Raw genomic sequence first — 43,219 nt, 5'->3', positions numbered from 1 at the left:
TCGACCTCAATGTCCTGGCGCGATAGCATGCAAAACTGTTCGCGATGTCCTCGCACATCTGTTCGCGATGTCCCCAGTCCAAACAAAGGGGAGAAGGAGGTGCTCAGGCGGCGCCTGAACGGCTTAATATCATGCTCCGGCGCGCCGACCGGCGCTGCTCGACGGCGTCGGCAAGGCCGTGCAGCACCGTTTCGGTGGTTTCCCAGTCGATACAGCCGTCGGTGATGCTCTGGCCATAGACGAGCGGCTTGCCGGGCACGACGTCCTGCCGGCCGGCGACAAGGTTGCTCTCGATCATGATGCCGATGATGCGCTCGTCGCCTGCCGCGATCTGGCCCGCCACGTCAGCCGCCACCAGCGGCTGGTTTTCCGGCTTCTTGTTGCTGTTGGCATGACTGACATCGATCATCAGCCGAGGTGCCACGCCGATCCGGCCGAGCTCAGCGGAGGCAGCAGCTATGCTTGCCGCGTCGTAGTTGGGCACAATGCCGCCGCGCAGGATGACGTGGCAGTCCTCGTTGCCGGTGGTCGTCGCGATGGCGCTGCGCCCACCTTTCGTCACCGCCATGAAATGGTGCGGCTGGGCGGCGGATTTCACGGCCTCGGCCGCGATCCGCAAATTGCCGTCGGTGCCGTTCTTGAAGCCGACCGGGCAGGACAGGCCTGATGCGAGTTCGCGGTGGATCTGGCTCTCGGTCGTGCGCGCGCCGATCGCGCCCCAGGCGACGAGGTCGGCAATATATTGCGGGGTGGCCATGTCGAGGAATTCGGTGGCCGCCGGAAGGCCGAGATTGTTGACGGCGGAGAGCACGTTGCGGGCCATCCGCAACCCCTTGTCGATGTTGAAGCTGCCGTCGAGGTCGGGATCGTTGATCAGCCCCTTCCAGCCGACCGTCGTGCGCGGTTTCTCGAAATAAACCCGCATCACGATCTCCAGCCGGTCCGACAGGCTTTCACGCAGCGATGCCAAACGGCTGGCATAGTCTACGGCGGCGGCCGGGTCGTGGATCGAACAGGGGCCGACGACGACCACCAGCCGATCGTCGGCGCCGGTCAGCACGGCGTGGATGGCATTGCGTGATGCGGCAACGGTGCGCGTCGCCGTCAGCGTGCGCGGTATTTCCCGCATCACCTCGTCGGGTGTGCTCAGTTCTCTGATTTCCTTGACCCGAAGATCGTCTGTGGTCGTCAACACGGCTTCTGCTCCTGATTGGGAGACCTGCCGGCTGAAACAAAAAAGCCGCCAGGTCTGGCGGCTGTTCGGATGTTATTGCTGCAATCTTCAGATCGAGCGCAATCCTCCCGCCGCCAGCGAGTAGCTAAAGTACCAAAACGAGGCGGTCAGGTGGATCATCCGGTTCATATAGTCGAAGCGTAGGCGCTTGTCACGTGTCTGGTGAGGAGGAGGTTTACTCCAGCCCATTCGCGATTGGCTGAACCCCCCGAACTTCGTCATCCTCGGGTCTGCGCCGCGTCGCTGCGCTCCTTGCTCCGCCCGTGGATGACGAAGTGATGGGCGGCGTTCCGCTCGACTTGCCGGCGTTATTCCGGCGACGACCCGGCGACGCTCTGGTCGTAATCGACCAGCGACCCGGTCATGACGCCGGACTGCGGGCTGATCATATAGCTGATCAACCGGGCAAGCTGTGCCGGCTTCACCAATTGACCCATCGGCTGCGCGGCCTCGGCCCTTTCCAGCCAGTCGTCCGGCGCGTCGTGCCATTTCTTCTGCACGATCGCTTCGCCCTCGGTGTCCATCCAGCCGGGCAGCACCGCATTGCAGCGGATGCGATTGCCGCGATAGGCATTGGCGACATTCTTGGTGAGTGTCGCCAGCGCTCCCTTGCTCGACGAATAGGGCGCCAGGAACGACTGGCCGCAATGCGCCGACATCGACAGCACGTTGACGATCGAGCCCGGTGCCTGGCGCGCCAGCAAATGCGCCACCACGCCCTGCATCAGGAAAAACGGGCCCCGCACATTGGTCTGGAATATCTGGTCGAACAGATCCTCGGAGGTCTCGACCAGCGAGCCGCGAGCCGAGGTGGCAGCGGCGTTGACCAGCGCGTTGACGGAACCAAAATGGCCAATCGCCGTTTCGACCGCACGCTTGCAGTCGGCCACTTTTGAGACGTCGGCGCTGATGAAGATGGCATCGACGCCTGCCCCGTTGAGGATGGCGACAGCCTTGTCGCCCTTCTCCTGCGAGCGGCCGATCAGTGCCAGCGCCCGGCAGCCCTCATCGGCCAGCGCTTCGGCGACGGCAAAGCCGATGCCTTGTGCGCCGCCGGTGACGATGGCGCGTGTTTCGGAATTGCGACCGGCTGAACCGTTCATCGCCTTGCTCCTGTGCTTGATAGTCAGATTGTTTTGTCGAGGCGGACGGTCTTGCCTTCCTTGGCCGATTTCAGCGCCGCATCCGCCAGCCTGAGCGCCACCAGCCCGTCCTTGCCGCTCGGCGCCGCCTTCTTGCCTGACGTCGCTGCCGCGATGAAGGCAGCGATCTCGTTGGCATAGGCGTCGAGATAACGGGTCATGAAGAAATCGTGCAGCGGCGGCCGCGTATAGCCCTTCTCATTGGCCAGTTCGATCGACACCGGCCGCTGGTTCTCGGCCGCAATCATGCCTTTCGAGCCATGCACCTCGATGCGCTGGTCGTAGCCGTAGGTGGCGCGGCGTGAGTTGGAAATGACGCATTGCTTGCCGGAGGCAGTTTCGAGGATGACGCTGACGCTGTCGAAGTCGCCGGCCTCGCCGATCTTCTTGTCGATCAGCACCGAAGCGTGAGCGCTGACCGCCACCGGCTCCTCGCCGAGCAGGAAGCGCGCCATGTCGAAATCATGAATGGTCATGTCGCGGAAGATGCCGCCCGAGCGGCCGATATAGTCGAGCGGCGGCGGGCCGGGATCGCGCGAGGTGATTGTCACCATTTCGACAGTGCCGATGGCGCCGTCGTCGATCGCCTTGCGCACGGCGGCAAAATGCGGATCGAAGCGGCGGTTGAAGCCGACCATCAGGGTGGCGCCGGCCTTGTCGACGACGGCCAGGCATTCTTCCACTCTGCCGGCGTCGAGATCGATCGGCTTTTCGCAGAAAATCGCCTTGCCCGCCTTGGCGAAGCGTTCGATCAGGTCGGCATGAGTGTCGGTCGGCGTGCAGATGACGACCGCGTCGATATCGCCGGCCTTCTCGATGGCATCGATGCTGCGCACTTCGGCGTCATAGGCAGAGGCCAGATCGGTCGCCGCCTTCTCGAAGGCATCGGCAACCGCAACCAGCCTGGCCTGCGGATTGGAACCAACGGCGCGGGCATGGACCTTGCCGATACGGCCGGCACCGAGAAGAGCAAAGCGAAGAGGCATGAAGAATTTTCCTTTGAGGATGGTTCGGAAGGGAGGGCGTGTCAGCGCCTGTGGCTCGGCGTTGGCCGTTACGCCGCAAGTTCCGCCTGCCCGGTCTTGGCGCCGGTGATGTAGGAGACGATATCGTTGCCGTCGGTGTCCTGCTTGCGCAAATTGGCGACGATGCGGCCGCGCCGGAAAACGACGATGCGGTCGACCAGGTCGAACACCTGGCGCATGTTGTGAGAGATCAGGATCAGCGGTTCGCCATTCTCCTTCAGCGTGCGGATGATGTTTTCGACCTGCATCGTCTCCTGCACGCCGAGTGCCGCCGTCGGCTCATCCATGATGATGAGCTTGGAAGCAAAGGTCGCGGTTCTGGCAATCGCCACGCACTGGCGCTGGCCGCCCGACATGTGGCGGATAGTATTGGAAAGATTGGGGATCTTGACCGCTGTCCGGACCAAGGCTGCCTCGGTCGCCTTGCGCATGAACTTGCGATCGAGGATCGAGAAGGGCCCGAGATTGAAAAGCACCCGCTCGCGGCCGAGGAACAGGTTCGACGGGACGTCGAGGTCGTCGGCGAGCGCCAGGTTCTGGAACACCGTCTCGATGCCCGCCTCGCGGGCTTCGATCGGGCCGGCAAAATTCACTTCCTTGCCGTCGAACCACATCCTGCCGCTGGTGCGCTGCTCGACGCCGGTGATCTGGCGTACGAAGGTCGATTTGCCAGCGCCGTTGTCGCCCATGATGGCGACGTGCTCGCCCTTGCGCAGCTCGAAGTTGGCACCCTCCAGCGCATGGACGCCGCCATAATACTTGGTCAGGTTTTCGGTCTTCAGGACGATGTCCGACATGATCAAGCCCTCATCGCCCGCAGGCGTTGGCGCCACTGGTCGAGTACGACTGCGCCGACGATGATCACGCCTTTGACCATCTCCTGATAATAGGCGTCGAGGCGCAGAAAGGTGAAGCCGGAGATGATGACGCCGAAGATCAGCGAGCCGATCACCGTCCCGATAATCGAACCGCGGCCGCCCGACAGCGAGACGCCGCCGATAACCGCCATGGCGATCGCGTCGAGCTCGTACATTACACCCATGCCGGCCTGGGCGGTGAGATTCTTGGAGCTCAGCACCACGGCGGCGAGCGCGGCGAGGACGCCGGCAATGACGTAGACGAGGATCTTGTGGTTGGCGATGTTGATGCCGGACATGCGCGCGGCGTCCTCATTGGAGCCGATTGCATAGCAGTGCTTGCCATATTTGGTGTAACTCAGGATCAGCTGGAACAGCACTGCGAGCGATATGAAAATGATGACCGGCATCAGCCCCTTGCCGATGGCGGCGAAACTCTCGGTCGGAAACGAGATCGGCTGCCCCTTTGACCACCATTTGGCGATGCCGCGTGCGGTGACCATCATGCCGAGCGTGGCGATGAACGGCGGGATGCGCGTGTAGGCGATCAAAGCGCCGTTGACCAGGCCGGCCAGCAGTCCGCAGCCGATCGCGACCAGCACCGGCACGATCACCGGCAGGTCGGTCCAGCCCTGGGCGATGAACATCGCCTTGGGGTTCGGGTTGCCGTTGACCGTCGCCACCTGGGCGAAGCTCATGGCGATCATTGCCGTGGCGCCGACGATCGAACCTGAGGACAGGTCGATGCCGCCGGTAATGATCACCTGCGTCACGCCGATGGCAATAATGCCGACGATCGACACCTGCAGGATGATGATCTGCAGGCGCGCTTCGTTGAAGATCGCATCGATATTGTCGCGGGTGTTGAACAGGAAGCTGTCGCCCAGGAAAACCCGGCCGATCAGCTCGAAAGCGCCGACCAGGATGACGAGCGCCAGGAAGACGTTGAATTCGGCCGGCCATGCGCGCCGCTTCGCATCATAGCTGAGCCCGCCGACGCCGTGAGATGTCTGTGCCAATCGTGCTTCCTCCGTCAGCCACGGTCTCCACTCGGCGCTGTTCAGGCCGAGAGGGAAAAAGCGGAGCGGCGCTGTCTTACTTCGGCGCGCCGCTCCGTATCGGACAGGTCCGCCTCAGTTCTTCTTCAGGAACTTGTCGATATTTGCCGGCGTGACCAGCTGGAACGGGATGTAGACCTTGTGCTCGACCTTCTCGCCCTTCGCCAGCTTGAGCGCCGCGTCAAGCGCGCCGGCACCCTGGCCGGCCGCGTCCTGGAACACCGTCGCATCGAGGTCGCCCGCCTGCATCGCGGCAAGCGCATCCTGGGTAGCGTCGACCCCGCCGACGACAACCGACTTCATGTCGATGTTGGCGGCCTTCATCGCCTGGATGGCGCCGATGGCGCTTTCGTCATTATTGGCGATGACGCCGTCGAACGGTTTGCCGGTCGACAGCCAGTTGGTCATCAGGTTCTGCGCTTCTTCGCGCTTCCAGTTCGACGTCTGCTTGTCGATGATCTTGATGAAGCTGCACTCCGGCGTGGCGATCACGTCGTCAATGTCCTTGGTGCGCTGCACCGCTGCCTGGTTCGACAGCTCGCCCATGATCACATAGACGTTGGCTTCAGTCTTGCCGGCCTCCTTGAACAGGCGGCAGACCTCCTTGGTCTCGAGCGTGCCGGAATCGGCTTCGTTCGAGGCGACGAAGGCCTGGTTTTCGGGCAGCGTGTCGACGTTGACCGGCTCGCGATTGACATAGACCAGTGGAATCTTGGCAGCGGCGGCTGCGTCCGACATCGCCTGAGTCGCCGAGGTGTCGACCGGGTTGACGATGATGGCGTCGACGCCTGAGGCGGCGAAGTTCTTGATCTGGTCGAGTTGCTTGGCGACGTCGTTCTGCGCATCCTCCACCTGCAGCTCGACGCCGTCCATGCCCTTGGCCTGTTCAATCATGCCGTTGCGCAGCACGGTGAGAAAATTGTCGTCGAACAACGCCATCGACACGCCGATCTTGGCAGCAAAGGCGGACGAACTCATCAGCGCCGCGAACGCGACGCCCAAAAGCAGTTTTTTCATTTTATTTCTCCTCCACATTGGTGTCCGGCTGCACCGATCTACCCGGAATCCCCGATCTCGCAGGGAATTCTCTCCCGATTGCCATTTTTGGTTCCGGAGGCATTTTGCCTGAAACAGATCTTCCGGAACGAAAGAACCAAAATTCTCAGTTGGTGAAATATTTATTCCATTTCGCTTGGGCGTCAAGCGAGATTTCGCCATGAGGAATGGATTTTCGGCATTTCGAGCGCTTTTAGACGGACGCTAACGCAAGCCAGGCCTGAAAGCGTTCTGATAGATTACATCATGTCTGCCGCCGATGACCGCGACGTCAGATGTTTTCCGGCAGATAAATGTCGAAGGGCAGAAAGGTCTGGCCCGGCGCATTCGCAGCGCCGGTCTCGATGGCATGCGCCATCAGCCCGACAAGCTCGCGGCAAAGCGCCGCCAGTGGCGTCGAGATCACCATGGTCAGGAAATTATCTGCCAGCGCCGCGCGGGAGTCGGGCGTGATCTCGTTGCAGACGACCGCCGGCATCTCAGCCGGCTTTGCCTCCCTCAGCGCCGAGATCGCGCCTTCCATGCCGCCACCGGCGACATAGCAACCGGCGAGATCAGGGTGGCGGGCCAGAAGCTCGATCATTGCATCATGTGTGATCTGGTTCGCTTCCAGATTGACCAACGTCTCGAGGAGAGTGAATTCCGGCGCCTGCTCGCGAAAGAAGGAGCGAAAACCGATCTCGCGAAGCTCATGGCCATGGAAGCGATGGCTGCCGACGAAGAGGGCAACCTTGCCAGGTCTCTTCGCGGCCTTCGAGATCATCCAGGCAGCGGTGCGGCCGACCTTGCGATTGTCCAGGCCAACATAGCCCTCGCGAATACCGGACGCAAAGTCGGAAAGCAGGGAGAACACCGGTACGCCATTGGCTTTGAGAGCCTCGACGGCGACCGTCAGCGTCGGGTGATCAGGCCCGACCAGGGCGACGGCCCTGGATTTGGCGGCCAGCTTGCGCATCCGCTCGACGATCTCGTCCGGCGCCAGCGAAGCGGCGAAGTCGATGGTGGCCACGCCGCGAAAGCGCGGCGACTGCGATACCGCCAGTTCAAGCTCGCGGGCAAATTCACTGTAGAAGACGTCCTCCCGTCTCAACAGCAGGAACCCGAGCCGGTATTCGGGCAATTCATGGCGCATCCGCTGCTTGATCAATCCGGCTGCGTGATAGCCGATGCTGGTCGCGGCCTCATAGACGCGGCGCGCGGTTTCCTCGCGCACCGGCAAGCGGTTGTTCAGCACCCGGTCGACGGTGGCAACGCTGACCCCCGAAATGCGCGCCAGGTCGGTGATCGTCGGCCGTTTCGCCATCGCTGCCTCATTCCACTGTTTGGCCCTTTTACACCATTCTGATGGAAAATGATAGAAACTATCTTTGTGATATTGAGCCTATCAGGGCTCGGCGTTATTTTGAACGCTGACCGAATATGATCGAGGCCTCCGCTATGGTGGATATTGGACTCCGAACCGGGAATACGAGCTCCGCAGCGGCGTCCCGACGCGACTACAGCCTGATCGGCCGCGACGCGAAGCTTGCCGTCGAGAGCGGGCTGGCGGCGGCCGAGTGGTATCACACCGACGTGCCGCGCAAGCAGATGAAGGAGCTGATGCAGCGCTCCGACGGCCCGGCGATCCGCGATACCATCGTCTGGCTCGGCGCCATGATCCTCAGCGGCGCCGGCGCCGCCTGGTTCTGGGGCAGCTGGTGGTGCGTGCCGTTCTTCTTCGTCTACGGCATCCTCTACGGTTCCTCCACCGATTCACGCTGGCACGAATGCGGCCACGGCACCGCTTTCAGGACGCAGTGGATGAACGACGTGGTCTATCAGGTCGCCTGCTTCATGATCATGCGCAACCCGGTGACCTGGCGCTGGAGCCACACGCGCCATCATACCGATACCATCATCGTCGGCCGCGATCCGGAGATCTCGGTGATGCGTCCGCCCGATCTGCTGCGCGTGGTGCTCAACTTCGTCGGCATTCTCGACGCCTGGCACGCGATGAGCGACATGCTGCGCAATGCAGCCGGTATCGTCAGTCCGGCCGAAAGAACCTTCATTCCCGACCAGGAGCAGCCGAAGGCAATTCGCATTGCCCGCATCTGGACGACAATCTATGCCGCGACCATTGCGCTGGCGCTCTATACCGCCTCGTTCCTGCCGCTGATGCTGGTCGGTCTGCCCAGGCTTTACGGTGCCTGGCACCATGTCATGGTCGGCCTGCTGCAGCATGGCGGCCTGGCTGAAAACGTCACCGATCACCGGCTCAACAGCCGCACCGTCTACATGAACCCGATAAGCCGCTTCATCTACTGGAACATGAACTACCATGTCGAGCATCACATGTTTCCCATGGTGCCCTATCACGCGCTGCCCAGGCTGCACGAACTGATCAAGCACGATCTGCCGGCGCCGACATCGTCCATCCTGGCCGGCTACCGCGAGATGATACCGGCTTTCCTGCGCCAGCTGCGCAATGAGGATTATTTCATCAAGCGCGAACTGCCGCCGACGGCGAGGCCCTATCGCGAGGATTTCCACAGCGATAACGCTGCTGTTGCGGTGGCTGCCGAATGACAAGCCCATGCCAAGGCACCAAACATCGAGGGACCCGTAAATGAGCGACTGGGTCGAGGCCTGTGACGCCGAGGACATCGACGAAGAGGACGTGATGCGCTTCGACCATGGCGGCCGCACCTTTGCCATCTATCGCAGCCCCGACGACGAGTATTTCGCCACCGACGGGCTTTGCACGCATGAGAAGGTGCATCTGGCCGACGGGCTGGTGATGGACGATATCATCGAATGCCCGAAGCATAATGGCCGCTTCAACTACAAGACAGGGGCTGCCAGGGGCGCGCCGGTCTGCGTCGATCTCAGGACCTATCCGGTCAAGGTCGACGCCGGCAAAGTCCTTGTCCGGATCGGTTGATGATGACGAAGGATATGGTCATCATTGGCGCCGGCGAATGCGGCGGGCGCGCCGCCCTTGCGCTGCGCGAGCTCGGCTTTAATGGACCGGTGACGCTGGTCGGCGACGAGCCGCATCTGCCCTATGAGCGCCCGCCGCTGTCGAAAGACGCGATGGTTGCCGACGCGCCCCTGCTCAAAGCAATCGCCACCGACGCGATCCTGGCCGAAAGATCGATCAGGCATATCCATTCGGTTCAGGCGGTGGCGATCGACCGCGCGGCGCATGTCGTGCGCCTCTCGGACGGTTCCGTCCTGGCCTACGACAAGCTCCTGCTGGCGACCGGTTCGGTGCCGCGCAAGCTGCCGATGCCGGGCCTTGGCGGGCGCTGCGTCTACCTCCGGACCTTCAACGACGCGCTGGCCATTCGCGCCCATCTCAGCGCCGGAAATCGCATCGCCATCATTGGCGGCGGCTTCATCGGGCTTGAGCTTGCCGCGGCGGCACGCAGACTGGGTGCGGCGGTCACAGTTATCGAGGCGCAGCCGCGCATCTTGATGCGCGGCGTGCCGGCCGAGATCGCTGAGGTCATCCATCAGGCGCATGTAGCCGAAGGCGTGAAAATCCTGTGCGGCGAGGGCATCGCCGCCATTGCCGATGATGGCGCCGAAGTGCGCATCGCGCTCGCCGGTGGACACGACATTGTCGCCGATCTTGCCGTGATCGGCATCGGCGCCGTGCCGGTGACCGGACTTGCCGCGGAGGCGGGGCTGACCGTCGACAATGGTGTCGCCGTCGACGCCGAGCTTCGCACTAGCGACCGGGATATCTTTGCCGCCGGCGATTGCTGTTCGTTTCCGCTCGCCATCTATGGCGGCCGGCGCGTGCGGCTCGAAGCTTGGCGCAATGCACAGGAGCAGGGCGCGCTCGCCGCAAGGAATATGCTTGGCGCCGGCGAGTCCCATGCGGCGGTGCCGTGGTTCTGGTCGGATCAGTACGGCCTGACCTTGCAGATCGCCGGCCTGTCGGACGAAGGCCGCAGCATCGTGCGCCGCGACCTCGGCGACGGCGCCTTCATCCTGTTCCACCTCGCCGAGGACGGCAGGCTGGTTGCGGCAAGCGGCATCGGCCCCGGCAACGCGGTCGCCCGCGACATAAGGCTGGCCGAGATGCTGATTGCAAAGCAGGCAAGGCCGGCGCCGGAATCGCTAGTCTCGCAGGCGGTCAAATTAAAATCGCTGCTGGCGGCTTGATCCGCCGCGTGGATAGTTGACCGAACGCGTTCGGCTAAAACAGCGCTTTCAGCTCCGGCAGCTTGTCGTTGACCAGCCAGCCATAGTAATTTTCCTCGGGCAGCTTTTCCGGCTCGCCCGCAGCGCGGCGCTTGTCGTTCTCGGCTTTCAGCGCATAGGCGCGCTGTTCGGGATTGCCGACATTGTAGAGCGTCGACGTGATGCCGGGATTGCCTGAGATGTCGAAGCCGGCAATGCTTTTATAGGCGTTGATCGACTTCCTTATCGTCGCCGCGACATAAGGCAGTGTCAGGTCAGGGTCCATGATCGTCTTGTAGACCGCATTGGGGTCGCCGACGTCGAGTTCCGGCAGGCCGGAAACCTTGTGCACGAGGTCGCTCATCTGCAGTGCCGTCAGCGGATTGAGCTGGCCAATGCCAAAAGTCTGGCCGGCATAATAAGGCTGGAAGAAAGTGGCGCCGAAGCGATCGTTGGGAAAGCTCTCGCCGTTGACGGTTTTGCCGCGGAACGACCGGTTCCACACCTGTTCGCGGCACTCCCACAGATCGTAGCTGTCGGACTTCCCTGCGCATTTCGCAAATTGCGGCCGTTGCACGAAATCGGTGATGTCCTCGCCATCATAGCCAAAGGAGAGCTTGCTCGACAGATACGAGATCGCCTTGACGTAATAGGTCTGCAGCCGGTCATAGGCATCGACATTATAGGTATGCTCGCCGACGATGGCTCCAACGATATGCATTGGGTCGATGTCATAGGCCGCGGCTGCCTGCTTGATCTTGCCGCGCAGCTCGGCATCGTTCTGGAGCAGCGCAAAGACTTTGCGGTATTTCGCCTGGAAGGTGGTGTTGGTCGCCTGGGTGCGCCGGCTCGAAGCGCCCGGTATGTCGGGCTGCTCGGTGTTGCGGTTGCCCGGCGGCACCATCGTTGCCGCTTGCGCGGCGAACATGGCTGCCGCCAGCGTCAGCCCCAAAATGACGAGGATCAGTTTTTTCATGCGCCGCCGCCCAAATAGTCGCCGGCAAACTAGGTAATGCTCCACCGGGAGTCGAGAGACGCCTGCACCCGACGGGACGAAAGCTTGCCGGATGCTTCCATTTGGCCACACATCGGGAATGCTGGGCCAAATTGGGGAGGCCGGGAGCAATTCCCCGACCCTCTTCGAGAATGAAGCGTCTCCTACAGGATGAAACGCGACAAGTCCGTGTTTCTGGAGAGGTCGCCGACATGCTTCTCGACATAGGCGGCATCGATGGTCACCGAGGTGCCGTTGCGGTCCGGCGCGTCATAGGAGATATCGTCCAGCACCCGTTCCATCACCGTCTGCAGCCGCCTGGCGCCGATATTCTCGACGCTGGCGTTAAGGTCCACGGCGATGCCGGCCAACGAATCGATCGCGTCATCGGTGAAGACCAGATCGACGCCTTCGGTCTTCATCAGCGCGATATACTGCTTGATCAGGCTGGCTTCGGTCTCGGTGAGGATGCGGACGAAATCGTCCTTCTCCAGCGCCCGCAGCTCGACACGGATCGGCAGGCGGCCCTGCAATTCCGGCAGCAGATCGGATGGCTTGGCGACGTGGAACGCACCTGAAGCGATGAACAGGATGTGGTCGGTCTTCACCGGTCCGTATTTGGTCGCAACCGTGGTGCCTTCGACCAGCGGCAGCAGGTCGCGCTGCACACCTTCACGCGAAACACCGGCACCGATGCCGCCTTCGCGCGAGGCGATCTTGTCGATCTCGTCAAGGAAGACAATGCCGTCATTCTCGGTCGATTCGAGTGCCCTGCGCACCACTTCGTCCTGATCGAGCAGCTTGTCGGACTCGTCGCTGATCAATAGCCCGTAGGACTCCTTGACGGTCGTCTTGCGCAACTTGGTCTTCTTGCCGCCCATCGCTTTCGACAGCATATCGTTGATGTTGAGCACGCCGATATTGGCGCCCGGCATGCCGGGGATCTCGAAGCCGGGCATGCCGCCATTGCCGGTATCGGCCACTTCGATCTCAATCTCCTTGTCGTCGAGCTCGCCGTCGCGCAGCTTCTTGCGGAAACTGTCACGGGTGGCCGGGCTCGCCGTCTTGCCGACGAGCGCTTCGAGCACCCGTTCCTCGGCGTTGATGTGGGCACGCGCCTTGACGTCCTCGCGCATCTTCTCGCGAACCAGCCCGATGGCGATCTCGACCAGGTCGCGGATGATCTGCTCGACATCGCGGCCGACATAACCGACCTCGGTGAACTTGGTGGCTTCGACCTTAACGAAAGGCGCACCGGCAAGGCGTGCCAGGCGGCGCGAAATCTCGGTCTTGCCGACGCCGGTCGGGCCGATCATCAGGATATTCTTCGGCATCACCTCTTCGCGCATCTGGCCCTCGAGCTGCTGGCGGCGCCAGCGGTTGCGCAAGGCAATCGCAACGGCACGCTTGGCGTCTTTCTGGCCGATGATGAAGCGGTCGAGTTCCGAAACGATTTCGCGAGGAGAGAAGGTGCTCATGTCACTAAATTCCACTTTGCCACTGCCGAATGGACTCGAACGGATGCAGCAGCATGATCACGTTGAGTGTCAGATTGTCCCGGATGAGATAGCCGACACCGAATTCGAAGATGAGGGCGAGGGTTACGACCACCCATATAGGAAGCCTTCGCGCCATGACAAACCCCAGCACCATGGCCAGCGTGTCTGACACCGAATTGATGATGCTGTCGCCATAATAGTCGAGCGAGATCGTGCCGGCGCGATAGCGATCGATGATGAAAGGGCTGTTCTCGAGCAGCTCCCAGCCGCCCTCTATAACCACCGCAAAGGCCAGCCTGAGCCCGATCGGCGAGCGCGGGAAAAGGAACCACGCCAGCGCATAGAACAGGAAACCGTGAATGATGTGCGAGAAGCTGTACCAGTCGGAAATATGCTGGGAATTCTCCGAGCTCTGCACGATGCCGTGCCACAGTTTGACATAGCCGCAGGTACAGATCGGCGTCCGCCCCATGCCGTAAAGGACCCCGGCCTGGAAGATGACCAGGCCGAGAACCAGCAGAAGCCCCATTCGCCAGCTGTCTTCGTAGGCCGAGACGGTTTTGTCGCTGGATACACTCATGCTGCTATTGCCCCTCTTTTGCGTCACCCTGTCCGGCATCACCCTCTGGGGCATCAATCGCCATCAGCACGGCATCGCCATATTCCGACTTCCTGCGATCGATAGCCGTGAAACCGGCCTTTTCATAGGCACGAATAGCTCGTGCATTGGCGGGGTCCGGGTCGATGATGACGCGCGGCGTACCTTCCTCGAAAAGCTGCTCGACGAACTGCCGGACGATCGCCGAGCCGTGGCCGACCCCGACAAGCTCCGGCACGCCGATCGACAGATCGATGCCGAGCGTGCCGAACGGCTGGTCGCTATAGGGATGGCCGTCCTCCAGATGCGGATCGTAGCTCTGCAAATAGCCGATGGGCTTTCCGTCGAGCTCGATAATCAGCGGCTCGACCGAAATGCTGTCGATGTGCTCGCGGATCTCCGCGATCTCGGTCTCTGGGTCGCTCCACCATTCGGCGACATGCGGCTCGGCAAGCCAGCCGGCGATCATCGGCAGGTCCCTCTGGGTCACCGGCCGAAAACCATAGCGGAGGCTCCGCTCAGGCGGCATCGAGGGTTTCGACGACGAAGTTGTTGTTGGTGTAGACGCAAATGTCTGACGCGATCTGCATCGCCTTGCGGGCGATCTCCTCTGCGCCCTTGTCGCTGTCCACCAGCGCGCGTGCCGCTGCCAGCGCGTAGTTGCCGCCGGAGCCGATGGCCATGACGCCAAATTCGGGCTCCAGCACGTCGCCGGTGCCGGTCAACGCCAGCGACACCGACTTGTCGGCCACCAGCATCATTGCTTCCAGCCGGCGCAAATAACGGTCGGTGCGCCAGTCCTTGGCGAGCTCGACGCAGGCGCGTGTCAGCTGGTCGGGATATTGTTCGAGCTTGGCTTCGAGCCGCTCCAGCAGCGTGAAGGCATCGGCGGTGGCGCCGGCGAAGCCGGCAATGACGTTGCCGCCCTTGCCGATGCGGCGCACCTTCTTGGCGTTGCCCTTCATGATGGTCTGGCCGAGGCTGACCTGGCCGTCGCCGGCGATCACCACCTTGCCGCCCTTGCGCACGGTCAGGATGGTCGTGGCATGCATGGTCAGTTCATTCGACATTTTCTGCTCCGATCAGCACCGATCCCATCGAGGCGATCGGCGCGTTACGAGTGACTTGATCGGCCATATGTATGCATAGGCCGGATGATTGCAAACCGGCCATCTGCCGGGCCGGACTGTGCTCCGCATCGGTAACTGGCAATCGCCGGATCATGCTGCTAGAAGGCTTTCGTTTTCAGGCATGTGAACGCCTGAATCGTGCAAAATCTGAGACAAGGATGAGGTCATGGCGCCCCGTTCCGCCGAGATAAGCCGCAAGACCAGGGAAACCGACATCGCCGTGTCGGTTCAGGTCGACGGCTCGGGCAAATCCGACATTTCGACGGGCGTCGGCTTCTTCGACCATATGCTGGACCAGTTGTCGAGCCATTCGCTGATCGACATGACCGTGAAGGCCAAGGGCGACCTGCACATAGACGACCACCACTCGGTCGAGGATACGGGCATCGCGCTCGGCCAGGCGCTGGCCAAGGCGTTGGGCGAGCGGCGCGGCATCATGCGCTACGCCTCGATCGATCTCGCCATGGACGAGACACTGACGCGGGCGGCAATCGATGTCTCCGGCCGGCCTTTTCTGGTCTGGAATGTTTCGTTCTCGTCGCCGAAGATCGGTACGTTCGATACCGAGCTGGTGCGCGAATTCTTCCACGCGCTGGCGCAGAATGCCGGCATCACGCTTCATGTCACCAATCATTACGGCGCCAACAACCACCACATCGCCGAGACCTGCTTCAAGGCCGTGGCGCGTGTGTTGCGTTCGGCGCTTGAGCGCGACCCGCGCCAGCCGGACGCGGTTCCCTCCACCAAGGGATCCCTGAAAGGATAGCGTCATGGCCATCTATGTCGTGATGAAGCCGCCAGGCCGCAGCGAAAGCGTGGACACTACCTTTATCCGTGACGGCTTTGCCTGGCTCGGCTTCCTGGTGCCGCCGCTGTGGCTGGCCTGGCACCGGCTGTGGGTCGAGGCGGCATTGGCGTTTGTCGCCATGGGCCTGCTCTCGATGCTAGGCGAAAGGCTGGACCTGGAAACAACCGGCTCGCTTTTATCCCTGCTTGTCATGCTCTTTGTCGGACTGGAAGGGCAGGGCTTGCGGATCGCAGCCCTGCGCCGTCGCGGCTGGCATGAATGGGGCGTGGTCGAGGCCGACAGGCTCGACGACGCAGACCTCCGCTATGCATTGGAAGCCGATGCTCAGTCGGATGAACAACCGACGGTGCAACGCATCGTCCCAGACGCAGCACATGCCCGGTCGGCGCAGATGGGCCTGGCGCTGGGGCTGAACCATATTCCGGGAAAGCCCTGAGATGAGGGTAGCGATCATCGATTACGGGTCGGGCAATCTGCGCTCGGCCACCAAGGCCTTCGAGCGTGCCGCGCATGAAGCCGGTATTGCCGCCGCGATCGAACTCACCGCCGATGCCGAGCGGGTCAGGACCGCCGACCGCATCGTCCTGCCCGGCGTCGGTGCCTATGCCGATTGCGCCGCTGGACTGCGTGCGGTCGCCGGCATGTGGGAAGCGGTCGAGGAGGTGGCGATCGCCAAGGCTCGGCCGTTCCTCGGCATCTGCGTCGGCATGCAGCTGATGTCGGAGCGAGGCCTGGAAAAGACCGTCACAAAGGGCTTTGGCTGGGTCGCCGGCGACGTCAAGGAGATCACGCCGGCCGATCCGACACTGAAGATCCCGCAGATCGGCTGGAACACGATTGACCTGAAGCGCAAGCATCCGCTGTTTTCCGGCATTGCGACGGGTGGCAAGGGACTGCATGCCTATTTCGTCCACTCCTACCATCTCGATGCACGGAAGGAGGATGAGGTGCTGGCGGTTGCCGACTATGGCGGCCCGGTAACGGCCGCTGTCGCTCGCGACAACCTCGCCGGAACGCAATTCCACCCCGAGAAGAGCCAGGCGCTGGGCCTGGCGCTGATCACCAATTTCCTAGGCTGGAGGCCCTGAACCATGAGCAAGAAGGGCTATTGGATGGCAATGGTCGATGTCCACGATCCCGAGATCTACAAGCAGTACATCGAGGCCAATGCCGCGGCTTTCGCGAAATACGGCGCGAAGTTCCCGGTGCGCGCCGGGCGGTACACCAGCCCGGAAAGACCGGCAGGCAATCGCCACGTGCTGGTGGAATTCGAATCCTATGAAAAGGCGCTGGAATGCTACGGCTCGCCTGAATACCAGGAAGCCTTGAAGTACAGGCTCGCCGGCTCGACCGGCCACTTTGTCATCGTCGAAGGCGCCTGAAGGTGGTTCTGTTTCCGGCGATAGACCTCAAGGACGGCAAATGCGTGCGCCTCCGGCACGGCGACATGGCGACCGCGACGATCTACAATGAAGATCCCGCCGCTCAGGCGCGCGCCTTCGAAGAGCAGGGCTTCGAATGGCTGCACGTCGTCGACCTCAACGGCGCCTTCAAGGGCCAGAGCGTCAACAGTGCCGCGGTCGGCGCCATCCTGAAGGCGACGAGCAATCCGGTGCAGCTCGGCGGCGGCATCCGCACCCTGGCGCAGATCGAGGACTGGCTCGACCGTGGGCTGGCCCGCGTCATTCTTGGCACCGTGGCGGTCCGCGATCCGGATCTGGTCAGGCAGGCCTGCAAGGCATTCCCGGGCAAGATCGCTGTCGGCATCGACGCCAAGGGCGGTAAGGTCGCGGTCGAAGGCTGGGCTGAGGCCTCGAGCCTCGGCGTCATTGAACTGGCGAGGAAATTCGAAGGTGCCGGCGTCGCCGCCATCATCTACACCGATATCGACCGCGACGGTGTGCTGACTGGCATCAACTGGGACGCCACCATCGATCTCGCCGACGCGGTGTCGATCCCGGTTATCGCCTCGGGCGGGCTCGCCTCGATCGCCGACATCGTGCGCATGACCATGCCCGATGCCCGCAAGCTCGAAGGCGCGATCTCCGGCCGCGCCCTCTACGACGGCCGCATCGACCCGGCCGAGGCATTGGCGATCCTGCGTGGCAAACCGATGGCAGGGTGTGAAACGTGAAGGTCTCGATTATCGTTGCTCCCTACGACAGCGGGCACTATCACGAAGGGTGCGGCCAGGGGCCGGACGCCATCGTCGGCGGTGGGCTGGTCGAAGCCCTGACCGTGGCTGGCCATGACGTCGCCGTCGAAGATATCGGCAAGGTCGGAGACGAGCAGGGGCGCGAAATTGCAACCGGCTTCGCCGTCTGCAACGCCGTCGCGACCAAGGTTAACCTCGCCCGCGATGGAGGACGCTTCCCCATTATCCTTGCTGGAAATTGCCTGACCGCCGCCGGTGCGGTTGCCGGCGAAGCGGCGGATTCGATCATCTGGATCGACCAGCATGGCGATCTCAACACGCCGGAGACGTCGGCCTACGGCTTTCTCGACAGCATGGCGCTGGCGGCGACGCTCGGGCTCTGCTGGCATCCGATGGCGGCAGCAATTCCGGGGTTCCGGCCGATAGACCCGGCGCGCTGCATGCTGGTCGATGCCCGCGACCTCGATCCCGACGAAAAGCGACTGCTGGAAACTTTGCCGATCGTGCGCACCGAATGTGCCGGTGCACTCGATATGATCGGAAAGCTCACGGCGACAGGGACTGTGCGGGCGCATCTGCATCTCGACCTGGATGTCCTCGATCCGGATGTGCTGCAGGTGAACCGCTACGCGCACCCGGGCGGCCCGAGTCCGGAACAGCTGCGGCAGCTCGCCTGCGGACTGGCCAGGTCAATCCCAATCGTCGGCGTGACGCTCTCGGCCTACGACCCGGCCTTTGATTCCCAGTCCGAAGTTCCGCCCGTCGTCGGCCAGCTGCTTGTCGACTTTCTTGCGGCGATCGAGAGGATCTGATGCTGAAAGCCCGCGTCATCCCCTGTCTCGACGTCAAGAACGGCCGTGTCGTCAAGGGCGTTAATTTCGTCGACCTGGTCGATGCCGGCGATCCCGTCGAAGCGGCAAAAGCCTATGACGCGGCCGGCGCCGACGAGCTCTGCTTTCTCGACATCACCGCCTCGTCGGAAAACCGCGAGACCATTTTCGATGTCATCGCCCGCACCGCCGAACAATGTTTCATGCCGCTGACCGTTGGCGGTGGCGTCCGTCAGGTCGCCGACATCAGGAAGCTGCTACTGGCCGGCGCCGACAAGGTGTCGATCAACACGGCGGCGGTGAAGACCCCAAATTTTGTCGCCGAGGCTGCCGACAAATTCGGCAACCAGTGCATCGTCGTCGCCATCGATGCCAAGAAAGTGTCCGCTGCGGGCGAGGCTGATCGCTGGGAGATATTCACCCATGGCGGCCGCGAGAAGACCGGCATCGACGCCGTCGAGTTCGCTCGGCGAGTGGTCGACCTCGGCGCCGGCGAGATCCTGCTGACATCGATGGACCGCGACGGCACCAAGGCCGGCTACGACATAGCCCTTACCCGCGCGGTCGCCGATGCCGTACGCGTGCCGGTCATCGCTTCCGGTGGCGTCGGCACGCTCGACCACCTTGTCGAAGGCATTCGCGACGGCCATGCCGGCGCGGTGCTGGCGGCGTCGATCTTCCATTTCGGCACCTACAGCATCGCCGAAGCCAAGCTGCACATGGCTCAGGCCGGACTGCCGATGCGGCTGGACTCGCCGGGTAATCGGTCCTAGAGCCTTTCCGGCTAAGAAGAGGCTGTAAACGCCGTCATGACCGAGTTCTCGCTCTCCGATCTGGAGAAGATTATTGGCGAACGCGCACGTTCCGGCGATCCGGATTCGTGGACGGCCAAGCTCTTTCAGCGTGGCATGAGCAAGGCAGCGCAGAAACTCGGCGAAGAGGCAGTCGAAACGGTGATCGCAGCCGTCAGCGCCGACCGGGACGCGCTTGTTTCGGAAAGCGCCGATCTCATCTATCATTGGCTTGTCGTTCTTGGCGTAGCGGGCATTCCGCTGAGCGATGTGCTCAACGAGCTTGAACGCCGCACCGGTCGTTCGGGCATCGCCGAAAAGGCGTCTCGGCTGGACCGGGGCTGATCGCTGCGGAGGAACTCGATGGACCAGCTCGCTCCTACCGAGAAGTATTCACCCTATCGTTTCTTCTCGGCCGAGCAATGGTCGCGGTTCCGCGCCGATACGCCGATGACGCTCACCGAGGACGAGGTCCGTCGTCTGCGGTCGCTGAACGATCCGGTCGATCTCCACGAGGTCGAGCGCATCTATCTTTCGATGTCGCGGCTGTTGTCGGCTCATGTCGAAGCCAGTCAACTCCTGTTCAGGCAGCGCCAGGCCTTCTTCAACGCGCTGGACGCGGCCAAGACACCGTTCATCATCGGCATTGCCGGTTCCGTCGCGGTCGGCAAATCGACCACGGCGCGCGTGCTGAAGGAGCTGCTGGCGCGCTGGCCGTCGAGTCCCAAGGTCGACCTGGTCACCACCGACGGTTTCCTGCTGCCGAACGAAGTCCTGCGCCGCAACAATCTGATGGAGCGCAAGGGCTTTCCGGACAGCTACGACGTCGGCGCGCTGCTGCGCTTCCTGTCCGGCATCAAATCGGCGCAGCGCAACGTCCGCGCGCCGGTCTATTCGCACCTGACCTATGACGTCATCCCGGGCGAGTTCCAGACCATCGACCGGCCGGACATCCTGATCTTCGAGGGCATAAACGTCCTGCAGCCGGGCAAGCTGCCGAAGGATGGCAAGATCGTGCCTTTCCTGTCGGATTTCTTCGACTTTGCCATCTACATCGATGCCGAGGAGGCGCTGATCCATCACTGGTATATCGCCCGCTTCATGCGGTTGCGCGAAACCGCCTTCCGCGACCCGGCCTCCTTCTTTCACCGCTATTCGCAACTTTCCGAAGATGCGGCCCGCGCCATCGCCGAGGGCCTGTGGACCAACATCAACCTGAAGAATCTGCGCGAGAATATATTGCCGACCCGCGCCCGAGCCGATCTCATCCTGCGCAAGGGCGCCAACCATCTGGTCGAGGAAGTGGCGCTCAGGAAACTGTGAAATCCCGGGACATTCCTTAAAGTCATCTTAACCCAGTCTTTCTATTGTCGGGCCTGATCTGCAGGCTCGGCAAACAAATGAATGCGCCATTCCTAAACATCGATCGGCCGGCATCTGACCGCATCGCACGTCCGGGCAGCGGCGGCGCAACGATTGCCTTGATCGTGCCTGTCCACAATGAGGAAGGCGCAATTGCTCCATTCCTGAAGGCGGTATGCGAAAGCACCGCGCTGCTGAAGGACAAAGGCGTTGCCCTCGAGTTCATCTTCGTCAACGACGGCAGCAGCGATACGACGCTCGAAAAGCTGATCGAAGCCCAACAAACCGATCCACGCATCCACGTAATCGACCTTTCACGCAATTTCGGCAAGGAAGCCGCGATGACCGCGGGGCTCGACAGCTGCGATGCCGATGCAGCGATCCCGATGGATGTCGATATGCAGGATCCGCCGCATGTCATTCCGCTGCTTGTGGAAAAGTGGCGCGAGGGTTTTGAGGTTGTTCTGGCCAAGCGAGCCAATCGGTCGAGCGACAGCTTTCTCAAGCAGCGCTCCGCCTCGATGTTCTACCGCGTTCACAACTGGATCGCGCAGCAGAAGATCCCGCACGATGTCGGCGACTTCCGTTTGATCGACCGCCAGGTCATCCAGGCGCTGCGGTCTTTGCCCGAACGCCGTCGTTTCATGAAGGGCCTGTTCGCCTGGGTCGGGTTCCGTACCGCAAGCGTCGAATATGTCCGCGATCAGCGCATCGCCGGCCAGTCGAAATTCTCCGGCTGGAAGCTGTGGAACTTCGCGCTCGAAGGCATCACCAGCTTCTCCACCGCTCCGCTTGAAATCTGGACCTATGTCGGCGCGACGATTTCCGCGCTGTCGTTCCTCTACGGCCTGCTGATCGTCGCCAAGACAATGATCTTTGGCGTTGATGTGCCCGGCTACGCCTCCCTGCTGGTCAGTGTTCTTTTCCTTGGCGGCATCCAGTTACTCGGCATCGGCATCATCGGACAATACCTCGGCAGGGTCTACGCCGAGATCAAGCAGCGTCCGATCTATATCGTGCGCCGCAAATATGAGGGAGTGAGCTGATGGAGATCGACGCTTACCGACAGATGGCCGCCACCGAAGACGAGCATTGGTGGTTCTGCGGGCGTCGCGCCATCGCCGAGGCGGTCATTCGCAGCATCGGCCTGCCTGAAAACGCGCGCATCGTAGAGATCGGCGCCGGCACCGGCGGCAACATCCGGATGCTGGAGCAGTTCGGCGCAGTGACGGCAGTCGAGATGAGCGATCTCGCGCGCAGGATTGCCTGGGAAAAGACCGGCCGCGACTTCCTCGCCGGCCATCTGCCGGACAACATTCCTGTCGCGCCGCAAAGCTGCGACCTCGTCTGCCTGTTCGACGTGCTGGAGCATGTCGCCGAAGACGAGGCGTCGCTTGCCGCGATCCGCCAAGTGCTGAAACCGGGCGGCAGTGTCGTCCTCACTGTGCCCGCACACCAATGGCTGTGGAGCACGCATGATGTGGGGCTGCATCATATGCGGCGCTATTCACGCAATCTGCTGCGTGAACGAATCGAAAGGGCCGGTTTCGCGATCGACCGGCTGAGCTACACAAATGCCGCGCTCTTCCCGGTAGCGGCGCTGGCACGACTGGTGGACAGGTTGCGCAAGTCGGCCTTGCCAGCCGGCCATGCCACGCCGCCAAAACCACTGAATGCAGCGATGAAGGCAGTGTTTTCGGCGGAAGGCCGCATCATACCAAATGCAAACCTGCCCTTCGGGGTTTCGCTGCTGGCGGTATTCCGCAAGAACAGCGCCGTCGAAACCGCTCGCCCCGACGAGAACTTGGCAGCTTGACCGCGTCATGGGCACCGGCTCGTATCGTCGACTATCGCGCTTTGCGCTGATTGGCATTGCGTCGACGCTGATCTACGCCGTTTGCGCTTTCCTGCTGTCGCGTGGACAGGCGACGGCGGCCCTGCCGGCGGCGCTCACATCGTTTGCGGCCTACGCCGTCGCCGCGCTGTTCTCCTACACCGGGCATAAATATTTCACCTTCACCTCGGGCGGCAGCCACGCGATGGAACTGCCCCGCTTCCTCCTGCTCACCGCTTCCGGCCTCGCCGTCGCGATCGCCCTGCCGGCGCTTTTGACCCAGATGCTCGGCATCCCCGCCGCAGTCCCGATCCTGCTTACCTGCATTGCCGTGCCGGTCATCAACTATGTCGTCCTCGGGCGCTGGGTGTTTCGTGGTCTCTAGCGCGCGACCCCTCAATGAACTGCTGCCCGGCGCCAACCGCTTCTCGCCCTTTGCGGGCGTAGCGGGTGCTCCGTTGCTGCTGGCCTGCCTGGTCGTCACATACGCCGTCTGGCTATCCACCGTTGCAATCCCGACCAATGTCGACGTGTCATGGCTTCTGGTCGTCTGCGACCGCCTGCTTGGCGGAGAGCGGCTCAACACCGACATCGTGGAGACCAACCCACCTTTCTCGATCTGGCTCTACATGCCATTCATGCTCCTGGAAAAGCTCACCGGCATACGTGCGGAATTCTGGCTGACGCTTGGCGTCGTTTGCCTGAGCCTGGCCAGTCTTTTCGGTTCCGTCCGTATTCTCGCGCGCGATGAACCGGTCTACTGGCAGCCCCATGCGCTGTGGGCGGCAGCGGCGGCCCTGTTTTTGATCCTGTGTTTCATGCCGGATCAATTCGGCCAACGCGAGCACTTCGCATTGATTGCCATTCTGCCTTGGGTGGCGTTGCAATGCACACGTCAGCGGAACCTGGATTTCAGCGCGGGCTCGCGCCTGGAGCACATGGTCGCGGGTTTCGGCGCGGCGGTCGTGGTCATGGTCAAGCCGCCCTATTTTGTGCTGGCCTTCATGTTGCCGTCGGTCTGTCTTGCGCTTGAAAGGCGGTCGCTGAGACCGCTCTTCGTCGCAGAGAACCTGGTGGGCGCTGCGATCGTGGCCGCCTATATCGCGTCCATCGCGCTCTTCGACCGCGCTTACGTCGGCGACGTCCTGCCCTTGGTCAGGGAGGTCTATCTTCCGTTGAGGGCCTCTGCCGCCGATATGCTGGCGAACTGGCCGAAAGTGGTGCTGCTTCTGGCCGCCGCCACCGTGCTTGCCGCCGGCGGCCTGAGAAAGACGAACTGGGACGTCAGGATTCCGCTCCTGACCGCCCTGGGGTTCATTCCGGCCTTCATCGTCATGGGCAAGGGTTGGCCCAATCACGCGCTGCCGATGGTCGTTGTTGCGACACTTGCATTTGGTATCCAGCTTGTGCGGTTCGGCACATTCGGCAGTGCAGGCTTCGTTCGCAAGGCCGCCCTGATCTTCGGCTGCGTGCTGGTGCTGCAAATAGCGGTCAGGGCACAGTACGCGGCGCTGACGACGGATAACGGCCCGATCGCCCGGTCTGTCGCCGCAATCCGCGCAACGGTCGAAACCCCGACCGTCATGTCGATTGCCGACCAGATGCAGGTTGCCCATCCCCTCGCCAGGCTGGTCGGCGGCAGGTTCATATCACGCCATCCGAGCGCCTGGGCGGTCTCCAACGCGGACACGCTCGCCCGCGTCACCGGCGATCTCGAACGGAGACCGGAACTTGAAAGCATCCGCGATCGGGTGATCGGCGAAAACGCCGCCGAGATATCAGCGAAGAAGCCCGATATCGTGCTGTCAGGCTCGCCGGCGTGGACTGCCCTGATGCTGCAGGACAAGCGGATCGCGGCAGCCTTGGCCGACTATCGTCTGCTGCACGCCGAGCCGGAAATCGCTGTCTATCTGCGTTACACGGCGCCCGCGCCGCTCCAAACCGATTGAGCAGAGGCTTCCAGAAAACCATGGCACGGCTGGATCCAATCGCTCCGCTGGACGACATATGGCTCGATCTCGAGAGCCTCGGTGCAACAGCATGAGTGTCTCGAACGACATTGGCGGCTTGAGCCGCTGGCGCGACCGGGATATTGCGGCGTCGCTGCTTCCTAGCCGCAATGTCCTGGCCATTGCCGCAGTCACCGTCTTCTCGATCTTCTGGCAGCGACGTTGGGGGACTGTTCCCGACACTAGCTGGCTGATCACGGTCTGCGAGCGTATGCTGTCCGGTGAGCGGCTCTACTCGCAAATCTACGAGACCAATCCCCCATTCAGCGTCTGGCTCTATCTGCCGCCGGTGGCTGCGGCCAGATGGCTGGGCACCGCGCCGGAAATCCTGGTTGAAGCCTGGACATACCTTGCCGTGCTTATCGGACTTTCGCTCTCGGGCGTGATCGTCAAGCGTGCGGGTTTCACCGAAACTGCATCATTGTTTGCACTGGGGCCAGCGTTTTGCGCAATGTTGGTGGTCTTCCCCGGAAATGCCTTCAGCGAGCGGGAGCATATCGGCATGGCACTTTTCATGCCGCTGCTTGCGCTTCATGCCTGGCGCGCGCGCAGAGATGCAGCTGCCCAACCAGACCCCGGGCTCGCCGTACTCGCCGGCCTGTCGGGCAGCATTCTGCTGCTGGTCAAGCCCTACTATGCGATCATGGTGTTGGCGCCGGCGCTGGTCGTTGCAGTGCGCCGGCGCAGTCTGAAATCGATCTTCGCCCTGGAACACTGGGTCATTGGCGGCATCTGCGTTGTCTATCTCGGCACCGTCACGCTGATCCATCCGGAATTCGTGCGCGACATCTATCCCCTCTTGGCGGACGTTTATGCAAAGATCGGCATCTTTTGGCCGATTGTGATCGGCTACGGTTTCTCGTGGTGTTTCCTTGTCTTCCTGATCTGGTGGCTGTGGCCTGCCAAGCGATTTCCAGAGCTGGCGGCGGTAGCGTTGGCGGCATCGATCGCTGGCATGTTTCCCCTGTTCTACCAAGCCAAAGGCTGGTCTTATCATGCCTATCCCGCGATCTTTTGCGCTGTGGCAGCCATTTTCTGCCTGTTGGCACTGCCCAGGATCGTGCAGCGGCCGTCGAAGCTGTTGACGTTCGTGACGGCTCCTTCGCGAGCTTGGGCATTGGCGGCGGTGGCAATCGCTTTCTTGCCGTACTGGAGCACCCAGAAACCAGGGCCGGCGCTGGTTGCCGCAATTCGCGCCGCCACCGATCGGCCGACCGTAGCGTTGGTCAGTTCGGATATTTCCTCGGGACATCCGTTGAACCGTATGATCGATGGGCAGTTCGTTTCGACCCACGTCAGCGATTGGCTTGGAGCGTTCGCACTTTCCCTGTCCCGGCAGGCATCTCTCTCGGGTGACACCGCCGAAGCCATGCGTTACCGAGCCATCATGGCGCGCTACGTCGAAAGCAAACGCGAAGAGTTCGTGCGTCTGCGCCCGGATATCGTCGTCTTCAAGAAAAACAACACGATGTGGACAAGCCAACTGATGGGGCGTTTTGGCTTTGACGCCATCCTGGCGCACTACCGCATTCTTATCGAGGACGAGACCGAGCGCATCTATCTGCGCGACGATTATGTCCGCCCGGGCCGCCGGCCACCTGAACAGCCTATTTCGGCATCGTCACCCGTCGCAGCGTCAGATTGATGCGGCCGCCACTCCTGAGCAATGCCGAGGTCGACGGGTAGATACGGTCGACGCCGTGAAAGCAGAGCCGCCCTTCGCCGCCAAGCACGACGACGTCGCCGCTCCTCAGCCTGAACGATTTGGTGGCGCCGTCGCGCGTCGTCTGGCCGACCCGGAACAGGCAATCGTCGCCGAGCGACACCGAGACGACGGGCGCGGAGAAATCGCTCTCGTCGCAGTCCTGGTGAAGACCCATCTTGGCATCCTGCGAATAGAAATTGACCAGGCAGGCTTCCGGCGGGTGCGCATAGGCAGATACATCCCGCCACAGTTCGAGCAGCATCTCCGGGATCGGCGGCCAAGGCCTTCCGGTCACCGGATGGGTCGGCTGGTAGCGATAGCCGTGCTCCTTGTCGGTGACCCAGCCCAGCGGACCGCAATTGGTCATGCGCACGCTCATCTCCTTGCCGGTACGCGGCATCGCCGGCACGAACAGCGGCGCCTTCTGCACGATCTGCCGGATATCTTCAACCAGCACTTCCTGCATGGCGCGCGACAGGTAGCCGGGCATATGGCGGACGCCTTTGGGCAGTACGAGCATCGCGTCGCTTAATCCGTTGGTCTGGAGAAATCAGAATGCCACCGTCAAATGAAAACGGCGACCCGAAAGCCGCCTCCGACGGTGGCTGCGCGCTTTAACCGGCGATCTGAGATCCGAAGCCGCTTCGGCTGTCACTCATCCCCGACCCGGCCGCGCAGTTTCTTGATCGAGCCGCGCCCGGCCTTGCTCTTGAGCCGTCTTTCGACCGCGCCTTTGGACGGCCTGGTCTTCTTGCGCGGCGGTGGTGGTGGTTCGGCGGCCTTGGCGACCAGTGCCGTCAGCCGCGCCCGGGCGTCCGCCCGGTTCTGCTCCTGGGTGCGGAAGCGTCCGGCTTCAATGACGATGACGCCGTCCTTGGTGGCGCGCTGGCCGGCAAGCTTGATGGTCCGTTCGCGCACCCGCTCCGACAGGCCAGCCGCATTGGCGGCATCGAAGCGCAATTGCACTGCCGTCGCCACCTTGTTGACGTTCTGGCCGCCCGGGCCGGACGAACGGATGAAGTCCTCGTGCAGGTCGCCCGGATTAATCACCGCATCGTCGGTAATGATGATCTTGTCGTCGGCGTTCATGCCGCACTCATGGCGCGGCAGGCGAAAAAAGAAAAGGCCCGATCGAAGCCGGGCCTTGAAGCATCACCAGGGGCGACGGCTATTCAGCCGCTACCTGCATGCGTGGTGCGGCGCCGAGCACCGTGGCGTCGACATGGGCTTCGAATTTCTCGAAATTGTCGACGAACATGCCGACCAGCCTTGCCGCCTGCCGGTCGTAGGCGGGCTTGTCGATCCAGGTCGATCTAGGGTCGAGAATGGCGCGGTCGACGCCGGCAACCGTCACCGGTACGTCGAAACCGAAATTGGCGTCGGTGCGGAAGTCGGCCGCTTTTAGCGAGCCGTCGAGCGCCGCCGCAAGCAGCGCCCGTGTTGCTTTGATCGGCATTCGTTTGCCGGTGCCGTAGGCGCCGCCGGTCCAGCCGGTGTTGACCAGCCAGCAATCGACGCCGTGGCGGGCGATGAGCTCGCGCAGCAGATTGCCATATTCCGACGGATGCCGCGGCATGAACGGTGCGCCGAAGCATGTCGAAAATGTCGCTTCGGGTTCCGTAACGCCCTTCTCGGTCCCCGCCACCTTGGCGGTATAGCCGGAGAGGAAATGGTACATGGCCTGCGCCGGGGTCAGCCGCGCGATCGGCGGCATCACACCGAATGCGTCGGCGGTCAGCATGATGATGTTCTTCGGGTGGCTGGCGCGCCCCGTCTTGCTGGCATTGGGGATGAAGTGGAGCGGATAGGCGCAGCGTGTGTTTTCGGTCAGCCCGCCATCGTCGAAATCCGGCACGCGGCCTGCGTCGAGCGCCACATTCTCCAGCACCGTGCCGAAGCGCTGGGTGGTGGCGAAGATCTCCGGCTCGGCTTCGGCCGAAAGCTTGATCGTCTTGGCATAGCAGCCGCCCTCGAAATTGAAGATGCCGTGCGGTCCCCAGCCATGCTCGTCGTCGCCGACCAGCGTGCGCGACGGGTCGGCCGACAACGTCGTCTTGCCGGTCCCGGAAAGGCCGAAGAAAACGGCCGCGTCGCCGACGGGCCCTTCATTGGCCGAGCAGTGCATCGGCATCACACCCTTTGCCGGGAGCAGATAGTTGAGTACGGTGAACACCGACTTCTTCATCTCACCGGCATACGAGGTACCGCCGATCAACACGATCATGTGCGAAAGATCGACGGCAATCACCGTTTCGCCGCGCGTGCCGTGGCGGGCGGGATCGGCGCGGAACGACGGCAGGTCGATGATCGTCAAATCGGGCATGAAATGCTCGAGTTCGGCGGCGGCCGGTCGGATGAGCAGATTGCGGATGAACAAGGAGTGCCAGGCAAGCTCCGTGATCACCCTGGTCGGCAGCTTCAGTTCCTCGTCGGCGCCGCCGACCAGGTCCTGCACATAAAGATCCTTTCCGGCCGCGTGGGCGCGAAAATCGGCAAGCAGCGTATCGAACTGGATCGGCGAAATCGCTTTGTTGTTGTCCCACCATATATGCGGCGCGGTGCTTTCGTCGCGCACCACGAATTTGTCCCTGGGCGAGCGGCCGGTGTGCTGCCCGGTCTCGGCGGCAAGCGCGCCATGCGCGGTGAGTCGGGCCTCGCCACGGCGGATTGCCTCCTCGTAGAGCGCGGCCGCGCCGAAATTATAGCGCACCACCCCCGTGGTTCTCAGGCCGATGCGATCGATTGCACATGCAGGATTGCGTTTGCCGGCTTCCGACATGGGTGTCCCTTCTTCGATTTACCGCGTCTTTACCGGCGAATTCCGGAACCCCCATTGCAGGAGCTAAAAACGTCAAAACCAGAAAAGGCGAATGATATCAAATCATTAATCGATTTAAATATTTTGAAAGTTGTTTAAATCGTTTATATGTGCAAAAACACTGATGGTTGCCCAAGGATTGGCGATGTTCATTCGTCCAATCCATATCGAGGTACAATTGTGGCCGTCGACATGCCGCGCGTGACAGCGGATACAGCCTGTGCCACATTTTGTACCTAATTTGTCCTGCAAAAGCCCCTTCTCGACGAAAGAAGGGACAGCTCATGAGGGAGCCGCTTGAAATGGCAACAATCGCGCTTGTCGACGACGATCGCAACATTCTGACTTCGGTTTCGATCGCCCTCGAATCCGAGGGTTATCGGGTCGAAACCTACACGGATGGGGCATCGGCGCTGGAGGGACTGGCGGCGCGCCCGCCGAACCTCGCCATCCTCGACATCAAGATGCCGCGCATGGACGGCATGGAGTTGCTGCGCCGGATGCGTCAGAAATCCGACCTGCCGGTAATCTTCCTGACCTCCAAGGACGATGAGATCGATGAACTGTTCGGCCTCAAGATGGGCGCCGACGACTTCATCCGCAAACCCTTCTCGCAGCGTCTTCTGGTGGAGCGCGTCCGCGCCGTGCTGCGCCGCGCCAGCACCCGCGAGGCGGCGGCCAAGGCGCCCAACCAGCAGGCCCGGTCGCTTGAGCGCGGCCAGCTTGTCATGGACCAGGAGCGCCACACCTGCACCTGGAAGGGCGAGCCGGTGACGCTTACCGTCACCGAGTTCCTCATCCTGCATTCGCTGGCACAGCGTCCGGGGGTCGTAAAAAGCCGTGATGCGCTGATGGATTCGGCTTATGATGAGCAGGTCTATGTCGATGACCGCACCATCGACAGTCACATCAAGCGGCTGCGCAAAAAGTTCAAGGCCGTTGATGATGACTTCGAAATGATCGAAACCCTTTACGGAGTCGGATATCGGTTCCGCGAAGCTTGAGTCGAGCGGGAGCTGCTATTCGATGGCAGTGCAAGTAGAGCGAGTGAGACGGTCGGGCGCCGCCAGGCGCCCGCCGCGGATTCTGCCCGCCTTCGTGTCGAAAATTACGGTGCCGATGCGCCGGTTTCTCGGCCATCACATCTTTTCCAGCCTGACGCGGCGTATCCTCTTTCTCAACCTTGCCGGCCTTGCCGTCCTGGTCACCGGCATTCTCTATCTCAATACCTTTCGCGACGGGCTGATCGACGCCCGTGTCGAGAGCCTGATGACTCAAGGCGAGATCATCGCCGGCGCGATCGCCGCCTCGGCGACGGTCGAGACCGATTCGATCAGCATCGATCCGGAGAAGCTGCTCGAGTTGCAGGCCGGCGAAAGCCTCGGCCCGGGCTCCGATCAGCTCGACAATCTCGATTTCCCGATCAATCCGGAGCGCGTGGCGCCGGTGCTCAGGCGCTTGATCTCGCCGACGCGCACACGCGCCCGCATTTACGACCGTGACGCCAACCTGCTGCTCGATTCCCGCCATCTCTATTCGCGCGGCCAGATCCTTCGCTACGACCTGCCGCCGGTCGAAGAGGAGCAGCCGGACCTTCTGGAGCGCATCCAGAAATTCGTCTTCGATTTCTTCCGCAACAAGCAGCTGCCCGTCTATCGCGAGCAGCCGGGCGGCAACGGTGCCGCGTTTCCGGAAGTGGTCAAGGCGCTTACCGGCAGTCCGTCGACGATCGTGCGGATATCGGAGCAGGGCGAGCAGATCGTTTCCGTGGCGGTGCCGATCCAGCGCTTCCGTGCCGTTCTCGGCGTGCTGATGCTGTCGACCGAAGGCGGCGACATCGACAAGATCGTCGCGGCCGAGCGCAAGGCGATCCTGCGCGTGTTCGGCATTGCCGCCCTGGTTACCGCCATCCTGTCGATGCTGCTGGCCTCCACTATCGCCAACCCGCTGCGCCGGCTTTCCGCGGCGGCGGTCAGGGTTCGCCGCGGCGTCAAGAACCGCGAGGAAATCCCCGACTTCTCCGACCGCCAGGACGAGATCGGCAATCTGTCGATCGCCGTGCGCGACATGACCAATGCGCTCTACGCCCGCATCGAGGCGATCGAAAGTTTTGCCGCGGATGTCTCGCACGAGTTGAAGAACCCGCTTACCTCGCTGCGCAGCGCGGTGGAGACATTGCCGCTGGCCAGGAACGACAATTCGCGCAGCCGGCTGATGGATATCATCCAGCACGATGTGAGGCGGCTTGACCGTCTCATCACCGATATTTCCGATGCCTCCCGTCTCGATGCCGAGCTGGCGCGGGAAGATGCGGGAACCGTCGACCTCAAGAAGTTCATCACCGATCTGGTCGCCGTCTCGCGCGAGGCCACGCGCAACAAGAAGGCGGTCGAGATCGAATTCAAGGTCGCCAAACTGCCACAGGGCGTGAAAGGCTACTTCGTCGTCGGTCATGACCTGAGGATCGGCCAGGTGATCACCAACCTGATCGAGAATGCCCGCTCGTTCGTTCCCGAGGAACGTGGCCACATCACCATATCGCTGGCGCGCGCCGGCAAGTTCAACATCGTCACCATCGACGACAATGGACCCGGTATCCGTGCCGATAACATCGACCGCATTTTCGAGCGGTTCTATACCGATCGGCCGGCCGGCGAGGCGTTCGGTCAGAACTCGGGCCTTGGCCTGTCGATATCCAGGCAGATCGTTGAAGCCCATGGCGGCACGCTGAGCGCCGAGAACATCCCGGGCACCAAGCCTGGCGAGATCAAGGGCGCGCGCTTCGTGGTGACGCTGCCGGCGGAAGGCTGACGGATGAATTCCAATCACGCCTGGTCCTATTGTGCAGCCTGAAAACATTCACGGCACCGCGATCCTGATAGGGGATCGCGGCATTCTCATCACCGGACCGTCCGGCTTGGGCAAGACGACGCTGGCGCTCGCCTTGATCGATCATTGCAGCCAGCGTGGGCTGTTTTCCCGGCTGATCGGCGATGACCAGCTCTATGCTGCAGATTGCGACGGGCGGCTGGTCTGCCGCGCACCGGCCAGCATAGCCGGCCTCGTCGAGGTGCCGGGATTCGGCCCCAAACCGATACGGTTCGAGCCAAGCTGCGTGATCGACCTCATTATCCGGCTGGTGCCAGCCGGCAAAATGGCCCGCTTCCAGGAAGACTGCAGCGAACTCGTTGTCGGCGTACCAGTGCCGCGCATCGATCTTGCCGGGCGCAATCTAGCGGCGGCCTTGCCAGCAGTGATGTCGCGCCTGTCGATTGCGCCTTTCCTGTGATCCGATTTCGATTTTTTGCTGCAATGCGTCAAATTGGCTTGGGCCGGCGCAATTTTGGGCTTGTCAACGGGCCTTGCGTCGACAAGATAGCGCTCCCGCCACCTGGAACGGTCGGCGAGCATAAAATGCGCCTGTGAAGCGGCGATGACGGGAGCCACCAAAGAATGATCGGACTCGTGCTTGTAACGCACGGTCAACTGGCCGCCGAGTTCCGCAATGCCGTGGAACATGTCGTTGGGCCACAAGACAATTTCGAGACCGTGGCGATCGGTGCCGACGACGATATGGAACAGCGCCGCCGCGACATTATCGAGGCAGTCGGCCGCGTCGATACGGGATCAGGCGTCATCGTTTTGACCGACATGTTCGGCGGCACGCCCTCTAACCTCGCCATTTCCGTGATGGAATCCGGGCGTATCGAGGTCATTGCCGGCATGAACCTGCCGATGCTGATCAAGCTGTCCAGCGTTCGCAAGGGCGACAACATGACGGCCGCGCTGGAAGAGGCGCAGGCTGCCGGCCGTAAATACATCAATGTCGCCAGTCAACTCCTGAGCAGCAAATGAGCGCGCTGTTGCCGGAAAAGGACAAGATCGTTCGCGACTTTCCGATCGTCAACCAGCGCGGCCTGCACGCACGCGCCTCGGCCAAGTTCGTTCAAATCGTCAGCGGCTTCAACGCCACGGTCCAGGTCGAGAAGGACGGCGTCAAGGTCGGCGGCACCTCGATCATGGGCCTGATGATGCTGGCGGCGAGCCCCGGTTATTCGATCCGCGTCACCGCCACCGGCCCGGAGGCCGAAGAGGTCATCGATGCGCTGGAGCAACTGGTTGCTTCCCGTTTTGGCGAGGAATGCTGACGTGCTGATCGCTTCTGAAGACATGCACGGATAAAGATTTCTTTATATCCCATTGTCGTCCGACTCCCGATCTGCTAGTCAGGCCGGCACCTCGCGCCCTCCGACACGCTTTCGGGGCGGGCGCGTCCCGCAATCAATTCGCATCGGAGCACTGCCATGACGGGTAGCAAGGACTATGTGGTCGCAGACATCGCGCTTGCCGGCTGGGGCCGCAAGGAGATCGAGATCGCCGAAACCGAAATGCCGGGCCTGATGGCCTGCCGCGAAGAATTCGGCGACAAGAAGCCGCTCAAGGGCGCGCGCATCACCGGCTCGCTGCACATGACCATCCAGACGGCGGTGCTGATCGAAACGCTTAAGGCGCTCGGCGCCGATATCCGCTGGGCTTCCTGCAATATCTTCTCGACCCAGGACCACGCTGCCGCGGCCATTGCCGAGGCCGGAATTCCGGTGTTTGCCGTCAAGGGCGAGACGCTGGAGGATTATTGGGTCTACACCGACAAGATCTTCCAGTGGGCCGATGGCGGCACCTCCAACATGATCCTCGACGACGGTGGCGATGCCACCATGTACATCCTGATCGGCGCCCGCGCCGAGGCCGGCGAGGATGTGCTGTCCAATCCGGGCAGCGAAGAGGAAGAGATCCTGTTTGCCCAGATCAAGAAGCGCATGCAGGCATCGCCCGGCTTCTTCACCAAGCAGAAGGAAGCGATCCGCGGCGTTACCGAAGAGACGACGACCGGCGTCAACCGGCTCTATCAGTTGCAGAAAAAAGGCCTGCTGCCGTTCCCGGCGATCAACGTCAATGATTCCGTCACCAAGTCGAAATTCGACAACAAATATGGCTGCAAGGAATCGCTTGTCGACGGCATTCGCCGCGGCACCGACACGATGATGGCCGGCAAGGTCGCGGTTGTCTGCGGCTATGGCGACGTCGGCAAAGGCTCGTCGGCTTCGCTCAAGGGCGCCGGCGCCCGCGTCAAGGTCACCGAGGTCGATCCGATCTGCGCGCTGCAGGCGGCGATGGACGGTTTCGAGGTGGTCACGCTCGAAGACGCAGCGCCGACGGCCGACATCGTCATCACCACCACCGGCAACAAGGACGTCGTTACCCTCGACCACATGCGCCTGATGAAGGACATGGTGATCGTCGGCAACATCGGTCACTTCGACAACGAGATCCAGGTGGCGTCGCTGCGCAACCTGAAATGGACCAACATCAAGCCTCAGGTGGATATGATCACCTTCCCGGACGGCAAGCGGATGATCCTTTTGTCGGAAGGCCGCCTGCTCAACCTCGGCAACGCTACCGGCCACCCGAGCTTCGTCATGTCGGCGTCCTTCACCAACCAGGTGTTGGCCCAGATCGAGCTGTACACCAAGCCCGGCCAGTACGAGAACCAGGTCTATGTCCTGCCGAAGCATCTCGACGAAAAGGTCGCGCGCCTGCATCTCGACAAGCTCGGTGCCCGCCTGACCGAACTGTCCGGCGAACAGGCCGCCTATATCGGCGTCACTCCGCAGGGACCGTTCAAGCCGGAACACTACCGCTATTAACCACGGCGAAACTTGCCACTAGATATTGAAGCCGGGCGATTGACTTTTCGCCCGGCTTTATTTTTGCGCTGATTGATTCTTCACGCCGATTCGCGCAAGCGCTATGGTGCTGATTCGCGGTCCGGGGACGAGGCCCGGGCGCACGCATCAGGGCGGTCTTGTATTCAGGCGGCGAAGAGGACCAAGACATGCCGGGGGATAACCCGCCTTGCGCGGGACAGGCCGTTTCCGGCGGCCATAACGATTCGATCACGGGCTCCGCTGCCAGAGGCGGCAGCCTTCTTTGGCGCGCCGGCAGCCGTGTCGGGGTGCTGCTTGCTTCTTCCGCGTTGGTTGGTCCGATGCTTGGCTTTACTGCACATGCCCAAACCCGCGTGGCGCAAAAGGCCGGGCTGTCGGTCAGCACGGTCGAGGTCATGCAACTCGCCATGTTCGTCGGCGTCATGGGGGCGGCATTGCTGTCGGCCATATTTCTGATCCGCGAACGGGCGCGCACCGCGGCGGAAAATGCCGAGCTCAGGACCCGTATCGCCGACGTCAATGCCGCGCTGCAGCGCTCGGAGGCGCTGCTCCATTCCCGCGATCAGCGCGTGGTGGTATGGGCGGCCGAGAACAAGAAGCCCGAGCTTGTCGGGACATTGCCGATCGAGAGCGGCGCGCCGGAGGACCGGGCGGCCTTCCTGGCTTTCGGCCGCTGGCTGATGCCGCGTTCGGCGGCCGCACTCGAACATGCCGTCGCGGCACTGCGGGACAAGGCAAAGCCGTTCGATCTGGTCATCGAATCGCAGGCCGGCCAGCCGCTCGAGGTTCACGGCCGCAAGAGTGCGGCGCATGTGCTGGTTCGCTTCGTCTCGCTTTCGGAGACACAGCGAAGCCAGGCCAGGCTGAAGATCGAGAACCAGCGCTTAGCCGCCGACCATGAGACGCTGATCGGTCTTCTGGATGCGCTCAAGATGCCGTCATGGCTGCGTACTGTCGACGGGCGGCTGAAATGGGTCAACCGCGCCTATGCCGAAGCGGTCGAGGCCGAGAATGCCGAAGCGGCGGTCCGCGATGGCAAGGAATTCCTCGGCGGCCAGGCGCGCGACACGATCGCTGCGCAGCACAAGTCGCGCGCGGTCTTTGAACAGACGCTCTCCACGGTCATCGAAGGCGACCGCCGTATGTTTGCCGTGACCGATTTTGCCGGAGCGGATGGTTCGGCTGGTCTTGCCTGCGACATCAGCGCTATCGAGGCCATTCGCGCCGAATATGAGCGGACCATGCAGAGCCACGCCGACACGCTCGATCAGCTCAACACCGCCGTGGCGATTTTCGACACCGACGAGAAATTGCGGTTTTTCAATCAGGCGTTCCAGAAACTATGGGGCCTCGACAGCGGCTTCCTGCACAGCGCGCCGGACAACGCCTTACTGCTCGACCGCCTGCGCAGCGAAGGCAAGATCGCCGAGCAGCCCGAATGGCGGCGCTGGAAAGAGAGCCTGCTCGGCGCTTACCGCGCGGTTGAATCGCAGGAGCATTGGTGGCATCTGCCGGACGGCAAGACCATTCGCGTCGTCGCCAATCCGCAGCCCAAGGGCGGCGTCACCTGGGTGTTCGAGAACCTGACCGAGAAGATGGACCTTGAAAGCCGCTACCAGACCGCCGTCCGGGTCCAGGGCGAGACGCTCGACAACCTCGCCGAAGGCGTCGCTGTGTTCGGCCCCGACGGCAGGCTGAGATTGTCGAACCCGGCGTTCGCGGCATTGTGGGGGCTGGATGCCGATGCCTCAAAACCCAACGTCCATGTCTCGACGATCCGCGACCTTTGCGACCGCCGTGCCGTCGACAGTCCGTGGGGCGGGTTCGTTGCCGCCATCACCGGCTTCGACGACGAGCGCCGCGACCGCCACGGCCAAACCGAATTGAACAACGGCACCGTTTTGCGCTACGCCGTCATCCCTTTGCCCAACGGCCAGGTGATGATGACCTTCGTCGACGTTACCGACAGCGTCAATGTCGAGCGGGCGCTGAAGGACAAGAATGAGGCGCTGCAAAAGTCCGACCAGATCAAGAACGAATTCGTGCAGCACGTCTCCTATGAGCTGCGCTCGCCACTCACCAACATCATCGGCTTTACCGAGCTTCTTTCACTGGCGTCGACTGGTCCGCTGAACCAGAAGCAACGCGAATATATCGGGCATGTCGGCTCGTCCTCCTCGGTCCTGCTCACCATCGTCAACGACATCCTCGACCTGGCGACGGTGGATGCCGGCATCATGGAACTCGACATTTCCGAAGTTCACATCGATCGAACCATTACGGCTGCCGCCGAACTGGTCGCCGACCGGCTGGAGGAACATGCGATCAAGCTTAGGATCGACGCGGCGGCAGCGCCGAAAACCTTCCACGGCGACGAGATCCGCGTCCGCCAGATCCTCTACAATCTGCTCAGCAATGCCGCCAATTACGCGCCGGAGGCGAGCACCATAACGCTCGCCTGCCGCCAACTTGCCGACGGCGTGGAATTTTCCGTTCACGATGACGGCCCCGGCATGCCGCCGGACCTGCTTGACTCAGTGTTCCGGCGCTTCGAGCCGCGCACCAATGGCGGCCGCCGCCGTGGCGCCGGGCTCGGCCTGTCGATCGTCAAGAGCTTTGTCGAACTGCATGGCGGCAGCGTCCGCATCGAGACCGGCAGGGATAAGGGCACCACGGTTGTTTGCGCCTTTCCCGACACGCCGTCCGGCATCCGCGCGGCGGCCGAGTAGCGCGTTCGATGGCGGTATTGGTGCTGGAGCGTTTTCTCGCCGACGAGGCTGCGACGGCAAGGTTCGGCGAGGATCTCGCCATGTCGCTGCGCATTGGCGACGTGCTCGCCCTCAAGGGCGATCTCGGCGCCGGCAAATCGACCTTGGCACGGGCGCTGATCAGGGCACTGGCCGACGATGCCGGACTCGACGTGCCGAGCCCGACCTTCACGCTGGTCCAGAGCTACGACACGCGTGTGCCGGTTCATCATTTCGATCTCTACCGCTTGGGCACGGCATCCGAGCTGGACGAGCTGGGCTTCGACGAGGCGCTGACGCAAGGCGCCGCGCTGGTCGAATGGCCGGAGCGGGCAGAGGCATATCTGCCGAAAACCTCGGTGCTGGTCGAACTTCTCCAGCAGGGCGACGGCCGACTGGCGAGACTATCGGGAGAGGGCGCCGCCTTCGAGCGCGCGGCGCGATCGCTGGCGATGCGCGATTTTCTCGGGCAGGCCGGTTGGGGCGAAGCGCAGCGACGACATTTCATCGGTGATGCCTCGGCTCGCTCCTACGAGATCGTCACGCTCGCCGGATTTCCGCCGCGCGTGCTGATGAACTCGCCAAGGCTGGTGCTCGGACCGCCAGTCCGCGACGGCAAACCCTATGCCGAGATCGCTCACACCGCGCAATCCGTTTCGGCGTTCGTCGCCATCGACCGGGCCTTGCGGGCCGGCGGCGTCAGCGTCCCGGAAATCCATGCCCAGGATCTCGAGCAGGGTTTTCTCCTGCTGGAGCATCTCGGTTCCCAAGGGTTTCTCGACAAGCGCGGCCAGCCGGTGGCCGAGCGCTACGCTGCGGCGGCCGAACTGCTTGCCATGATGCACGGCAAAACATGGCCGACCCGCATGCAGGCCGGCCCCGGCGTCTTCCACGAGGTGCCGCCTTTCGACCGCGACGCCATGATGATCGAGGCCGAATTGTTGGTCGACTGGTATGTCCCGGCGATATCAGGCGCTCCGCCTAGAGAGGCGCTGCGCGCCGGTTACCGCAGCGAATGGAGTGCGGTGCTCGATCGGCTGGAGGGGCGCGAATACACGCTGATGCTGCGCGATTTCCATTCACCCAACCTGATCTGGCGCGCTGACCGTTCCGGTCACGATCGCCTCGGCGTCGTCGATGTCCAGGACGCGCTGATCGGGCCGTCCGCCTACGACGTCGCCTCGCTCGCCATGGACGCGCGCGTCACTATCTCACCCGAAATCGAAAAGCACACGCTCGCCGCCTACATCGCCGCGCGACGCGCTGCCGGTGCCTTCGATGAGAACGAATTCCGCGAAACCTATGCAATCATGGCCGCACAGCGCAATTCCAAGATCCTCGGCATCTTCGTGCGGCTCGAAAAACGCGACGGCAAGCCTTATTATCTGAAGCATCTGCCGCGCATCCGCGACTATCTTCGCCGGGCACTGGCGCATCCGGCGCTGGCCGGGCTGCAGGATTTCTACATCGCCCACGGCTTGCTGGAGGAACGCTCGATTTGACGGCTAAGGATTTGGGCCCGAAGGCGTCGGATGAGCAGCTGATGCCGACGACCGCCATGGTGCTCGCCGCCGGGCTCGGCAAGCGCATGCGGCCGATCACCGACACCATGCCGAAGCCGCTGGTCAAGGTCGCCGGCAAGACATTGCTCGACTGGGGGCTGGACTGCCTAGCCGAAGCCGGCGTCGCCAAGGCCGTCGTCAACGTCCATTACCTCCCGCAACAGATCGTGGACCATGTAGCCCGCCGCAGTGCGCCGAGAATCGTCATCTCGGATGAGAGTAGGGGCTTGCTTGACTCCGCCGGTGGTATCGTCAAGGCATTGCCCAGGTTAGGGGCGCCCTTCTATGTGCTCAACGCCGACACCTTCTGGATCGACAGCGGCGTTTCCAATCTCAGGCGTCTTGCCCTTGCATGGGAGGGCGCGACAATGGACATTCTGCTGATGCTTGCGGATCTCCAGTCGGCAACCGGACATAGCGGCGGCACCGATTTCCTGGTGGCGCCGGACGGCGCCTTGCGGCGTGCGAACAACGATCCGGCCGGCCTGATCTATGCCGGCGCCGCAATCGTCCATCCGTGCATCTTCAAGGATGCGCCGGCCGGTCCACACTCTCTCAACGCCTATTTCGATGCGGCAATCGCCGCCGGCCGCTTGTTCGGCATGAAAATGCAGGGTCACTGGATTACTGTCGGCACACCTGACGCGATCCCGCGGGCGGAAGCAGCGGTCGCCGCCGCGCTTGCCGGCACGCCCAATGCTGTTGCTGAGGCACCCGGCGCTCTTACCGAGTCGAAATGAGCGGCTCCCGCCGCGTTTTCTCGATCCCGCCCGGAGCGCCGTTCCTGCCGACGCTGGCCGAGGCGCTGCTTGCGGGGCGCTTGGTTCCCGGCTTCGCCTATGACGGCGATCCGCTGGCGCTGGCCGATCTCACCATCTATGTGCCGACGCGCCGTGCGGCGCGGGCGCTTCGCGGCGTCTTCGTCGATGCTCTCTCGCGCTCGGGAAGCCGCTCGGCGATCCTGCCGGTCATCCGCCCGCTTGGTGAGTTCGATGAAGATGAAGCCGCCTTCGAGGCAGGAGCTTCGGCCGCCATCGACCTTGCGCCGCCGATCGCCGCGGTCGAGCGTCTTCTGCTGCTTGCGCCGCTGGTGCGGGCGTGGAAACGCCGCCTGCCGGCACATGTCGCGGCTTTGTTCGACGAGGAGATCGTCATACCGGCCTCCGCCGCCGACGCCATCTGGCTGGCGCGCGACCTTGCACGCCTGATGGATGAGATCGACACCGAAGGCACGGATTGGGCAAGGCTCGCCGAGCTTGTAACCGGCAATCTTGCAGGCTGGTGGCAGGTGACACTCGACTTCCTGACCATCGTGACGGAGAACTGGCCGAACCTGCTCGAGGAACGCCATCGTTCCAATCCGGCCGCGCATCGTAATGCCCTGATAAGGCTGGAGGCGGCGCGGCTGAAGCGTAATCCGCCAGCCGGACCGGTGATCGCCGCCGGTTCCACCGGCTCCATTCCCGCCACGGCCGAGCTGCTTGCCGTGATCGCCGGTCTGCCCAATGGCGCTGTTGTGCTGCCCGGGCTCGACCGGGCGTTGGACGAGCCGTCCTTTGCCGCGATCACCACACCGGGCGCGCGCCCAGCCGTGCTTGGCCACCCGCAATACGGCCTGGCAAAGTTGATCGGCAAGATCGGCGTGCCGCGCGCCGATGTCGAGGAGATTGCTGTTGCGCCGCGACCGCTTGCGCTGCGCGCCGCACTTGTCGGCGACGCGCTGCGCCCGGCGGAGACCACCGAGCTTTGGGCCGAGACGCGCGCCCGCTTTAGGGCCGGCGATATTGCCGAGGCCTTCGCCGATGTGACGCTTCTCGAAGCCGCCAGCGAACGAGACGAAGCCGTGGCGATCGCCGTCGCGCTCAAACAGGCCGTCGAACGGCCCGGCCAGCGCGCCGCACTCGTCACCGGCGACCGCGCTCTGGCGCGGCGCGTCTCAGTCGAGCTGCTGCGCTTCGGCGTTGCCGCCGACGATTCCGGCGGCACGCCGCTGATCAACACACCAGCCGCCAGCCTGCTCAGGCTGGCGCTTCAGGCAGCCTTCCGCCCGGGCGACCCCGTCGCCCTGCTGTCGCTGCTCAAGCATCCCCTGCTTGGCCTCGGCCTGGAGCGGGCAAGCGTGCGCTATGCGGCCGAAATCGTCGAACTCGTGGGGCTGCGCGGCGGCACAGGGCGTCCGGACGTGGCGTCGCTGCCGCAGCTCTTCGACACCCGGCTCCTCGAATTCGACGGCGGCGGCAATCGCCGCCCACCCTTCTGGTGGCCGCGGCTTTCGGTCAGGCGCATCGAACAGGCGCGCGACCTGCTGATCCGGCTAACGGCCGCGCTGGCGCCGCTGGTTGCTTTTCGCGGCGACGAGAATGCCGATCTTGCCACCCTTGTGCGCGCCAGCGTCGTTGCGCTCGAAAGTCTCGGCCGCGCCGCTGACGGCAGCCTGAGCGAACTCTATGCGGGCGATGCCGGCGAAAAGCTCGCCGAGCTCTTGCGCGGGCTGGTCGCGGCCTCGGTGTCGTTCTCCTTCGCCGCTGACGAATGGCCTGACGTGATGGAGGCGCTGATCGCGCCCGAGACGGTCAAGCCGGCGCAGGGCACCGACAGGAACATCGCAATCTGGGGTGTGCTGGAAGCGCGGCTTCAGGATGTCGACACGCTGGTCGTCGGCGGGCTCAACGAAGGCGTGTGGCCGCGCAAGCCGGAGAGCGACCGCTTCATGTCGCGGCTGATGAAGACCGGCATCGATCTTGAACCGCCCGAGCGGCGCATCGGCCTTGCCGCCCATGATTTCCAGATGGCCATGGGCGCCAAAAAAGTGGTGCTGGCTCGCTCCGGCCGCTCCGGCGACGCACCGTCGGTACCTTCGCGCTGGCTGCAGCGCATCCTTACATTCGTTGGCGAGGACCACGCTGCTGCACTTCGCCGGCGCGGCGATGAACTGCTTGCCTGGGCGCGTGTGCTCGATGCCGGCGAAAAGCAGGACTTTGCGCCGCGGCCGCAGCCGAAACCGCCGATCGCCGCACGGCCGCACCACTTCTCGGTCACCGAGATCGAAACGCTGCGTCGCGATCCCTATGCGGTCTATGCCAGAAGGATACTCGGCCTGATGCCGCTCGATCCGGTCATTCGCGATCCGGGCGCTGCCGAGCGTGGCACGCTGTTTCACGCCGTTCTGCACCTCTTCTCAGCGACGGTGGCCGACCCGTGCGCGCCGGAGGCGCTGGTCGGGCTCATCGCCGCAGGCCGCTCCTGCTTTGCAGGCGCGGCCCTGCCCGCCGATGTCGAGGCGGTGTGGTGGCCACGCTTCGAAAAGCTTGCCGCCGGCATCATCGAATGGGAGCGCGGCCGGGCCGCAGCCGTGGCACGGCGGCACGCCGAGGAACGCGCCGAAAAGACCGGTGTCGGCCGATCCGGTGTGACCCTGTCCGGCTATGCCGATCGCATCGATCTGCTGGCCGGCGGCATGGCCGACATCCTCGATTACAAGACCGGCTCCTCGCCATCCAAAGCACAGGCGCACACGCTGCTCGCGCCGCAACTGGCACTCGAGGGCGCGCTGCTCAGGCGCGGCGCTTTCAAGGAGCTTGGCGCATGCGAGCCGTCGCAACTGGCCTTCGTGCGGCTGAGGCCGAATGGCGAAGTGTTCGAGGAATCCATCCTCGAATACAACCGCAAGCCGCGAACCGCCGCCGATCTCGCCGAAGAAGCGTGGGCGCGGCTGGAAAAACTGCTGATCCACTACGCCGACCCGGCGACCGGCTATCTGTCGCGGGCGCTGCCGTTCCGCGAGGGCGAGACCGACGGCGACTACGACCATCTCGCCCGCGTGCTCGAATGGTCCGCCGGCGGCGACGCCGATGACGAGGGAGGGGAGGCATGAAAAAGGCCTACCCCATTCCAAGCGACACTGCCGCGAGCCAGGCAAGCGCGTCCGACCCGCGCAATTCCGCCTGGGTGTCGGCCAATGCCGGATCGGGCAAGACCCATGTACTCGCCCAGCGCGTTATCCGGCTGCTGCTGCGCGGCACCGATCCGTCCAAGATCCTGTGCCTGACCTATACGCGTGCCGCCGCCGCCAACATGTCGAACCGGGTGTTTTCGACGCTGTCGCA

At 62.8% G+C, this 43,219-nt stretch carries 43 protein-coding genes (1 of these 43 only partly in view); 28 read left to right on the top strand and 15 right to left on the bottom strand.

All coding sequences use genetic code 11. The features are described from left to right. Window positions 1–103: 103 nt before the first annotated feature. The 7 genes from NKJ55_RS21905 to NKJ55_RS21875 form a co-directional block, all read right to left on the bottom strand. Entirely contained in the window at window positions 104–1,195 is a 1,092-nt protein-coding gene (locus tag NKJ55_RS21905) for a 3-deoxy-7-phosphoheptulonate synthase (protein ID WP_352451676.1), read from the bottom strand. 347 nt (window positions 1,196–1,542) lie between these two features. Next, window positions 1,543–2,337 (bottom strand): SDR family oxidoreductase, encoded by a 795-nt coding sequence (locus NKJ55_RS21900; RefSeq protein WP_352451675.1) that lies wholly within the window; start codon window positions 2,335–2,337, stop codon window positions 1,543–1,545. Between the two features lie 23 nt (window positions 2,338–2,360). Continuing rightward, entirely contained in the window at window positions 2,361–3,362 is a 1,002-nt protein-coding gene (gene iolG / locus NKJ55_RS21895) for an inositol 2-dehydrogenase (protein ID WP_352451674.1), read from the bottom strand. A gap of 68 nt (window positions 3,363–3,430) precedes the next feature. Beyond that, complete coding sequence (locus NKJ55_RS21890) at window positions 3,431–4,198, bottom strand: ATP-binding cassette domain-containing protein (RefSeq protein WP_254815918.1); 768 nt, start codon at window positions 4,196–4,198, stop codon at window positions 3,431–3,433. 2 nt (window positions 4,199–4,200) lie between these two features. After that, complete coding sequence (locus NKJ55_RS21885) at window positions 4,201–5,277, bottom strand: ABC transporter permease (protein ID WP_292655972.1); 1,077 nt, start codon at window positions 5,275–5,277, stop codon at window positions 4,201–4,203. Between the two features lie 114 nt (window positions 5,278–5,391). Further along, a complete protein-coding gene (locus NKJ55_RS21880; protein WP_352451673.1) occupies window positions 5,392–6,333 on the bottom strand; it encodes a sugar ABC transporter substrate-binding protein in 942 nt (313 codons plus the stop codon). Between the two features lie 310 nt (window positions 6,334–6,643). Beyond that, on the bottom strand, window positions 6,644–7,675 hold the full coding sequence (locus NKJ55_RS21875) for a LacI family DNA-binding transcriptional regulator (RefSeq protein WP_023677522.1): 1,032 nt from the start codon (window positions 7,673–7,675) through the stop codon (window positions 6,644–6,646). A gap of 137 nt (window positions 7,676–7,812) precedes the next feature. Between NKJ55_RS21875 and NKJ55_RS21870 the strand changes: the two genes are divergently transcribed. From NKJ55_RS21870 to NKJ55_RS21860, 3 genes are read left to right on the top strand one after another with little or no spacing between them, the layout of a single operon-like run. Beyond that, on the top strand, window positions 7,813–8,940 hold the full coding sequence (locus tag NKJ55_RS21870; protein ID WP_352451672.1) for a fatty acid desaturase family protein: 1,128 nt from the start codon (window positions 7,813–7,815) through the stop codon (window positions 8,938–8,940). A gap of 40 nt (window positions 8,941–8,980) precedes the next feature. After that, window positions 8,981–9,295, top strand: coding sequence for a MocE family 2Fe-2S type ferredoxin (locus NKJ55_RS21865; RefSeq protein WP_023677524.1), 315 nt, complete (start codon window positions 8,981–8,983; stop codon window positions 9,293–9,295). A 2-nt stretch (window positions 9,296–9,297) separates the two neighbouring features. Next, window positions 9,298–10,527 carry an NAD(P)/FAD-dependent oxidoreductase gene (locus NKJ55_RS21860; RefSeq protein ID WP_352451679.1) on the top strand — a complete coding sequence of 410 codons (1,230 nt, stop codon included), beginning with the start codon at window positions 9,298–9,300 and terminating at the stop codon, window positions 10,525–10,527. A gap of 34 nt (window positions 10,528–10,561) precedes the next feature. On the opposite strand, the gene NKJ55_RS21855 is transcribed toward NKJ55_RS21860, so the two are convergent. The 5 genes from NKJ55_RS21855 to hslV all read right to left on the bottom strand — a co-directional run bounded on the left by NKJ55_RS21855 (window position 10,562) and on the right by hslV (window position 14,706). Continuing rightward, entirely contained in the window at window positions 10,562–11,521 is a 960-nt protein-coding gene (locus NKJ55_RS21855) for a DUF1402 family protein (RefSeq protein WP_352451671.1), read from the bottom strand. Between the two features lie 182 nt (window positions 11,522–11,703). Then, window positions 11,704–13,017 (bottom strand): ATP-dependent protease ATPase subunit HslU, encoded by a 1,314-nt coding sequence (gene hslU / locus NKJ55_RS21850; RefSeq protein ID WP_254815924.1) that lies wholly within the window; start codon window positions 13,015–13,017, stop codon window positions 11,704–11,706. 4 nt (window positions 13,018–13,021) lie between these two features. Beyond that, the gene (locus NKJ55_RS21845) at window positions 13,022–13,618 is read right to left on the bottom strand and encodes a DUF2585 domain-containing protein (protein ID WP_352451670.1); all 597 of its coding nucleotides are present in this window, start codon (window positions 13,616–13,618) and stop codon (window positions 13,022–13,024) included. A gap of 4 nt (window positions 13,619–13,622) precedes the next feature. Then, complete coding sequence (locus NKJ55_RS21840; RefSeq protein ID WP_352451669.1) at window positions 13,623–14,165, bottom strand: GNAT family N-acetyltransferase; 543 nt, start codon at window positions 14,163–14,165, stop codon at window positions 13,623–13,625. Beyond that, window positions 14,155–14,706, bottom strand: coding sequence for an ATP-dependent protease subunit HslV (hslV, locus tag NKJ55_RS21835; RefSeq protein WP_023677530.1), 552 nt, complete (start codon window positions 14,704–14,706; stop codon window positions 14,155–14,157). The genes NKJ55_RS21840 and hslV overlap by 11 nt, the downstream gene beginning before the upstream one ends. 226 nt (window positions 14,707–14,932) lie before the next feature. Here hslV and hisB point away from each other — a divergent pair, with 226 nt between their 5' ends. The 14 genes from hisB (at window position 14,933) to NKJ55_RS21765 (ending at window position 26,200) form a co-directional block, all read left to right on the top strand. Beyond that, window positions 14,933–15,532: an imidazoleglycerol-phosphate dehydratase HisB gene (gene hisB, locus NKJ55_RS21830; protein WP_352451668.1), complete on the top strand. Its 600-nt coding sequence runs from the start codon at window positions 14,933–14,935 to the stop codon at window positions 15,530–15,532. A 4-nt stretch (window positions 15,533–15,536) separates the two neighbouring features. Then, window positions 15,537–16,010: a DUF2628 domain-containing protein gene (locus NKJ55_RS21825; RefSeq protein ID WP_352451667.1), complete on the top strand. Its 474-nt coding sequence runs from the start codon at window positions 15,537–15,539 to the stop codon at window positions 16,008–16,010. Between the two features lies 1 nt (window position 16,011). Next, window positions 16,012–16,662 carry an imidazole glycerol phosphate synthase subunit HisH gene (gene hisH / locus NKJ55_RS21820; RefSeq protein ID WP_023677533.1) on the top strand — a complete coding sequence of 217 codons (651 nt, stop codon included), beginning with the start codon at window positions 16,012–16,014 and terminating at the stop codon, window positions 16,660–16,662. A 3-nt stretch (window positions 16,663–16,665) separates the two neighbouring features. After that, window positions 16,666–16,956 carry a DUF1330 domain-containing protein gene (locus tag NKJ55_RS21815; protein WP_352451666.1) on the top strand — a complete coding sequence of 97 codons (291 nt, stop codon included), beginning with the start codon at window positions 16,666–16,668 and terminating at the stop codon, window positions 16,954–16,956. 2 nt (window positions 16,957–16,958) lie between these two features. Next, the gene (gene hisA / locus NKJ55_RS21810) at window positions 16,959–17,708 is read left to right on the top strand and encodes a 1-(5-phosphoribosyl)-5-[(5-phosphoribosylamino)methylideneamino]imidazole-4-carboxamide isomerase (RefSeq protein ID WP_352451665.1); all 750 of its coding nucleotides are present in this window, start codon (window positions 16,959–16,961) and stop codon (window positions 17,706–17,708) included. Then, window positions 17,705–18,541: an arginase family protein gene (locus tag NKJ55_RS21805; protein ID WP_352451664.1), complete on the top strand. Its 837-nt coding sequence runs from the start codon at window positions 17,705–17,707 to the stop codon at window positions 18,539–18,541. Before hisA ends, NKJ55_RS21805 begins: the two co-directional genes overlap by 4 nt. Next, on the top strand, window positions 18,538–19,332 hold the full coding sequence (gene hisF / locus NKJ55_RS21800) for an imidazole glycerol phosphate synthase subunit HisF (RefSeq protein ID WP_352451678.1): 795 nt from the start codon (window positions 18,538–18,540) through the stop codon (window positions 19,330–19,332). Before NKJ55_RS21805 ends, hisF begins: the two co-directional genes overlap by 4 nt. Before the next feature lie 36 nt (window positions 19,333–19,368). Then, window positions 19,369–19,695 (top strand): phosphoribosyl-ATP diphosphatase, encoded by a 327-nt coding sequence (locus NKJ55_RS21795; RefSeq protein WP_352451663.1) that lies wholly within the window; start codon window positions 19,369–19,371, stop codon window positions 19,693–19,695. An 18-nt stretch (window positions 19,696–19,713) separates the two neighbouring features. Beyond that, window positions 19,714–20,673, top strand: a complete 960-nt coding sequence (coaA, locus tag NKJ55_RS21790; RefSeq protein ID WP_352451662.1) for a type I pantothenate kinase — start codon at window positions 19,714–19,716, stop codon at window positions 20,671–20,673. Between the two features lie 77 nt (window positions 20,674–20,750). Continuing rightward, entirely contained in the window at window positions 20,751–21,758 is a 1,008-nt protein-coding gene (locus NKJ55_RS21785; RefSeq protein WP_352451661.1) for a glycosyltransferase family 2 protein, read from the top strand. Further along, complete coding sequence (locus NKJ55_RS21780; protein ID WP_352451660.1) at window positions 21,758–22,528, top strand: class I SAM-dependent methyltransferase; 771 nt, start codon at window positions 21,758–21,760, stop codon at window positions 22,526–22,528. The genes NKJ55_RS21785 and NKJ55_RS21780 overlap by 1 nt, the downstream gene beginning before the upstream one ends. Window positions 22,529–22,535: 7 nt before the next feature. After that, complete coding sequence (locus NKJ55_RS21775) at window positions 22,536–22,931, top strand: GtrA family protein (RefSeq protein WP_352451659.1); 396 nt, start codon at window positions 22,536–22,538, stop codon at window positions 22,929–22,931. Beyond that, window positions 22,921–24,495 carry a hypothetical protein gene (locus NKJ55_RS21770; protein ID WP_352451658.1) on the top strand — a complete coding sequence of 525 codons (1,575 nt, stop codon included), beginning with the start codon at window positions 22,921–22,923 and terminating at the stop codon, window positions 24,493–24,495. The genes NKJ55_RS21775 and NKJ55_RS21770 overlap by 11 nt, the downstream gene beginning before the upstream one ends. 91 nt (window positions 24,496–24,586) lie before the next feature. Beyond that, window positions 24,587–26,200 carry a hypothetical protein gene (locus tag NKJ55_RS21765; protein ID WP_352451657.1) on the top strand — a complete coding sequence of 538 codons (1,614 nt, stop codon included), beginning with the start codon at window positions 24,587–24,589 and terminating at the stop codon, window positions 26,198–26,200. Here NKJ55_RS21765 and NKJ55_RS21760 read toward each other — a convergent pair. From NKJ55_RS21760 to NKJ55_RS21750, 3 genes are all read right to left on the bottom strand, one after another. Then, window positions 26,163–26,780: an alpha-ketoglutarate-dependent dioxygenase AlkB family protein gene (locus tag NKJ55_RS21760; protein WP_352451656.1), complete on the bottom strand. Its 618-nt coding sequence runs from the start codon at window positions 26,778–26,780 to the stop codon at window positions 26,163–26,165. The two genes, NKJ55_RS21765 and NKJ55_RS21760, sit on opposite strands and share 38 nt — an antisense overlap. Window positions 26,781–26,911: 131 nt before the next feature. Further along, window positions 26,912–27,349, bottom strand: coding sequence for an alternative ribosome rescue aminoacyl-tRNA hydrolase ArfB (arfB, locus tag NKJ55_RS21755; RefSeq protein ID WP_023677545.1), 438 nt, complete (start codon window positions 27,347–27,349; stop codon window positions 26,912–26,914). Between the two features lie 79 nt (window positions 27,350–27,428). Further along, a complete protein-coding gene (locus tag NKJ55_RS21750) occupies window positions 27,429–29,039 on the bottom strand; it encodes a phosphoenolpyruvate carboxykinase (RefSeq protein WP_352451655.1) in 1,611 nt (536 codons plus the stop codon). 341 nt (window positions 29,040–29,380) lie between these two features. Between NKJ55_RS21750 and NKJ55_RS21745 the strand changes: the two genes are divergently transcribed. From NKJ55_RS21745 to addA, 11 genes are all read left to right on the top strand, one after another. Further along, complete coding sequence (locus NKJ55_RS21745) at window positions 29,381–30,082, top strand: response regulator transcription factor (protein ID WP_023677547.1); 702 nt, start codon at window positions 29,381–29,383, stop codon at window positions 30,080–30,082. A gap of 22 nt (window positions 30,083–30,104) precedes the next feature. Then, window positions 30,105–31,889, top strand: a complete 1,785-nt coding sequence (locus NKJ55_RS21740; RefSeq protein ID WP_023677548.1) for a sensor histidine kinase — start codon at window positions 30,105–30,107, stop codon at window positions 31,887–31,889. A 31-nt stretch (window positions 31,890–31,920) separates the two neighbouring features. Then, window positions 31,921–32,367: an HPr kinase/phosphorylase gene (locus tag NKJ55_RS21735; RefSeq protein ID WP_352451654.1), complete on the top strand. Its 447-nt coding sequence runs from the start codon at window positions 31,921–31,923 to the stop codon at window positions 32,365–32,367. A 164-nt stretch (window positions 32,368–32,531) separates the two neighbouring features. Beyond that, window positions 32,532–32,933: a PTS sugar transporter subunit IIA gene (locus NKJ55_RS21730; protein WP_352451653.1), complete on the top strand. Its 402-nt coding sequence runs from the start codon at window positions 32,532–32,534 to the stop codon at window positions 32,931–32,933. Further along, window positions 32,930–33,226: an HPr family phosphocarrier protein gene (locus tag NKJ55_RS21725; protein WP_352451652.1), complete on the top strand. Its 297-nt coding sequence runs from the start codon at window positions 32,930–32,932 to the stop codon at window positions 33,224–33,226. The genes NKJ55_RS21730 and NKJ55_RS21725 overlap by 4 nt, the downstream gene beginning before the upstream one ends. Window positions 33,227–33,382: 156 nt before the next feature. Continuing rightward, a complete protein-coding gene (ahcY, locus tag NKJ55_RS21720) occupies window positions 33,383–34,783 on the top strand; it encodes an adenosylhomocysteinase (protein ID WP_023677552.1) in 1,401 nt (466 codons plus the stop codon). A gap of 188 nt (window positions 34,784–34,971) precedes the next feature. Beyond that, window positions 34,972–37,533 (top strand): sensor histidine kinase, encoded by a 2,562-nt coding sequence (locus tag NKJ55_RS21715; RefSeq protein ID WP_352451651.1) that lies wholly within the window; start codon window positions 34,972–34,974, stop codon window positions 37,531–37,533. Between the two features lie 8 nt (window positions 37,534–37,541). Beyond that, entirely contained in the window at window positions 37,542–39,053 is a 1,512-nt protein-coding gene (tsaE, locus tag NKJ55_RS21710) for a tRNA (adenosine(37)-N6)-threonylcarbamoyltransferase complex ATPase subunit type 1 TsaE (protein WP_352451650.1), read from the top strand. Between the two features lie 41 nt (window positions 39,054–39,094). After that, window positions 39,095–39,853, top strand: coding sequence for a nucleotidyltransferase family protein (locus tag NKJ55_RS21705; RefSeq protein WP_352451649.1), 759 nt, complete (start codon window positions 39,095–39,097; stop codon window positions 39,851–39,853). After that, the gene (gene addB, locus NKJ55_RS21700) at window positions 39,850–42,987 is read left to right on the top strand and encodes a double-strand break repair protein AddB (protein WP_352451648.1); all 3,138 of its coding nucleotides are present in this window, start codon (window positions 39,850–39,852) and stop codon (window positions 42,985–42,987) included. The genes NKJ55_RS21705 and addB overlap by 4 nt, the downstream gene beginning before the upstream one ends. Continuing rightward, window positions 42,984–43,219 carry the start of a double-strand break repair helicase AddA gene (gene addA / locus NKJ55_RS21695; protein ID WP_352451647.1) on the top strand. 3,274 nt of this gene lie beyond the right edge of the window, so only the first 236 of its 3,510 coding nucleotides appear in the window; its start codon is at window positions 42,984–42,986; the stop codon falls past the right edge of the window. The genes addB and addA overlap by 4 nt, the downstream gene beginning before the upstream one ends.

Source organism: Mesorhizobium sp. M0106 (assembly GCF_040322715.1).
In the GTDB taxonomy this organism is placed as follows: domain Bacteria; phylum Pseudomonadota; class Alphaproteobacteria; order Rhizobiales; family Rhizobiaceae; genus Mesorhizobium.
Note: the sequence above shows the minus strand (reverse complement) of the source record. Positions and strands in the feature narration are given on the sequence as shown.

Excerpts from the sequence above, each read along its gene's own strand:
- NKJ55_RS21900 (WP_352451675.1), bottom strand. The coding sequence starts at position 2,337 with ATGAACGGTTCAGCCGGTCGCAATTCCGAAACACGCGCCATCGTCACC.
- iolG (WP_352451674.1), bottom strand. The coding sequence starts at position 3,362 with ATGCCTCTTCGCTTTGCTCTTCTCGGTGCCGGCCGTATCGGCAAGGTC.
- NKJ55_RS21890 (WP_254815918.1), bottom strand. The coding sequence starts at position 4,198 with ATGTCGGACATCGTCCTGAAGACCGAAAACCTGACCAAGTATTATGGC.
- NKJ55_RS21880 (WP_352451673.1), bottom strand. The coding sequence starts at position 6,333 with ATGAAAAAACTGCTTTTGGGCGTCGCGTTCGCGGCGCTGATGAGTTCG.
- NKJ55_RS21875 (WP_023677522.1), bottom strand. The coding sequence starts at position 7,675 with ATGGCGAAACGGCCGACGATCACCGACCTGGCGCGCATTTCGGGGGTC.
- NKJ55_RS21865 (WP_023677524.1), top strand. The coding sequence starts at position 8,981 with ATGAGCGACTGGGTCGAGGCCTGTGACGCCGAGGACATCGACGAAGAG.
- NKJ55_RS21860 (WP_352451679.1), top strand. The coding sequence starts at position 9,298 with ATGACGAAGGATATGGTCATCATTGGCGCCGGCGAATGCGGCGGGCGC.
- NKJ55_RS21855 (WP_352451671.1), bottom strand. The coding sequence starts at position 11,521 with ATGAAAAAACTGATCCTCGTCATTTTGGGGCTGACGCTGGCGGCAGCC.
- hslU (WP_254815924.1), bottom strand. The coding sequence starts at position 13,017 with ATGAGCACCTTCTCTCCTCGCGAAATCGTTTCGGAACTCGACCGCTTC.
- NKJ55_RS21845 (WP_352451670.1), bottom strand. The coding sequence starts at position 13,618 with ATGAGTGTATCCAGCGACAAAACCGTCTCGGCCTACGAAGACAGCTGG.
- NKJ55_RS21840 (WP_352451669.1), bottom strand. The coding sequence starts at position 14,165 with ATGCCGCCTGAGCGGAGCCTCCGCTATGGTTTTCGGCCGGTGACCCAG.
- hslV (WP_023677530.1), bottom strand. The coding sequence starts at position 14,706 with ATGTCGAATGAACTGACCATGCATGCCACGACCATCCTGACCGTGCGC.
- hisB (WP_352451668.1), top strand. The coding sequence starts at position 14,933 with ATGGCGCCCCGTTCCGCCGAGATAAGCCGCAAGACCAGGGAAACCGAC.
- NKJ55_RS21825 (WP_352451667.1), top strand. The coding sequence starts at position 15,537 with ATGGCCATCTATGTCGTGATGAAGCCGCCAGGCCGCAGCGAAAGCGTG.
- hisH (WP_023677533.1), top strand. The coding sequence starts at position 16,012 with ATGAGGGTAGCGATCATCGATTACGGGTCGGGCAATCTGCGCTCGGCC.
- NKJ55_RS21815 (WP_352451666.1), top strand. The coding sequence starts at position 16,666 with ATGAGCAAGAAGGGCTATTGGATGGCAATGGTCGATGTCCACGATCCC.
- NKJ55_RS21795 (WP_352451663.1), top strand. The coding sequence starts at position 19,369 with ATGACCGAGTTCTCGCTCTCCGATCTGGAGAAGATTATTGGCGAACGC.
- coaA (WP_352451662.1), top strand. The coding sequence starts at position 19,714 with ATGGACCAGCTCGCTCCTACCGAGAAGTATTCACCCTATCGTTTCTTC.
- NKJ55_RS21785 (WP_352451661.1), top strand. The coding sequence starts at position 20,751 with ATGAATGCGCCATTCCTAAACATCGATCGGCCGGCATCTGACCGCATC.
- NKJ55_RS21780 (WP_352451660.1), top strand. The coding sequence starts at position 21,758 with ATGGAGATCGACGCTTACCGACAGATGGCCGCCACCGAAGACGAGCAT.
- NKJ55_RS21775 (WP_352451659.1), top strand. The coding sequence starts at position 22,536 with ATGGGCACCGGCTCGTATCGTCGACTATCGCGCTTTGCGCTGATTGGC.
- NKJ55_RS21765 (WP_352451657.1), top strand. The coding sequence starts at position 24,587 with ATGAGTGTCTCGAACGACATTGGCGGCTTGAGCCGCTGGCGCGACCGG.
- NKJ55_RS21760 (WP_352451656.1), bottom strand. The coding sequence starts at position 26,780 with ATGCTCGTACTGCCCAAAGGCGTCCGCCATATGCCCGGCTACCTGTCG.
- arfB (WP_023677545.1), bottom strand. The coding sequence starts at position 27,349 with ATGAACGCCGACGACAAGATCATCATTACCGACGATGCGGTGATTAAT.
- NKJ55_RS21750 (WP_352451655.1), bottom strand. The coding sequence starts at position 29,039 with ATGTCGGAAGCCGGCAAACGCAATCCTGCATGTGCAATCGATCGCATC.
- NKJ55_RS21745 (WP_023677547.1), top strand. The coding sequence starts at position 29,381 with ATGGCAACAATCGCGCTTGTCGACGACGATCGCAACATTCTGACTTCG.
- NKJ55_RS21740 (WP_023677548.1), top strand. The coding sequence starts at position 30,105 with ATGGCAGTGCAAGTAGAGCGAGTGAGACGGTCGGGCGCCGCCAGGCGC.
- NKJ55_RS21730 (WP_352451653.1), top strand. The coding sequence starts at position 32,532 with ATGATCGGACTCGTGCTTGTAACGCACGGTCAACTGGCCGCCGAGTTC.
- NKJ55_RS21725 (WP_352451652.1), top strand. The coding sequence starts at position 32,930 with ATGAGCGCGCTGTTGCCGGAAAAGGACAAGATCGTTCGCGACTTTCCG.
- ahcY (WP_023677552.1), top strand. The coding sequence starts at position 33,383 with ATGACGGGTAGCAAGGACTATGTGGTCGCAGACATCGCGCTTGCCGGC.
- NKJ55_RS21715 (WP_352451651.1), top strand. The coding sequence starts at position 34,972 with ATGCCGGGGGATAACCCGCCTTGCGCGGGACAGGCCGTTTCCGGCGGC.
- tsaE (WP_352451650.1), top strand. The coding sequence starts at position 37,542 with ATGGCGGTATTGGTGCTGGAGCGTTTTCTCGCCGACGAGGCTGCGACG.
- NKJ55_RS21705 (WP_352451649.1), top strand. The coding sequence starts at position 39,095 with ATGCCGACGACCGCCATGGTGCTCGCCGCCGGGCTCGGCAAGCGCATG.
- addB (WP_352451648.1), top strand. The coding sequence starts at position 39,850 with ATGAGCGGCTCCCGCCGCGTTTTCTCGATCCCGCCCGGAGCGCCGTTC.